This window comes from Nocardia grenadensis (assembly GCF_050942415.1).
In the GTDB taxonomy this organism is placed as follows: domain Bacteria; phylum Actinomycetota; class Actinomycetes; order Mycobacteriales; family Mycobacteriaceae; genus Nocardia; species Nocardia grenadensis.
Map to the genome: position 1 here is coordinate 4411952 of NZ_CP192054.1, position 57312 is coordinate 4469263.

The following is a 57312-nucleotide window of genomic DNA, read 5'->3' on the forward strand; positions in this document are numbered from 1 at the left end:
GGTGTGGATGGCCGAGGCGCCCGACTCCCGGAATGCCGGAGTGGACGATTTCGCCGCACCGGCCCCGCCGGTCCGGTCCTCGGTCGCCGGCCCCGGGGCGGAGCCCGAACGAGCCGGTGCGCGCGTGGTCGAGACGCAGGCCGTCCGCGGCTGATACGGGACGCGCCGCGGCACACGTATTAGCGTGGAGGCATGAGTTCCGAAACGGACGCGACCGATACCTCCCTGCCCGCCCCGAAGATCCAGCTCAGCCCGCAGGAGTGGCGGGCCAGGCTGGACCCCGCGGAGTACGCGGTGCTCCGCGAAGCCGGCACCGAGCGACCGTTCACCGGCGAATACACCGACACCACCGCCGAGGGGGTGTACAGCTGCCGCGCCTGCGGCGCCGAACTCTTCCGGAGCACGGAGAAGTTCGAGTCGCATTGCGGATGGCCGTCCTTCTTCGATCCGGCCGACTCGGACGCGGTACTACTGCGTGAGGACACTTCGCTGGGCATGCGCCGCGTCGAGGTGTTGTGCGCGAACTGCCACAGCCACCTCGGGCATGTCTTCGAGGGCGAGGGATATCCGACACCGACCGACAAGCGGTACTGCATCAACTCGATCTCCCTGCGCCTGCAACCCGCGACCGATACAGCACAGTGACCCGGCCCGCGTCCGGGCAGCACGTCATATGGCAACCGCCCGGCGGATATCCCCCTACCCGGGGCCTCCGCCGGGCGGTTGTCCGACTGCCGGTCAGGGTAGTGCGGCGATGAGCTGATCGAGTTCGACCCGCGGCCCGGTGTAAAAGGGGGTCTCCTCCCGGACGTGCATCCGGGCCTCGGTGGCTCGCAGGTCGCGCATCAGATCGACGATGCGGTGCAGTTCCGGCGCCTCGAACGCGAGAATCCACTCGTAGTCGCCGAGCGCGAACGAGGCGACGGTGTTGGCTCGCACATCGGGATAGCCGCGGGCTTCCTTGCCGTGATCGGCGAGCATCTTGCGGCGTTCGTCGTCGGGCAGCAGATACCACTCGTAGGACCGGACGAACGGATAGACGCAAATGTAGTTCCCGGGTTCCTCGCCGGCCAGGAACGCCGGAATATGGCTCTTGTTGAACTCGGCGGGCCGGTGCAGCGCCACATTGCTCCAGACCGGGGTGCTCGCCCGGCCGAGTTCGGTGGTGCGCCGGAAATCGGCGTAGGTGGCCTGCAGGTCCTCGACCCGCTCGGCATGGCTCCAGACCATGAAATCCGCGTCGGCGCGCATACCGGCCACATCGTAGATACCGCGCACCACGACACCGCGATCGGCGAGCCCGTCGAAGAATTCGCGGGCCTCCTTCAACGTTGTCGCGCGGTCGTCCCCGAGCACTCCGGGCCGCACCTGATACACGGAGAACATGAGATAGCGGATGGTGGAGTTGAGAGACTGGTAATCGAGTCGCGCCATAGCCCCATCGTGCCACTCGCCGGATCGTCGCGGGGGCGGGGCCGGTCGATCGGCGGCCCGGCTGCCCGGACCCCGATGTGCGGTGTTCAGGCCGGTGCCGGAGCCGCCCCGCCGGCGATATGCGCCGCGGCCCGCGTCGCCGCAGCCACGCACGCGGGCACCCCGACACCGTGCAGGTAGGCGCCGGTCACCGCGAGATCGCCGAAAGCGGCCACCGCGGATTCGATCTCGGCGACCCGTTCGGTGTGCCCCGGGGCGTACTGGGCGAGCCCACCCGGCCAGCGCTGCACGATCGCGGACCGCGGGGTGATCGGCAACCCCGTGACGGTGGCGAGGTCGGCGGCGGCGGCATCGATGAGTTCGGCATCGGACAGGCCCAGCACCGCGTCGTCACCGAATCGGCCGAACGAGACCCGCACAAGGGCCGAGCCCCGCGCGGCCAGGTGCGCCCATTTCCGGCTGGACAGGGTGAACGCCTTGGCCCGCAACGGCTCCCCCGTCGCGACCAGCACACCCGAATTCGCCGGCAGCGCGGTGTCCTTCGGCAGTTCCAGTGCGACCAGGGCCGAGGAGGACAGCTCGATCCCGGCGGCCGCGCGCGCCGCCACGGGCGCGATATCGGCCAGCAACCGGGCCGTCACCGGTGCCGGGGTCGCGAGGACGACCGCCTCGAATTCCCCGAGCGGTTCCACCGTCCAACCACCCGGTATCCGCCGGAGACCGGTGACGGCGGTGTCGCCGACCGTGGTGGCCGCCGTCCGACCGGCCAGCGCGTCCAGCAGCGCGCCGTAACCGTCACGCAGCGCCCCGAACACCGGTGCGCCGGAAGGCGGGGGCAGTGCGGCCGCTACCGCCTCGGTGAGACTCCCGGCGCCACGGTCCAGCGCGGCCGCGAGCGTGGGCAACGCCGCGCGGAGCCCGATGGACCGGGCGGAACCGGCGTACACGCCGCCGAGTAGCGGGTCGACACTGCGCGCCACGGTCTGTTCCCCGAAGCGATCGGCCACCAGCGAGCAGACATCGATATCGGCACCGGGCCGCCACGTGAGCGGACGCCGCGGTTCGGCGGCGATACGCGCCACCGTCGCGGCATCGACCAGTCCCTCGACGGCCGCGGCATCGGCCGGGATACCCATCAGCGTGCGCTCCGGCAGTGGATGGGCGCGCCCCTGCGACCAGATCAGCGGGCGCAGACCGGCCGGATGTACCAGCTGGTCGGCAATGCCCAGCTCATCCAGCAACTCGGGCACCTCCGGCCGCCGGCCGACAAACGCCTCCGCGCCCAGATCGACCGGTTCGCCCGCGATCTCGCTGGTCCGCAGCACCCCGCCGAACCGGTCCCGGATATCGGCGACCGTGATCGCGGCCGATTTCCCCAGCAGCCCGCGCAACCGGTAGGCCGCGACGAGCCCGCTGATCCCCCCACCGACCACCGCGATTCTCATCCCCCGACCGTATCCGGCGCCCGCGCACCGCGCGATCGCGCCCTCCGCACCCGAAACCCCCACCCGGCCGGGAGCGTCCGGTCCCGGGAGTCGATGTCAGGACCGGCGCCGCGGCCTCACAGCTCGTGGACCAGCTCCACCAGCGCCGTGAGCACCCCGGGATCGGTCTCGGGCAGTACCCCGTGACCCAGATTGAAGATATGGCCCGCGGCGCCCATGGCCAGCGCCGAATCCGCTTCGTCGGCGATCCGGCGCGCTTCGGCCTCCACGACCGGCCAGCCCGCGAAGAGCACCGCGGGATCGAGATTGCCCTGCAATGCTTTTCCGGGACCGACCCGCCGTACCGCCTCGGTCAGCGGCAGCCGCCAATCGACACCGACCACATCGGCCCCGGCCTCACCCATCGCGCCGAGCAGTTCCCCGGTGCCCACCCCGAAATGGATCCGGGGCACCCCGGCGTCGGCGAGTTCGACGAAGACCCGTTCCGAATGCGGCAGCACATAGCGGCGGTAGTCGGCCAGCGCGAGCGCGCCGGCCCACGAGTCGAACAGCTGCACCGCGTCGACTCCGGCCTCGAGCTGGGCCCGCAGGAACACGATGGTGATATCGGTGAGCACTCCCAGCAGCGCGTGCCAGGCCTTCGGATCGCCGTGCATCATGGCCTTGGTGCGCTCGTGGTTCTTGCTGGGGCCGCCCTCCACCAGATAGGACGCCAGCGTGAACGGCGCACCCGCGAAACCGATGAGCGGAGTTTCCCCGAGCTCGGCGACCAGCAACCGCACCCCGTCGGTGACCGCGCCCACTTCCTCGGGCCGCAGCCGGGGCAGCGCCTGGATATCGGCAGCCGTACGGACCGGTGCGCTCACCACCGGACCGACACCGGCGACGATATCGAGGTCGATTCCGGCGGCCTTGAGCGGAACGACGATATCGGAGAACAAGATCGCCGCGTCGACGCCGTGGCGGCGGATCGGCTGCATGGTGATCTCACAGACGAGTTCCGGGTCGAAACACGACTCCAACATCCCGATACCTGCCCGGACCTCGCGGTATTCCGGCAGCGACCGGCCCGCCTGGCGCATGAACCACACCGGCCGCCGCGCCGGTGTGGCGCCGGTGGCGGCGGCCAGGAACGGGGCATCGGACAACCGGCGGCGCGTATATGTGCTCATCACCCGCCATCGTATGCGGCCCCACGCGGCCCGGCGCGCAAGGCCGCACAGCACCGCCGGGAGCGCTGATCCGCCGTCCTGGGCGGCGGCTGTGTACGCCGTCCGGCGAGTTGCGCGCTGTTTACCACGCTCGGGCCCGTCCATGCAGCAACAACGGTCGCCCGGCGCGCCTCCGCCCACCCCGGGCGCTACGGGTCTACCGTCATTCCCCGTGACACCGCTCGATATCCGCGACGGCGCACCCGACGACGGGCCCGGCGATGAACCCGCAGCGTTTCGTGCCGCCGTCTCGTCGATGGGCGCCGCATCCGTACATCCGCGGATCGAGCTCTCCCCGATTCGTCCGCCGCAGCGTCTCGCCCCGTACTCCTACGCGCTCGGCGCCGAGGTGATCCACGAGGACTCACCCGTCGTACCGATCGACTCCGACGGCGACGCCTTCGGGCGGCTCATCCTGCTCCACGACCCCGGTGGGGACGACGCGTGGCACGGCGTCTTCCGGCTGGTTGCCTATATTCAGGCCGATATCGACGGCGCGCTGGCCGCCGATCCGCTCCTGCCGGAGGTCGCCTGGAGCTGGCTGGTGGACGCCCTGGAATCCCGGGAGGGGCCGTTCACCGCGCTCGGCGGTACGGTGACCTCCACCAGCTCGGTGCGCTATGGAGATATCGCGGGTCCGCCCCGCGCGCATCAGCTGGAACTACGGGCCTCGTGGACGGCCCGCACCACCGAGATGCGCCCCCATGTCGAAGCGTTCGGGGAAGTCCTGGCCTATGCGGCGGGTCTGCCGCCGGCAGGCATCACCGATCTGCGGCCCTCGCCGGTCGGCGAGACCGACCGTGGTTGAATATCGGACGCAGCCTCGGCCACGTAGAGTGGCCCTTTATGCCGGTAGTAGAGGAGCCCGAACACCTGTCCGGTGACCACCCGGATGGTGGCACCGGCCTGTCTCCGGCGTCCGATTCGGGCCCGTGCGACGAGGCCACCGATTCCGGTCCGGCCGAGCCCACCGCGGTACCGCTGCTGGTCCCGGCCGAGGGTGTCCCCCCGGTCTGCCGTACCGCCGAGGGCGTAGCGGCGGCCGCGGAGCGTCTCGCCGCCGGATCCGGGCCGCTGGCGGTGGACGCCGAACGCGCCTCGGGTTTCCGGTATTCGTCGCGCGCGTATCTCATCCAGTTGCGCCGGGCCGGGGCGGGCACCGTGCTCATCGACCCGATACCGGTCGCCGACGCGCTCGCACCGCTGGCCGCGGCGATCAACGGACTCGAATGGATTCTGCACTCGGCCGACCAGGACCTACCCGGCCTGGCCGAGCTGGGCCTGCGCCCGGCGGTGCTGTTCGATACCGAACTGGGCGGGCGGCTGGCCGGGTTCCCCCGGGTCGGTCTGGCCGCCATGGTCGAGCAGTTGCTCGGCCGGGAGCTGCGTAAAGGGCACGGCGCCGCGGACTGGTCGACCCGGCCCCTTCCGGAGGCGTGGCTGAACTACGCCGCACTCGATGTGGAACTGTTGATCGAACTCCGTGCGGCTGTGGCCGCCTCGCTGGCCGAGCAGGGCAAAACCGATTGGGCCGCGCAGGAGTTCGAACATATCCGGCTACTCGAACCGGCCACGCCGAAACCGGACCGCTGGCGGCGCACCTCCGGCATCCATACGCTGCGCCGGGCCCGCCAGCTGGCGATTGTGCGAGAATTGTGGACCACCCGCGACACCCTGGCGCGCGGCCGCGATATCGCGCCCTCCCGGATCCTCCCGGATTCCGCCATCATCGCGGCCGCCAAGGCCGAACCCGCCTCGATCGGGCAGCTGCGCGAGCTACCGGTGTTCGGCGGCCCGCGCCAGCGCCGCTACTCCAGGGAATGGCTGGGCGCGGTGGAACGCGCGCGCGCTCTGCCGGACGAAGACCTCCCCCGGATGAGCCAGCCCTACGACGGACCGCCGCCGGTCAACCGCTGGGAACGGCGTGATCCCGCCGCCGCGGCCCGGCTGGCCCGGGCACGCGCGGTGATGACCCACATCTCCGAGCGGGTGGCGGTACCGGTGGAGAACCTGCTGTCGCCCGATCTGGTGCGCCGGCTGTGCTGGGACGGTCTGCCCGATTACCGCAGCGGGCCGGAGGCCGCCGGTGAGGTCACGGCGGCGGTCGACGGCTTCCTGAAGAGCCACGGTGCCCGGCCCTGGCAGCGCGAACTCGCCGCACAGCCACTGGCCGCCGCCCTGATCGATCCTCCGCCGAGCTGACGACCGCCCGCGGGCACGGGCGGCCGCGGGCGGGGCTAGCGTGCGTCCAGCCAGCCGGTGACTCGGCGGGTGATATCGGGGGCGGTCAGACCCAGCTCCTGGCGCACCTGCGCGATACTGCCGTGCTCCAGGAATTCCTGCGGAATGCCGATATCGCGCGCGGGCACGTCCAGACCGGCGGCCCGCAGCCGGGAGGATACGGTCGCCCCGATACCCCCGTGCAGACCGCTGTCCTCCAAGGTGACCACCAGGCGATAGTTCTCGGCCAGTTTGACGACGGTATCGGATACCGGCAGCACCCACCGCGGGTCGATGACCGTAGCGGTGACTCCGTCCGCCTCCAGCAGCTCCGCGGCCTGGAGCGCGGCCGGTACCAGGGCACCGACGGCCACGAACAGCACATCGCCGCGCTGGGCCTGCGCCGACGGCCCCTCCCGGTCCGGCAGCCACAGCACATCCACGCCGTCGAGCCGCTCGATCGCCCGGATCTCGGCACCCACACTGTCCTTGGGGAACCGCAACGCCGTAGGCCCGTCGTCGACCGCCAGCGCCTCGGAGAGTTCCTCGGCCAGGGTCGCGGCATCCCGCGGGGCGGCCACCCGCATACCGGGCACGATGCCGAGGAGTGACAGATCCCACATACCGTTGTGGCTCGCGCCGTCGGCGCCGGTGATCCCGGCACGGTCCAATACCAGGGTGACCGGCTGTTTCAGCAACGCGACATCCATCAGCAGCTGATCGAAGGCCCGGTTCAGGAAGGTCGAGTAGATGGCCACCACCGGGTGCAGGCCGCCCAGCGCGAGACCCGACGCCGAGGCCAGCGCGTGCTGTTCGGCAATACCGACATCGAAGAGCCGATCCGGGAAACGTTCGCCGAACGCGGACAGCCCGGTGGGCCCGGGCATGGCTGCGGTGATCGCGACGATATCGTCGCGGCGTTCGGCGTGGGTGATGAGTTCCTTGGCGAACACCGAGGTCCAGCTGGCCGCGGACCCGCTGCTCACGGATTCGCCGGTGAGCGGATCTATGGGGCCGCAGGTGTGCATCTGATCGGCCACATGGTTCTCGGCCGGCTCGTAGCCGTGCCCCTTCTGGGTGACCGCGTGCACCACCACCGGGCCGCCGAAATCCTTGGCGTGCCGCAGCGCCGACTCGAGCGCGACGAGATCGTGGCCGTCCACCGGGCCGACGTATTTGAGACCCAGATCGCTGAACAGCTCCTGCGGGCTCACCGCGTCCTTTATCCCGGCCTTCACCGCGTGCACCATCGAGTACGCGGAATCACCCACGCCCGGAATGCTTTTCAGGAACCGGCGGCCCGTGTCGAGCATATGCTCGTACACCGGCTGGGTGCGCAGGGCCGTGAGCCGGTCGGCCAGCCCGCCGATGGTGGGGGCGTAGGAACGGCCGTTGTCGTTGACCACGATCACCACCGGGCGGTCCTTGGCCGCGGCGATATTGTTCAACGCCTCCCAGCACATACCGCCGGTGAGGGCCCCGTCGCCGACGACCGCCACGACATGGCGGTCCTGCCCGGTGAGCGCGAAGGCCTTGGCCAGGCCGTCGGCGTAGGACAGCGACGCCGAGGCGTGCGAGGACTCCACCCAGTCGTGTTCGCTCTCGGCACGGCTGGGATACCCCGACAACCCGTCCTTGCGGCGCAGGCTGTCGAAGCGGTCCTTGCGACCGGTCACGATCTTGTGCACATAGGCCTGGTGCCCGGTGTCGAAGATCAACGGATCGGCGGGCGAATCGAATACCCGATGCAGGGCGAGAGTGAGTTCCACCACCCCGAGGTTGGGTCCCAGGTGCCCGCCGGTGACGGCGACCTTGTGCACCAGGAATTCGCGGATCTCGGCCGCCAGCTCCCGCAGTTGCGGTGCCGAGAGCCGACGCACGTCTTCGGGCGTATCGACCCGGGAAAGCACTCCCACCTGATTCGCTCCCTCCGGATAGCGCAGTAGATCCGACCAGTCTAGGAGCCGCGGCCGACTGCACCACCCGGGCGGCAAGCCGTGCCCACCTCCGTACCGGGCCGGAACCGCGGTCCGGCGTACCGGTCCAGCCTAAGGTGAGGGGCGGGTGCCGCGCGAACCGAGTCCGGCCGCGGGCCCCGGGACGGCGGCGCACCGACGAGCGCCGCACACCGACCGCGAGGAGACCGGATGACCCAGCCACCGGCGGGAACGGTAACCGTATTCGGATACGGCACCGTCCGCGCCGCCCCCGACCTGATCGTGCTCTCGATCGGCGTCGAATGTCGCGCGAGCACCGTCGGACTGGCCTACGACCGGGCGGGCCGGAGCGTCACGGCGCTGACGACCGCGTTACGCGAAGACGGTGTCCCCGGCACCGATATCGGCACCGGCATGCTGTCGGTGCGCTCGGATACGGCCTGGCAGGACGGTACCGCCCGGGTGGTCGGCTATATCGCGACCAGCACGCTCACGGTCACACTCGCGGCCGCGGCCGATCCCGCGCGACCGGCGCCGTCGGAGGTGGTGGCCCATGCCGTGGCAGCGGGCGGCGACGACGCGCGGCTGGGTGGGCTGCGGCACACCTTCGCCGACCGGGAACGGCTCCTGGCGCGCGCCCGTGATGCCGCCTGGGACAACGCGCTGGACAAGGCGCGGCAGTACGCCCGGCGCGCCGCCCGCGAACTGGGTCCCGTGCTCGAGATCACCGAGCACACGACCGCGCCGCCGCCGACCCAGCCCGCTGAGCCCGGCGGGATCCGGATGGTGGCCGCGGCCGCGCCGGCGCCCGTGCCCATCGAATCCGGGGAGACCGAGATCACCGCGACACTGCGGGCCACCTGGCAGCTGAAGTAGGGCGCCGCGGCGCCGCACCGATCCGGTCAGCGCTCCAGGAGTGCAAGGCATTCCACATGATGGGTCGCCGGAAACGCGTCGAAGGCACGCAACGCGGTCAACCCGTAGCCGGCGTCCAGGTAGAGGCGCAGGTCCCGGGCGAACGACGCCGGATCACAGCCGATGTGCACGATCCGGTCCGGCGCCGCGGCGGCCACCGCGTGCACCACCGGTTTACCCGCCCCGGCCCGCGGCGGATCGAGGACCACCACCCGTGGCCGCGGGTGGTGGTGTCCGGCCGCCCACTTCTCGACCCGCCCGGTGCGCAGGTCCAGCCACGGCAGATCGACCAGGGCGGCATTACCGGCGGCGACCGCGGCCGGTGCGGATTCCAGCGCCCGCACCGCGCCGGTCGGGCCGACCTGTTCGGCCAGGCGCGCCGCGAAAACCCCCGCGCCGCTGTACAGGTCCCACGCGGTCGCGCCCACGCCCGCATCGGCCCAGTCGGCGACGACATCCGAATAGCACTGCGCGGCACCGTGGTGCGCCTGCCAGAATCCGGCCACCGCCACCTCCCAGCGCCGCCCGGCCACGTACTGCACGGCCCGGCCGCTGCCCTCGACCACCCATTCGTCGCGGTCCGCGTGGGTGGCGGCGCGCCGGGCCGCCGTGCGCCGCCGCTGCGCACCCGGCGCCTCCGGCTCCGCGCCGGGCCGGCCCGCGCCGTCCCGCGGACCGCGGGTGCGTCCGGTACGCCGGTCGGCACGGCCTCCGGGGCCGGAACGGCCGGCGTACCGGTCACCGCCGCGCCGGCCGGTGTCGGGTATCGGCGGAGCGATTTCGACGATATGCCGGGCCCCGGTGTCGTCGACCGCGATCACGAGCTCCGCGCCGGGCGTCCAGCGGCGCCGGTCGATATCGTCCAGGGCGCCGGGCACGGGTTGCGGACACCGGAGGTCGGTGAGCACCCCGGTGCTGCGGTAGCGGTGCACACCCGCCCGGCCCGCCATATCCACCACGAGGCGGATCCGGGTGCGCCAACCGGCGGTGCCATCACCGGCGCCGGTGATGGGTTCCACCTCGACCGCGCGTTCGATCCCGGTAATGCGGCTCAGCTGTTCGGCGACCACCGCGGCCTTCAGCTGCCGCTGCGCCACCGCGGTGGCGAAGGAGAAATCGCAGCATCCCGCCCCACCCGGGCCCGATACCGGGCAGGTGGCGGGGATCCGGTCCGGTGAGGCCTCCAGGATTTCCACGGCCTCGGCCCGGCAGAACGCGCCGCCGCGGTCCTCGGTGACCCGCGCCCGCACCAGCTCACCGGGCAGGCCGTGCCGGACGAACACCACCCGGCCCTCGTGGCGTGCCACACAGAATCCCCCGTGCCCGGGCGGCCCGAGCCGTACCGACAGCACCCGATCGCGCCATGAACTCATCGGACCTCACCCATTGTCGCCGTAGCCGCGCCGTACCGCGCCCGGTGCCGCGGGTTCGCCCGCCGCCCGGGCGCGCGCCGAAGAACTCAGCTGCCACGGCACGCTGGTCACCATCACACCCGGTTCGAACAGCAACCGGCCCTTCAGCCGCAATGCGCTCTGATTGTGCAGGACCTGCTCCCACCAGTGCCCGACCACGTATTCGGGGATGAAGACGGTCACCACATCGCGTGGGGCGTCCTTGCGCACCCGCTTCACATAATCGAGCACCGGTTTGGTGATCTCGCGGTAGGGCGATTCGATAACTTTCAACGGGACCGGATTATCGCTCTTCTCCCAATCCCGCACGAGGGCCCGGGTATCGTCCTCGTCCACGTTGACCGTGATCGCCTCGAGCGTATCCGGCCGCCCGGCCCGGGCGTAGGCCAGTGCCCGGCGGGTCGGCAGGTGCAGTTTCGACACCAGGACGATCGAATGGGTCCGGCTCGGCAAGACCCCGTCCCATTCGTGTTCTTCCAGTTCCCGGGCCACCGAGTTGTAGTGGTGGTGGATCATCTTCATGATCACGAAGATCGCCGCCATGGTCACGATGGCGATCCAGGCGCCGGCGAAGAATTTCGTCACCAGCACGATTACCAGGACGGCCCCGGTGGCCACCAGGCCCAGCGCGTTGATGGCCCGGGACCGCATCATCCGGCGCCGTTCGGCCGGATCGGTCTCCCGGCCCAGCAACCGGCTCCAGTGCCGCAGCATGCCGGTCTGGCTGAGGGTGAACGAGACGAACACCCCGATGATGTAGAGCTGGATCAGCCGGGTCACTTCCGCGTCGAACGCCACCACGAACGCGATCGCGCCGACCGCCAGGAACAGGATCCCGTTGCTGAAGGCGAGCCGGTCGCCGCGCGTGTGCAGCTGGCGGGGCAGGAAGCGGGCCTGGGCCAGGACCGAACCCAGGACCGGGAATCCGTTGAACGCGGTATTGGCGGCCAGTACCAAGATCACCGCGGTCACCGCGGCCACGAAGTAGAAACCGGGGGTGAAACCGCTGAACACCGCGTGCGCGATCTGGGCGATCAACGTTTTCTGGTGGTAGCCCTCGGGCGCGCCGACGAGTTGTTCGGGATCTTCGGCGAACACCACGTGCGCCTGGCGCGCGAGCACGATCATGCCGAGCAGCAATACTATGGCGATCGTCCCGAGCATCAGCAGGGTCGTCGCGGCATTACGCGATTTGGGTTTGCGGAAGGCCGGCACGCCGTTGCTGATCGCCTCGACACCGGTGAGCGCCGCGCAGCCGGAGGAGAAGGCGCGGGCGAGCAGAAAGATCAGCGCCAGTCCGGCCAGATGCTCCTCCTCGGCCCGGAGTTCGAAACCCGACGATTCCGCGCGGACTTCGTCACCGAGTACGAAGATCCGGATCAACCCCCAGGCGAGCATGGTGAACATTCCGAACAGGAAGGCGTAGGACAGCAGCGCGAACGTCCGGCCGGACTCACGTACCCCGCGCAGGTTCATGGCGGTGATGAGCACGATGGCGGCCACCGCGAAGAGCACCTTGTGGGTCGCGACGAAGGGGATCGCCGAGCCGATGGTGGACGCGGCCGATGCGATCGAGACCGCGACCGTGAGCACATAGTCGACCAGCAGCGCGCTACCCACCGCCAGGCCGGCCGTGGGGCCCAGGTTCGTGGTGACCACCTCGAAGTCGCCACCGCCGGACGGGTAGGCGTGTACGTTCTGGCGGTAGCTGGTGACCACGATGACCAGTACGACCGCGACCGCGAGGCCGAGCCACGGGGCGTACGCGTAACCGGCCAGCCCGGACACCGACAGCACGAGGAAGATTTCCTCGGGCGCGTACGCGACCGAGGACATCGCGTCCGAGGCGAACACCGGCAGCGCGATCCGTTTCGGCAGCAGGGTGTGGCCCAGGGAGTCACTACGGAATGGCCGCCCCAACACCAGACGCTTGGTGGCGGTCGTCAACTTCGACACTGGACGGAGCATAAGCCCCCGTGCCCCGGTGCGCTGCGACGCACCACTGCACGGCGGGGTTTGGCCGCCCCCCGCGGGGGGAACGTGGCTGGGGGCGAGAACCAGCGGGTACGGTTCGGTTTCGCAGCAGCCACACGGCTGTTTCACTTGCCGCAGGGCACACACCGAGTCAGGAGCGAGGTTCACGGTGTACGTGGTGATCATGGGTTGCGGCCGGGTGGGGGCGTCGCTGGCCCGCGCCCTGGTCCGGATAGGTCACAAGGTCGCCGTCATCGACCGCAATCCGGACGCGTTCCGCCGCCTGGGCCCGGATTTCGCGGGTGAACAGGTCGTGGGCGTCGGATTCGACCGCGATGTCCTGCGCCGGGCAGGTATCGAACGGGCCGGTGCCTTCGCGGCCGTCTCTTCGGGCGACAACTCCAACATCATCTCCGCGCGGGTGTCGCGGGAGATGTTCGGTGTCGAACGTGTGGTGGCCCGTATCTACGACGCCAAACGTGCCGCCGTCTACGAACGGCTCGGTATCCCGACCATCGCCACCGTGCCCTGGACGACCGACCGTTTCCTGCACACACTGATCGGTGACGCGGGCACCACGACCTGGCGTGATCCCACCGGGACCGTCGCCGTCGCCCAGCTGATCCTGCACGAGGACTGGTACGGGCGCACGGTCAGCGAGCTGGAGGTCGCCACCGGCGCCCGGGTCGCGTTCGTCATCCGGTTCGGGCAGGGCATTCTGCCCGACGCCAAGACAGTCGTCCAGGCCGACGACATAGTGTACGTGGCCGCCACCTCCGGCTCCGCCGGGGAAGCCGTCGCGCTGGCCGCGAAACCTCCAGCCGACAAGGATTGATCATGAAAGTGGCCATTGCCGGAGCCGGCGCCGTCGGCCGCTCCATCGCCCGCGAACTACTCCGGGCGGGGCACAGCGTCATGCTGCTCGAACGCCAACTCGACCATATCGACCGCGAGGCGGTGCCCGAAGCGATCTGGGTCCATGCCGACGCCTGCGAACTGCAACTGCTCGAGGACGCCGGGCTGGAGGACTACGAGGTCGTGATCGCCGCGACCGGCGACGACAAGGCCAACCTCGTCCACAGTCTCCTGGCCAAGACCGAATTCGGAGTCCGCCGGGTGGTCGCCCGGGTCAACGATCCACGCAACGAGTGGCTGTTCGACGGCTCCTGGGGTGTCGATGTGGCCGTCTCCACCCCGCGCCTGCTGGCCTCTCTTGTCGAAGAGGCGGTTTCGGTGGGCGATCTGGTCCGCTTGATGACCCTGCGGCAAGGGCAGGCCAATCTGGTCGAACTCACCCTGCCGCCGGATACGACGCTGGCCGGTAAACCTGTGCGCAATCTGACCCTGCCGCGGGATTCCGCGCTGGTCACCATTCTGCGCGGCGGGCGGGTCATCGTGCCGCAGCCCGACGACCCTTTCGAGGGCGACGACGAACTGCTGTTCGTCGTCTCCGCGACCGCCGAGGAGGAACTGCGTGCGGTGCTGGCACCGCACGGGATGGAACCGCAGACCGGCGGCACCACCGGCCTGTCCCCCGCGCAAGACGCCGAATACTGACCACCCGACGGCGCTCGGCCTACGTCCGCGGCCGTCAGGCGGCGACGGGCCGGGCCGCCCGCGCGCGCAGCTTGTTCAACGCGCGGTACTGCATGACCCGGATCACGCCGGGGCTGGTGCCGATCGCCGCCGCGGTCTCGGCCGCGCTCCAGCCCAGGACGATCCGCATCACCAGCACTTCCCGGTGCACGGGGTTGAGCTGCTGCATCAGTCCGCGGGCCAGGGCGCCGCGTTCGGCCGCCAGCGCCCACTCCTCGGGGCCGGCCGCGGTGGCGACCGCTTCGGGGACCTCGGCCACCGGATAGGCCGGATGGACCTGCGCGCCGCGGAACGCGTCGGACACCTTGTTCGCGGCGATGCCGTAGACGAAGGCGAGGAACGACTTCCCCTGATCCCGGTAGCGCCCGATGGCGTGCACGGTGGCCATCAGCACCTCCTGCGCCACATCGTCGGCGGTGACGTGCAGAGGGTTGGCGCTGCCCAGACGGGTCCGGCAGTAACGCTGGACCAGGGGCTGGACCAGTCGCAGGATCTCGGCCACGGCGGCGCGGTCGCCGTCGGCCGCCGCCGGGACGAGGACGTCCAGTTCGGCGGAGATCCGGCGGCTCTGGGACCGCACCGGATGTTCGGATCCCCGCTCGGGGCGGGTGATCGGGTGCTGCTCGGTTCGCATTCGCCAATCCTCTCGGGAGATCGTCTTCACCAACGATCGTCCGATGAACGGCGCGTACGGGATAGACACCAAAGGGTGGGTCCTGACCCACCCTTCCGGATGACGTCGACCCGCACCTTCGGATGACGCGGCGCTGCGGGAATCAGGCCCGGCCGGCGGAATGCCGTCCGGAGCCGGCGGGCAGATGTCCGGCGCGGCGCACCGCCCAGACCGTCACCACCAGCGCGACGGCGGTGAGCGGCCAGCCCATCGCGATCCGCGCGGCGGCGAGCCAGCCTGTGCTGTCGGTGTCGTAGAGGTGGTTCTGAACCAGGTAGCGGGCACCGAAGACGAGTACCCACGCCACGGTCGCCAGATCGTAGAGGCGGACCACCCGCGGATCCGCGCGCCAGTCGCCGCCGTGACCGTTGAGGACGCCCCACACCACCCCGACCAGGGGGCGTCGGACGAGTATCGAGATCAGGAAGGCGGCACCGTAGATCAGGCTGGTATAGATCCCGAACAGGAAGAAGCCCTTGGCCTCGCCCACCCGCCAGGCGATCAACGCGCAGATACCCACGCCCACGAACCCGGAGACGGCAGGCTGGATCGGCTCGCGGCGCACCAGCCGCCAGACCAGGATCGCCGCTGCCACCCCGAGCGCGGCCCAGATGGCCGCGGCGAGCCCGAACAGGGTGTTCACCGGGACGAAGACCAGTACCGGCAGCGTCGAGTAGATCAGGCCACCGAAGCCGCCCAGTTGTTCGAGCAGGGTCCGCTCGTCCGGTTCCTCAGGGGTGTCGGTGGTGGCATCGGCCCGGGCGGCTGGCGCGGTCTCGGAAGTGGTCGCGGCCCGGGGCAGCGGTGTGGTGGCGTACTCGTCGCTCGATGGCATACGTCAGCTGTTTCCGCGCAATTCGTAGTAGGGGTTGTACATCACCTTACGGCCTTCGCGTTCTCCCACCCGGCCGCGCACCATGATGCGCCGTCCCGATTCGATACCGGGAATCCGGCGTCGCCCGATCCACACCAGGGTGATGGCATCGGTACCGTCGAAGAACTCCGCCTGCATACTCGCACCCGAGGACTGCGGACAGGAGTCGACACTGCGCAAACGGCCCAGCATCGTCGCCTCCTCACCGCGCCGGCACTCCGAGACCCGGCAGGCGCCCGAGGCGTCCGCCTTCTCCGCCAGCTCCTCGGCGTCGAGCTGATCGATATCCTCGGTCAATCTGCGGCCGAGCCTGCGAAAATATCCGGTCGCGGACTTGGCGCCCGCTTTTCTTCCTGCCGCGGAAGACATCGCCTGCTCTCCTGTGCGCGGACGACATGGGTCGCACGTCGTCCGAATTTCCTTACTCCGGCCCGGCTGTGGCCGTACCCGCCACTGTAGATGGGTACCGGCGGCACCGCTACGCTCGGTCCGGTGTTCGATTCCCCACGTCCGGCCGTTGTCGTCGCTCTGCCCGGAACCGGTTCCGACGCATATTTCGCCCGCCGCGCGTTCGGTCCCGCATCCGGCGCCGCGGGGATCGATTTCGTCGCCGTGGACCCCGATCCGGCCGCGGTGATCGACAGCTACCGGGCCGCCCTGGACAAGGCCGCCACCCGCGGCCCGGTCCTGGCGGCGGGTATCTCGATCGGGGCCGCGGTCGCTGTCGAATGGGCCGCGGGCCGGGAACCGGGCGAGGTCGGTGGCGTGGTGGCGGCACTGCCGGCGTGGACCGGCCCGGACACCGCGGAATGCCCCGCCACGCACAGTGCAGCGGTCACGGCGGCACAGTTGCGGGCCGAGGGCCTGGACGCGGTGATCGCCAGGATGCGGGCGAGCAGCCCCGGCTGGCTGGCCGACGCACTCACCCGGTCCTGGCGCTCGCAGTGGCCCGGGCTGCCGGCGGCCCTGGAGGAAGCGGCGCAGTACAAATGGCCGGAACCGGCACTGCTGGACGCGCTGAGCGTCCCGCTGGTGGTGATCGCCGCCTCGGACGACCCGGTGCATCCGGTGACCGTGGGCCGGGAATGGGCCCGTCGGGCACCCCGGTCGGTGCTCGCCGAGGTGACGCTGGACGAGTTCGGCGCCGATCCGGGCATCGTGGGACGGCTGGCGCTGCGGCACCTCGGCTGACGCCGGCTCGCCGCCCCGCCATGCGACCGGGTCACCTGGTCCGGCGCCCGCTCGGGCACCAGACCACGCAGGTCAGTTACGGCCGAGCTGCTGCATCGCCGACCCTTCGGCGCCCCGCCGCGGCTGCTGCGGCTGCTGCGGTGGTAGCACCGCGGGTGTCGGCGAGGGCCGGGCACCGGGCGGCGGGGTCGCGACCTGTTGCTGGGCCTGCTGTTGCTGCTGCTGGTGGGCGGCGGTGAGCTGTTCGGCGAGTTGCTGGGGCAGGACCACGGGCAGCGGTTCACGTACCGGCAGCGCGTCGGTTCCACGCCGGATGATCGTCTCGCTGAGCACGGTGCGCGCTGCGACGACCAGCGGACCGCCCGCCGCGGTGGACCCCGAGGGTCCCGCCGCCACCAGCCGGATCATCCACCGGTAACCGTCCACCCCGATGAAGCGCAGATCGGCGCCCTCGGTGACGGCCACCAGTTCGCGGCCCCACGGGCCCTTCTCCACCGAGACCCGGGCCCCGTCCTTGCGCAGCGATTCCGCCAGATCGGCCGCGACCGTGCGCCACTGCCCCTTGGACTTCGGCGCGGCGTAGGCGGCGACGGTGATGCGCCCGTGCTCGGTGGCCAGATGGACCGCCTGCGGAGTGCCCTGCGGGGTCATCTCGACCTGCAGCTGCCCACCCGGCGGCACCGGCAGGATCACCGAACCAAGATCGAGCCGGGTATCGGTGAAGTTCTCCAGGACCTCGGCGACATCGTCGTAGTCGTAGGGGCCGCGCCGCTGGGGTTCGGTGTCGGGATCGTCGATCGCGGCGTCGTAGGCGTCGCTGTAGGCGGCGCCGCCGTAACCGTCGTCGTAGCTGTCGTCATAGGACTCGTCGTAGTCGGCACGGTGATAGCCGCCGTCGTCGTAGTCCTCGTATTCGCCGGTTTCGTATGCACCCGTGGTGTACTCGCCGGTGTCGTGCTCGTCGCCGGATCTGCGTCCGCCGGATTTCCGTCGTCCGAACATGTCAGGCCTCCTTGCCGTCGGCGGCGTCCGCCCCGCCCGGCGTCAAACTCGCGTGTCCCCCGCTGGACCCGTAACCGCCCGCGCCGCGCGCGGACTCGTCGAGCCGGTCGACCGCCACGAAGTCGACCAGTTCGACCCGCTGCACCAGCAGCTGCGCGATCCGGTCACCGCGGCGCAATTCGATGGGTGTGCGCGGATCGTGGTTGATCAGGCAGACCTTGATCTCACCCCGGTACCCGGCATCGATGGTCCCCGGCGTGTTCACCACGGATAGTCCGGCCTTGGCCGCCAGCCCGGAGCGGGGATGGATCAGGCCCACGGTGCCCACCGGCAGCGCGACGGCGATACCGGTGCCGACCAGTACCCGCTCCCCCGGCTCCAGGACGACGTCCTCGGCGGTGCACAAATCCACGCCCGCGTCGCCTTCGTGGGCGCGCGTCGGCATGGGAATCCCGGGGTCCAGCCGGAGCAGCGGTATCGGTGAGAGTGCGTTCACGTCCGATCAGCCTACGCGCAGGCCCGGCCCGGGTGTCGCTTAGTGTTGAGTCGTGTCCGACCAGCCTCGACCCACCGAAACCGAGCATCCCGCGCGACCGGAACCGTCCGCCTATCGCGAACGCCTCTGGGTGCCGCTGTGGTGGTGGCCGGTGGGCTTCGCCCTCGCCGGCCTGCTCGCCGCGGAAATCCATATGGGAGCGCCCGGCCTGCGGGCCTGGCTGCCCTATGTCCTGCTGTTCCCGGTGCCCGTCTGGGTACTGCTGTGGACGAGCCGGCATCGTCTCGAAGTCACCCCGGATCCGGCGGGCACCCCCGAACTGCGGGTGGACCGGGCCCATCTGCCGGTATCGTTCGTCGCCCGGGCGACCGTGGTGCCCAGGAGCGCCAAGAGCACGGCGCTGGGCCGTCAGCTCGATCCCGCGGCCTATGTCCAGCACCGTCCGTGGATCGGCACCATGATCCTGCTCGTTCTCGACGACCCGGACGACCCGACACCCTACTGGTTGGTCAGTACGCGCCGGCCCACAGCGGTCCTGGCCGCGCTCGGACTTCCGAGCGCGGATTGACCTCACACTCCGCTCAGGCCGCGCAATCCATGCAGATCATCTGACCGCCCGCCTCGCTGGCGAGGCGGCTGCGATGATGTACCAGGAAACAGCTCGAGCAGGTGAACTCGTCGGCCTGTTTCGGGATCACCCGAACCGTCAGCACTTCCTCGGACAGGTCCGCGCCGGGGAGTTCGAACGACTCCGCGGTATCGGATTCGTCGACATCCACGACGGCGGACTGGGCCTCGTTGCGACGAGCCTTCAGCTCCTCCAGCGAATCCTCCGACACATCGTCGGACTCGGTACGCCTCGGTGCGTCATAGTCGGTTGCCATGTCGTCTTCCCCTCGTCCTTACTCCGTATATCCGGATCGGCGCACGCCGTCTCTCGACCGCGCCCGCCGCCCCGCCGGTGGTGCACTTCACACCCGCACCGGTCCTCTATCAGCGCGAATCCGATGGACTCACCTCCGATAGCGTCCGGACAACGCATGAGTTGCCCTGCTTGTTCCCGCGACCGAACGCCGATTTACTCATGGATATTTCGGTCTGGGCGGCCAGACAATAGCGGACGGTGCGGAAAATGTCGCAATCGAAACCCAGCCGTGTCGAAACCGCTGGGCAATCGATACGCCGCTCCGAGCGAGCCGTGACCGGCCCCGGTAACGCGCCCGGAGCGGCCTGGGTAATGCGCGGCGCCCGGGACGGGGTACGTACAGTATCGACGTGGTTTCACTGATCACCGAAGGCAGACCGACGGATGCCAAAGGCCGTCCCTACCCGCGTCGACGGCCGCGACCCTGGCTGATCCTCGTCGTTGTTCTCATGGTTGTTTGCGCAGGTCTGTGGATCAAAGCACTGACCACCAACGATGACGACCACACGCCGATGGCATGCAATTCGCCCACCCCGGCCACCGACCCCAAAGCCGCACCGCAACCGCTGCCCGGCCAGCGGGTCGGGCCGAGTCGCCTCGAGGATGTGGAGCCCGCACCGACCGCGGGCACCCAGGTACGTGTCCTGAACGCCAACGGGCAGCGCGGCCAGGCCGCGCATGTCGCGGCCCAGCTCGGTGATCTGGGCTTCGGCAGCCCACCCGGGGATCCATACGGTAACGATCCGATATACGCCAACGGTGACCTGGAATGCACCGGCCAGATCCGGTTCGGGGAGAGCGGCCGCCCGGTCGCGGCCGCGGTACAGCTGGCCGTCCCGTGTGCCGAACTCGTCGAGGACAAACGATCCGACAAATCCGTCGACCTGGTGCTCGGCTCGCTGTTCGGCGGCGACCTCCAGCCCAACAACGACGCCGAGGAGGTGCTGCGGTCGTTGAAGAACCCGGTGAGCGGGGAGAGCCCGGCCATCGACCCGGATATGCTCGCGGCCGCCCGGACCGCCCGCTGCTGACCACGGGCCGGGATCAGGTCTCCGGGATCGGCTCGGCCACGCCCAGCCGATCGAGCAGCGCGAACAGTTCGTCGGCGATACCGGGCGCCGCGGCCACCACGAGTGCCCCCGCGGCGCCGGTCGTCGGCAGCGGGGGCAACCGCAGCACCGCACCGGCCTCGGCCGCGATCAGCGCGCCCGCCGCCCAGTCCCACGGATTCAGGCCGTGTTCGTAGTGCGCGTCCACCCGACCCTCGGCGACCATGCACAGATCCAGCGCCGCCGCGCCGATCCGGCGGATATCCCGCACATGCGGCAGCAACTCGGCAACGCGGGCCGCCTGCCGGGTGCGGCGGGGCACCCCGTAGGCGAATCCGGTCGCGACCAGGGCCAGCCGCACGGAGCGCACCGGGTTGCACCGTAGCGGGGTATCCCGGCCGTCCGGGCCGATCCGCAGCGCCCCGAGACCCGTGGCCGCGATGTAGACCGTCGACGCCGCGACATCGGCGACCGCCCCCGCGACCGGTCGCCCGCCGCGCACCGCGGCCACCGACACCGCGTACGCCGGAATTCCGTAGAGGAAGTTCACGGTGCCGTCGATCGGATCGACCACCCACACCACCTCGTCGTCTCCCGCTGCGGCCAGATCGCCGCCGCCCTCCTCGCCGAGAATCCGGTCGCCGGGTCGCAGCCGAGCCAGTTCGTCGCGGATGAGCTGTTCGGTCTCGGTATCGACAACGGTCACCGGGTCGGTCGGAGTGCTCTTGGTGCGCACCGCGGCCTCGGCGGAGGCGGCGGAGGCGAATACCTCACGACGGCGGACCCGGGCATGCGCGGCGGCGATACCGGCCAGATGGGCTGCGATCCGGCGCAGCACGGTGGCATCGGCGGGGGCGGGTTGGGTGGCAGCGGTGAGAGACCAAATCGATTCCGGCACGTCCTCCATCGGAGCACAGATCCTGCGATGAGGTCGTCCGGGCGCGCACATTACCCTTGTCGTGCACACCACACCGGCGGAGCGTGGCCGCGGAGGAGGCGGCGCGACGCGGGTGGCCCGACGACGCCGTCCGGATCCCTCGCGCGCGGCCGGGCCCACCCGGAAACCGGTGCGACGCACCACGACATCAGCCAGCACAGGGAACGAGGAACCCGCATGTCCGTTGGACGGCACGCGTTCGGTATCGATATCGGCGGAAGCGGCGTCAAGGGCGCCGCGGTCGATCTGGACACCGGGGAGCTCGTGCACGAGCGCATCAAGATCGCGACCCCGCATCCGTCCACCCCGGGCGCGGTCGCGGCGGCCGTGGCGAAGTTGATCGAGATCGCGGACTGGGACGGGCCGGTGGGTCTCACCCTGCCGTGTGTGGTCCTCGACGGTGTCGCGCACACCGCCGCCAATGTCGACAAGTCCTGGATCGGCACCGACGCCCGGGCCCTGTTCGCGACGGCGCTGGGCGGTCGTGAGGTGACCGTGCTCAACGATGCCGACGCCGCGGGACTCGCCGAGGACCGCTACGGCGCCGCCCGCGATATCCACGGCCTCGTACTCCTGCTCACCTTCGGTACCGGAATCGGTTCCGCGCTGCTCAACAACGGCTCCCTCGTCCCCAACACCGAACTCGGGCATCTCGAGATCGGCGGCATGGAAACCGAGCACCGGGCCGCCGCCTCGGTCAAGGAAAGGGAAAACCTCGACTACCCCGAGTGGGCGGCGCGGGTGAGCACCGTATTGAGCGGCCTGGAGGACCTTTTCTGGCCGACGGTGATCGTGGCCGGTGGCGGGATCAGCCGCGACGCCGACCAGTGGATTCCACTGCTGACCAACCGCACCCGCGTGGTTCCGGCGAACTTGAAGAACACAGCGGGTATCGTCGGCGCCGCCATGGCCGTTGCTGCCGGGATCACCCCCTGAGGTTGTCCACGGCACGGGTCAGTGCACACTGGTCGGATCGTTACAATGGAAGCACCCGGCGGTGAGCCGGACACCCGACCGGCGTTTTAGCCGGTAAACCCGACAGACCGCTCCGCCGGAATACTACTCTGGCGTGACGCCGCACGAGACCGTCACGAAAGGGCGTACGTGGTAGCCACGAATACCCGTCAGACAGCCGAATCGGCCGACGCCGAGGCCACGGAAGTTCCCGCGGCACGCCCGGCCCGCAAGGCCGTGGCCAAGAAGGCCCCGGCGAAGAAGGCCGCTGCCAAGAAGGCTCCGGCCAAGAAGGCCGCTGCCAAGAAGGGAGCGGCCAAGAAGGCCCCGGCCAAGAAGGCGGGGAGCGCGGGCGCCCCGGGCACGGGCGAGGAACAGCTAGACGACGATTCGCTGGATGTGGCGGATCTCGGTGATCTGGAGGTCTCCGAGGACGATCTCACCGAAGAGGGCGAGGATCTGGTCGCCGAGCCCGTCGAGGAGGAATCCGAGGGCGAGGCAGCCGAGGACGGCACCTCCGAACCCACCGCGGCGGACAAGGCCTCCGGCGATTTCGTCTGGGACGAGGAGGAGTCCGAGGCGCTGCGCCAAGCGCGCAAGGACGCCGAACTGACCGCTTCCGCGGACTCGGTGCGGGCCTACCTCAAGCAGATCGGTAAGGTCGCGCTGCTCAACGCCGAGGAGGAGGTCGAACTCGCCAAGCGGATCGAGGCCGGGCTCTACGCGGCGGAGAAGATGCGCGAGTTCACCGAGGCCGGGGACAAGCTTCCCGTGGCCACCCGCCGTGATTTCAACTGGATCATCCGCGACGGCAACCGAGCCAAGAACCACCTGCTCGAGGCGAACCTGCGGCTGGTGGTATCGCTGGCCAAGCGCTACACCGGCCGCGGGATGGCGTTCCTGGATCTCATCCAGGAGGGCAACCTCGGCCTGATCCGCGCGGTCGAGAAGTTCGATTACACCAAGGGCTACAAGTTCTCCACCTACGCCACCTGGTGGATCCGGCAGGCGATCACCCGCGCCATGGCCGACCAGGCCCGCACCATCCGTATCCCGGTGCACATGGTGGAGGTCATCAACAAGCTCGGGCGTATCCAGCGCGAGCTGCTCCAGGACCTGGGTCGCGAACCCACCCCGGAGGAGCTGGCCAAGGAAATGGACATCACCCCCGAGAAGGTGCTGGAGATCCAGCAGTACGCCCGGGAGCCCATTTCGCTGGATCAGACCATCGGCGACGAGGGCGACAGTCAGCTCGGTGACTTCATCGAGGACTCCGAGGCCGTGGTCGCGGTGGACGCGGTCAGCTTCACCCTGCTGCAGGATCAGCTGCAGTCGGTGCTGGAGACCTTGTCCGAACGCGAGGCGGGCGTGGTCCGGCTGCGGTTCGGCCTGACCGACGGCCAGCCACGCACTCTGGACGAGATCGGTCAGGTCTACGGGGTGACACGCGAGCGGATCCGGCAGATCGAATCCAAGACCATGAGCAAGCTCCGGCACCCGAGCCGGTCACAGGTCCTGCGCGACTACCTGGACTGAGTCCCGGCAGCGCACTCGGCGGCCCCTGGACACCTGTGGAACCATCGGTTCCCACGGAATCCAGGGGCCATTGCGCGACTACCCCGCTGCGCCGTCGGATAATCGGCCGGACGGGCCCGGCAGGATCGGGTCCCGGGATGTGTCCTTCAGCGTCACACCGGAGCGATCGAGCCGGCGGGCCCCGGCCACCAGGGCGGCGACGACCTCCGCCGCTCGCCGGTATCCCGTGCCCCCGGGCGGGTGGATGTTCGATACGCAATTGCGGTCGGCGTCGGTGCGGCCGGGTCGTGGCCGATGGGTCAGGTAGATACCGAGGCTGTCGGCCACCGAGAGGCCGGGACGTTCACCGATCAGCACCAGCACGGTCGTCACCCCCAGGGCGGCACCGATATGGTCGCCCAGCGCCACTCGCGCCTGCGTCGCCACCACCGGCGTCGAGATCGACCAGTGCGGGCGCAGCACCTCCAGCAGCGCCGCGACAGTGGGCGGCCCATGGACGGTGAGCGCCCGGGCGGACAATCCGTCGGCGAGGACCAGGCCGATATCGGCGCCCGAGTGCGCCAGTCGCACCGGCCCGCCGTCCACCACGCCCGGATCGCCGGCCGGCACCCGGCCGAGGTCCGGGCGCCGCAGATACTCGGCCCGGTCCCGGGCCCGGCTACGGATATGCACCGGATCACCCACGCCCAGTTCGGCGAGCCGCGCGCACAGCGCCGGTACCTCGAGCGGGATGTGCACCGCGTCGCGGGCGGCGGCGTGCGCGGCGGCGAATTCCAGGACGCGCCGGGTGGGTAGCGCGTCGCCGGCCCGGCCCAACCCGATACGCGCCTGGGTGAACGACCGCAATCCGGTCCAGAACTCCTGGGAGTCCGCGGGTTCCCACTCTTCGCCGGTGGTCATCGGCTCCCTGTCAGCGCGCGTAACGGCGACGCGGCCGGCGCCACCGGCAGCACCCGGCCCGTCTCGTCCAGCATCCCGAGCCGGTCCAGCCACTGCGCGAACTCCGGGGCGGGCCGCAGTCCCAGCACCCGGCGGGCGTAGAGCGCGTCGTGGAAGCTCAGGCTCTGGTAGCCGAGCATCACATCGTCGGCGCCGGGCACCGCGATGACGAAGGCACAGCCGGCGGCACCGAGCAGGGTGAGCAGCGTGTCCATATCGTCCTGGTCGGCTTCGGCATGGTTGGTGTAGCAGACGTCCACGCCCATCGGCAGGCCCAGCAATTTGCCGCAGAAATGATCCTCGAGGCCCGCCCGCACGATCTGTTTGCCGTCGTAGAGGTACTCCGGGCCGATGAACCCGACCACCGTGTTCACCAGCAACGGTCGCAGCTCCCGGGCCACCCCGTAGGCGCGAGCCTCGAGGGTCTGCTGGTCCACCGGTCTGCCGCCCGTGCCCCGGTGCGCGTCGGCCGACAGCGCCGACCCCTGACCGGTCTCCAGATACATCACATTGTCGCCGACGGTGCCGCGCCGCAGCGACTGCCCGGCGTCGTTCGCCTCCCGGAGCAGCGCCAGGTTCACCCCGAACGCGGAATTGGCGGCCTCCGTACCGGCGACGGACTGGAAGACCAGATCGACCGGCGCTCCGGCCGAGATCAGTTCGAGCGTGGTGGTGACATGGGCGAGCACGCACGACTGCGCCGGAATATCGAAGCGGGTGCGGATATCGTCGAGCAACGCGAGCAGATCCGCCGCCGCCCGCGGGGAGTCGGTGGCCGGGTTGACGCCGATCACCGCGTCACCACAGCCCAGCAGCAGGCCGTCCAGGATGGCGGCGGCGATCCCGTCGGGGTCGTCGGTGGGATGGTTGGGTTGTAGCCGGGTGGCCAGTGTGCCGGGCGCCCCGATGGTGGTCCGGAACGCCGAACCCACACGGGCCGCGTGCGCCACTGCGATGAGGTCCTGATTGCGCATGAGTTTGCTGACTGCGGCGGCCATCTCCGGGGTCAGTCCGGGCGCGAGCGCGCGCAGGCCGGCGGCCGGGTCGTCGGTCCTCTCGCCGGCCGCGACAGCGAGCAGCCGGTCCCGGAGCCCGCCGACCGTGAGCGCGGCGACCGGACCGAACGCGGCGCGATCGTGGGTGTCCAGGATCAGCCGGGTCACCTCGTCGGTTTCGTAGGGAACCACGGGCTGCTCGAGGAATTCGGTGAGCGGGATATCGGCGAGCACCCATTGCGCGGCGGCTCGTTCGGCGTCGGTACTCGCGGCACATCCGGCCAATTCGTCGCCGCTGCGCCGGGGCGTGGCCTTGGCCAGCACATCCACGAGTCCGTCGAAGCGATAGTTCCTGCCGTCGAGGCGCTGGGTGTAGACCGTCATCCGGTTCCCGTCCGTCCGGGCCGCTGTGCTGGCCCGGCCGGTGGACGGTGTCCTACCGGACCGGTCGATGGGCGGCCGACATACACGGTGCCCCCGCAGATTACCGCCGTTGCGGGTTCCGCGCCCGGACGCCGGGAATCTCGCGCGGCCACGGCCCGGCCGAGACGGCTCCGATGAGCGGACAGCTTCCCGGCGAAGGTCCCGACCGCGCCGGCATACTCGACGCCCGGACGCGTGTGCCGGAGAACGCCATCGGCAGGTCCGCAGTTCGTACCGGCACCGCTCATCACTTCGATGGATCCGGGCCGCGCAGCCGTGTGTTGAGATGAACGGATGCAGCGGTGGTCGGCGTTATCGGCGACGACACGGGACGTCGTCGTGGCGGGCGGATGGTTCCTGTTCGGCGTGCTGCTGTACCTGGCCGGCTTCCATATGATGTTCGCCCCCGACGCAGAGGCCGGCTCGCTGTGGCCGCGGATCGCGATCCTCGCGCTGGCGAGCGCGGTACTGCTGGTGCGGCGCCGGGCACCGATCACCGCGATGGCGCTGGGACTGGCTCCCCTGGTGATGGACCTCTCGCTCGGGCCGACCCTGCCGGTCTGGCTGGTGTACACCGACCTCATCTACGCGGCCGTGGTGTACGGCACGCGCCGCCAGATGCAGGGCGCGGTGGTGGCCTGGCTGACCCTCTCGGCGACCGCGGCGGGGGTGGTGCTGGCGATCACCGGCGACTGGCATCTGATGTCGCTGGCGCTGGTACTGGCGGCGGCCTTCGTCGGCACCTCGCTGTGGTGGGGGCTGACCGTCCGCGCGCACAAGGAGACCGCCGACGCCGAACGGGCCCGCGCCCGCGCCCTCTCACTCGTCGCCGAACTGGACCGGCGGGCGGCGGTGGCCGACGAACGTAAGGCCATGGCCCGTGACCTGCACGATGTGATCGCCGGGCATCTGTCGGCCATCGCCCTGCAGTCCGAAGCGGCACTGGGCGGTCTCGACGGTGCCGCCGACCCGCGGCTGACCGGCGTACTCGGCGCGATCCGCACCAACAGCGTCGAAGCACTCCGGGAGATGCGGACGATGATCGGTCTGCTGCGCCGCGAGGACGACGCCGATCAGACCACCGCGCCGGGGCGCCTGGCCCAGCTACCCGGGCTGGTCGAGTCGGCTCGGCAGGCGGGTATGCGGATACGGGTCCGGCTGGATCTGGGCGAGACCGTACCGGCCGGGGCGGTGGACCAGGCGGCCTATCGCATCGTCCAGGAAGCGGTGACCAATGTGATGAAACACGCCCCCGGGCAGGAGGTCGATATCGACGTGCACGCCGAGTCCACGACACTGGTGCTGACGGTACACAACCCGCTGGGCACCGGGCCGGCGCCGGACTCGTCCGGCGACCGGCGCGGCCTGTCCAACATGCGCGAACGCGCGGCCGCCCTCGGCGGTACGTTGCGGGCGGGGCCGGAAGCCGGCGCCTGGTGGGTGCGCGCCCGGCTCCCCCTGGCCGCAATGCCCGAAACCACGGGTGATCCGCGGTGACCGTCCGGGTTCTCATCGCCGACGATCATGCCGCGATCCGCGCCGGACTGCGCATGATCCTGGACGCGGCCGGCGATATCGAGGTGATCGGTGAGGCCGCCGACGGCGAGGTCGCGGTGGCCCAGGCCCGGGCGCTGCGGCCGGATGTGGTGCTGATGGATGTGCGCATGCCGGGAGTGGACGGCATCACCGCGACCACCCGGGTGACCGGCGAGGGCCTGGCCCGGGTGCTCGTTCTCACCACCTTCGACCTCGACGAGTATGTGTTCCGCAGCCTCCGCGCGGGCGCCGCCGGGTTCGTGCTGAAGTCCGCGTCCGGGCCCGCGCTGGTCGACGCGGTCCGCGCGGTCGCCGCGGGCGAAGGGGTGCTCGCCCCGGAGGTGACCCGCGCGGTGATCGACGCCTTCGCCGGAACACCGGCCGACCGCAGACCCGAACCGCCACCGGGGATGGCCGAGCTGACCGGCCGGGAGAAAGAGGTGTTCGACTGTCTGGGCGGCGGGCTGTCCAACGCGCAGATCGCGGCGCGGCTGTTCATCAGTGAGACCACGGTCAAAACACATGTGTCACGTGTGCTCACCAAACTGGGGATGCGGTCGCGGGTACAGGCCGCGATCCTGGCGCGCGAACTCGGCGACGGGGCCACCGGATACCCGTAGCCGAGACCGGTCGCGGCTCAGCCGGGCAACGGCGCGAAGCGCCCGTCGGTGCCCGGAAGGTAGCTGTCCACCCCGATCACGGCCGCGACCGGCAGCGGACCGTACAGATGTGGGAAACGCAACGCCGGATCGTCACTGGGTGCCCCAGGCTCCCAGCGCACCGGCGCCGCGAGGCGGCCCGGGTCCAGACGGAGCAGCAGAAGATCGCGCCTACCTGCGAAAAGCCGGTTAGCGGGCAGGTGCACCTGCTGCGGCGCGGAGAGATGAACGAAGCCTTCCGTCCGCAGCGAATCGGGCCGATGCTCCCCATCTTCCCGGGCAAGTGCCCACTCACCGGGAGTGCAGAGGTGAACAAGGGTGTGAGTGTCACAGGGCACGGGTAACCTCCGATACACAACTCGACAGTCGGCACGGAGCGACGGCCGTGCGTTTTCCACACCCGGCCCGCGGTGTTCGCCACAGGCGAAAACCGCTGGTCGTGTTAGGGAAAACACACTGGTTCCCCACGGGGAACAAACCCGATGCCCCGAACGTCTGACAGAGTAGTTACACCACTGCTGGGAAGTAGCGGAAGCGAGCCCGCGGAGTGACCACGGGCCTCACACCAGGTGAACGGTTTTGTGCCGGAAGCCAGGACGGAGGAGTCATGCCAGGAACCCTGACTAGCACCCCACTGACCGCGGTCGATCGCTGCGATCGCTGCGGGGCGGCTGCGCGTGTACGTGCCGTTCTGCCCGCAGGTGGCGAGTTGCTCTTCTGCCAGCACCACGCGAACGAACATATGGAACGACTGCGCGAGCTCGACGCCGTGATCGACACGGAGTCCGCTCCCGCTCTCTGACCCGTCCTCGCGTCCGACACAACAGCATCGAACAACAGAACACCGTCTCGGTGGCGGGCGACCGATCCGGTCGCCCGCCACGGGCGTTTCAGCCGGGCAGAATGCCTTCGATCAGGCGTTGCAGCCCGTAATCGAAGTCGCCGGCCGGGTCGCCCGGCGCCTGGTAGAGCTCGCCGACGGCGGCGCCGACCCGGGCGGACAGTGGGAAGTCGGTGGCCGGCATGACCTGCTCGAGTACCGGGCCGTGCGCCGCCCACCAGTCGGCATCGGATTGTTCCCGGATGCTGCGGGCCGCGGCGAGCGCGGTGCGCGCGTTACCGGTGGCGAATTGCGACAGCACCGCGATCACCCGGTCCATCTCGATATCGTCGAGACCCGCCCCGTCCACCGCCGCCAGGTGCCGCTCGTACCGCCGCATCCGACCGGGCCCCAGCACCATGCGCCAGGAGGGCACCTCGAACAGCCACGGATGGGTCAGGTATTCGTCCCGGATCTGCCGGGCGACGGCCACCAGCCGGTCCCGCACAGGCAGGTCGGCGGGGATGGGGGCATCCTCCACCGCGACCGCGTCGACCATCAGGACGGTGAGTGCGTCCTTGCTGGGGACGTAGGTGTACAGACTCATCGGCCGCAGTCCCAGCTCCGCGGCGACGGCGCGGACCGATACTTTCTCATAGCCCTCCCGGTCCGCGAGCCCGATCGCCGCGGCCACCACCTCGTCGACGCTCACGGTCTGCCGGGGGCCGCGACCGCCGTGCCGGGGCGGTAGCTCGTGCCGCCACAGCAGTTCGAGTAGGACACGGGCAGGATCGGGCGAGCCGGTCACCGGCGCGTCGTCGCCGCTCATCGCATTCCTTTCACCAGGTAGGGGTACCACCCGAGCATCGAGCGGTAGGTACCGGAACAAATCCGGTACGGTGCGCGTTGGCCTAATACTCCGTACACCATACGTCGATAATAGGGGTGCGCTCTGCCGACCATCGAAACCACCTATCTGCCCGACCGCCACCTGTTCGCCCTGTGGACCTGGACCGGTCGCGAGCCCGGCCCGGCGCCCACGGGAATCGGCGACACCGCGACCCTCACCCTGGCGGTACCCGGCGGCACCCGGGCGCAGGCCCATGCAGGGAGCATCACCGTGCAGGTCGCCGCGGTCGACTGCGCACTGGTGGACCCCGCCAGGCTCGCCGACCTCGCACCCGCCGATCCAGGCCACTCCACCCGCGCCTGGCAGGCGATCCTCGCCGGCGAACAGGCGGACCTCCCCCTCGCCGGGCACGCGTTTCCCAATGCCACGGGGACCGCGATGCTCACCGGTGACCACGCCCGCTCGGTACTTCACGACACCGCGGCCGTGGCCGCCGGCCTGCGCGATGAGCTGCGCGCCGACCTGCGGCCCTATCAGGCGCGCGGGATCGGCTGGTTGCGCGATACCGTAACCCGCCACGGCGGGGCGATCCTCGCCGACGAGATGGGTCTCGGCAAAACCGTACAGACCATCGGCCTGCTGCTCGGACGGGCCGGCCACGGTGCGCAACTCGTAGTGTGCCCGACCTCGCTGGTGGGCAACTGGGTCCACGAGATACAGCGCTTCGCCCCCGCGCTGCGGCCGGTGGCCTGGCGGGGCGGCGAGACCGGCACCGCGGCAGGCGATATCGTCGTGACGGGTTACCCGGTGCTGCGGCTGCACGGTCACCGGCTCACCGAGAATGTCTGGGCGACAGTGGTGTTCGACGAGGCCCAGGCGCTGAAGAATCCCCGTACGCAGGTGTCGAAGGCGGCCCGGTCGCTCGACGCCGCGGCCGTCGTCGCGCTGACCGGCACTCCGGTGGAGAATCACCTCGACGAACTGTGGTCACTACTGCACCTCGTCGCACCACGCCTATTCGGGCATCGCGCCCAGTTCCGCCGGCGCTTCGTCAAACCCATCGAACAGGGTTCGGCCACCGCGGCCGCGCGCCTGCAGGACGCGATCGAACCGGTCCTGCTCGCCCGCCGCAAAACACAGGTCGCCGCCGCGCTCCCGGCCAAGATCCACAACGACCTGCTGTGCGATCTCACCCCCGAGCAGGAGAAACTCTACGATCAGTTGCTCGACCGCACGGTCACCGACGGCTTCGGTACCGGCACCCGGCGGCAGACCCGGGTGCTGGCGGCGCTCACCGCACTGAAACAGGTATGCAACCATCCCGGTCTGGTGCACGGCGACCAGGGCGAATTGACGGGCCGCTCAGGGAAACTCGACCTGTGCACCGATATCGTCGCCGCCAACCTCGACAACGGCGCCCCGACGCTCATCTTCACCCAGTACCGGGCCACCGGTGACCTCCTGGTGCGGCATCTGGCCGAACAGTTCGACATCACCGCGCCGTTCTTCCACGGCGGGCTGACCCAGGCCGAACGGGCGGCGATCGTCACCCGGTTCCAGTCCCCCGGCGGGCCACCGGTTCTGGTACTCGGCCTGCGCGCGGCGGGCACCGGGCTCACCCTCACCCGGGCCGCCGACGTGATCCATTTCGACCGGTGGTGGAATCCCGCGGTGGAAGCCCAGGCCTCCGACCGGGTGCACCGGATCGGGCAGACCCGTACGGTCACCGTCACCACCCTGACCTCGGCCACCACGGTCGAGGAACATATCGCGAGAATGCAGCGGCGCAAATCCGCATTCACCGAGCTCGGCGACGGTAGCGGTATCGCCGAGCTCGCCCGGCTCGACGACGAGCGGCTCCTGGAAGTGCTGCGACGGAAGCGGGGAAACTGATGGCGGACAACGAATTCGGCTACACACGCTGGGGGATGGACTGGGTCCGGCTGGCCGAGCCGCTACGACAGACCCGCCCGGATCCGCTGCTTCCGCGGGCACGCAGTATCGCCCGCAACGACGGTGTGCGACCCGAGTTGGACGGGCGGATCGTTCGCGCGCACATCCACCGCGGCGGCCAGGCGTCGGTCGTCCATATCGAACTGGCACCGCTCGCTCGGACCGCGCTCACAGCACTGTCCGCGATCGTCGGCGCCGAACGCACCGCGCTCACGGACGAGATGCACACGGCGGCCCTCGCGGCGGGCGTCCGGGTAGCGCCGGAACCCACCGCGATCGACTGTTCGTGCAGTGCGCGCACCGCACGCTGTCTCCATGTGCTGGCCACGTTCTACACCCTCGCCCGCCGGGTCGATGAGGATCCGCGGCTGAGCCTGGATCTGCAAGGCTATGGGCACCCGGAACACGGTGCCGCGCCGGACGAGTCCGGCGCCGAACCGGACATGCCGCGCTGGGTACCGCTCAACACGCTGGATCCCGCCATGTTCTTCGACGTGTGAGCCGAACCGCGGGACGGATACGACCCGCTCCTCGAGGCACGGCGGCCTGGCACGGAACACGGGATCGAGCGCCGTTTCTTTCGAAAAGGACGGTCAGCCGCGGCGCACAGGATCGTCCCCTTCTCCGCGGAACGGCGGGGATTGTCCCAGGCACGAGAGCCGAACCGGCCTCCACAGAATGACGGTGACCTCGCACACCTGAGAGCTCATCGGCTCCTCCGAACGACGTGAACCCCGACGCGGGAGATCGGCACCCTCTCCGCGGAGCGGCGGCTACAGCCGACGTGGGCAAGCGCTCGGCGACGCAGCCCACGGCAGGGCAGACCGGAGAGCCGGCGCCACCGGCGACGAGTCCGCGGATCCGCCGCGGCGGTTACATCCGGCGCAGCGCCGCGATCCGCTCGCCGAGCTGGTCGGCGGTGGCCAGTGCGGTGGGCGGTCCGCCGCACTGGCGCCGAAGCTCGCCGTGGATCACCCCGTGCGGTTTACCGGTGCGGTGGTGATGCATTGCGACCAGACTGTTCAGCTCGCGCCGCAGTTCGCCCAACTTGTCGGCGGTCGCCACCCGCTCGGCGGCATTTCCCGCCGCGGGCGAGGCGGGGGCCGGCGCCTCCGGTTCGGCCTTGGATCGGTCGGCGATCTGCCGGGCCTGGCGCTCCCGCAGCAGCGCACGCATCTGGTCGGCATCGAGCAGGCCGGGAATGCCCAGGTAATCGGCTTCTTCGGCGCTACCGGCGAAGGTCGCGGTACCGAACGAGGACCCGTCGTAGATCACCTGGTCCAGTTCGGCGTCGGCGGCCAGCGGTACGAACGCCTTCTCTTCCTCGCCCGGTTCGTCCTGCTGTTTGTTCGCCTCGGTGAGCAGATCGTCGTCGAGACCGTCCTTCTCGCGGTGCGGTTTCCCGATGACATGGTCGCGCTGCACCTCGAGCTGCGCGGCCAGGTCCAGCAGCACCGGAACCGACGGCAGGAACACACTCGCGGTCTCACCCGGCCGCCGCGCACGGACGAAACGACCGATGGCCTGGGCGAAATACAGCGGCGTCGAGGCACTGGTGGCGTACACACCCACCGCCAGCCGCGGGACGTCCACGCCCTCGGAGACCATCCGCACCGCGACCATCCACGGCTGGGTGCCCGTACTGAACTCGCCGATGCGGGCCGAGGAGGTGGGGTCGTCGGAGAGCACCAGCACCGGCCGGGTACCGGTGAGATGCTCGATCAGTTCCGCGTAGGCACGGGCCCGCTCCTGATCGGAAGCGATCACCAGACCGCCGGCGTCGTGCATACCGCCCTCGCGCAGCTGCGCCAGCCGCATATCCGCCGCGCGCAGCACCGCGTAGATCCAGTCGCCCGCCGGATCGAGCGCGGTACGCCAGGCCCGGGCGGTCTGTTCGGCGTTCAGTGGTTCACCGAGCCGGGCAGTGTACTCCTCGCCCGCGCTGTCGCGCCAGTGCGCTTCGCCGGAGTAGGCGAGGAACACCACCGGCCGCACGACCCCGTCCGCGAGCGCCTCGGTATAGCCATAACTGTGATCGGCCCGGGATCGCGGCAGACCGGCCTCGTCGGGTTCGTAGGTGATGAACGGGATCTGGCTGTCGTCGCTGCGGAACGGGGTACCGGTGAGCGCCAGCCGGCGGGTGGCGTCACCGAACGCCTCGGCCACCGCGTCACCCCAGCTCTTCGAATCACCGGCGTGATGGATCTCGTCCAGGATCACCAGGGTGCGCCGGTTCTCGGTGCGCACGCGGTGCTTGAACGGGTGCGCGGCGATCTGGGCGTAGGTGACCACCACGCCGTGATAGTCCCCCGAGGTGCCGCCGGTGGTGTTGGAGAAGTTCGAATCCAGCGCCAATCCCGAGCGTGCCCCCGACGCGGCCCACTGATGTTTCAGATGTTCGGTCGGCGCGACCACGGTGACCTGGTCGACCGTACGGTCGGCCAGCAACTCCGCGGCGACCCGCAGCGCGAAGGTCGTCTTACCGGCCCCGGGCGTCGCCACAGCGAGGAAATCACGGGGTTTGGCCGTGAGGTACCGGGTGAGCGCGCGCCGCTGCCACGCGCGCAGGGATGCGCCCGGAACCTCCGTCGCAATAGCACCGCTCGCATCGGTCACGGAGAGAAACACTAGCGGCCGTGGCGGCGATGACGCCAAACCGGCGCGGAGCGCGCGACCGGTGTCACACACCGTGGGGGACGGTTTCCGGCCGTGTCCGGTAGCCGGCGATTCACCCATCGACCCCCGACACGTTGCCAGCCGCCATACCGCCGGGCGCTCGGGTGCGCGATGCTGGACAGACCATGCACAGTTACGGACGCGAACCCGGCGCGGACCCGTCGGGTACCGCGTGGGCTCGCCGCGCCCTCGCCCAGATCGGCCGGTTGGTGGTCCGGGTGGCCGTCAAGGCCTGGGACGACTCGATTTTCGCGAAATCCGCCGCCGCCGCATTCTGGCAGACCCTGTCGCTGGTACCGCTGCTGTTCGGCCTGCTCGGCGGGCTCGGGTACGTCAGCGGTCTCTTCGGGCCGGACACCGTGGAGATCGTGGAATCGAAAACTCTCACATTCAGCCGCGACCTGTTCAGTCAGAGTGTGGTCACCGATCTGATCGAACCGACGATCCGCGATGTGCTCGGGCGCGGCCGGGCCGCGTTCGTCTCGGTGGGTTTCGTGCTCTCGCTGTGGGCCGGGTCCTCGGCCATGGCGACCTTCGTCGACGCGATCGTGGAGGCGCACGACCAGCAGGACGCCCGGAACCCGATCTGGCAGCGCATCTTCGCCCTGCTGCTCTACGTCCAGTTCCTGGTCGCGGCGATCTTCATCCTGCCGCTCGTCGCGCTGGGCCCGGTGCTGATCGGGCGGATTCTGCCGGATTCGTGGCTGGAACCAGGGCTCCGCCTGGTCGATATCTTCTACTACCCCGCGGTGGGATTGCTGCTCATCGTCGGGCTGGCCACGCTGTACAAACTCGCGCTGCACAGTTCACTGCCCTACCACCGGTTGTTCTGCGGGGCGCTGCTGGCGGCAGTGTTCTTCATGGCGGCCAGCGAAATCCTGCGCAGCTACCTGGCCCTGGTGACCCGGACGGGCGTCACCTACGGCGCTCTGGCCACCCCGATCGCCTTCCTGCTGTTCACGTTCTTCCTGGGTTTCGCGGTGATCCTCGGCGCGGAATTCAACGCGGCGGTTCAGGAATTCTGGCCGGCCCGCGCCACCCGGATGGAACAGTTCAAGGCCTGGCTGGCCAAACGCCGCAGCGCCGCGCAGGACGGCGACGAAGCCGACCCGGCGGATCCCGGTACACACCGGATCCCGCGCCGGCGCGGCGCGCGGCGTGGTGACGACAGCGGACCGGAGGGTGGTTCCGGAGGTGGGACGTCGGCTCCGCTGATCACCCGCTGATCTACCGGCCGGGCATTCGGTGGTCGGCGAGGCCGGGTGCCCCGCCACCGGATACGCGCGCCGGGCCGTCATTGTTCCGCCGAAGCGGCCGCGCCCATGTAGTGGGGCAAGAAACAGCCGGCAAGCCGGTCCGGTGACCACGCTCGCGTTTCGGCGCGCCGAACCCCGCAGCGCACCGGGGTACGCCCGGTGCGGCAACCTCGCCGGTACCGCCCTCGGCGCACACTCAGGTGGAGCCGACGGCCCTACGGGCCCGGTCCGGATGCAGTCAGTCGCCCTTGCGGAGGGACTCGTAGACCTTCTTGCACTCGGGGCAGACCGGCGAACCGGGCTTCGGCGAACGCGTCACCGGGAAGACTTCCCCGCACAGGGCGACCACCATGGTGCCCATCACGGCACTCTCGGCGATCTTGTCCTTCTTCACGTAGTGGAAGAACTTGGGGGTGTCGTCACCGGTGGTCTCGTCGGTGGTCGTATCGGGGCGGACCAGAGTATCGGTACTCACGCCCTCCATGATGCCGCATCACGGCACCCCGTTCGCACGATCACCCCCGCGACCGGGCAGTACCCGGCGTGTGGCGGTGGCGGCCACCACCGTCCCACCGGTGCGGGCCGACGGGCGACACGCCTACGTGAAACCGGTCGTCCGCCCGGGCGAAGGCGCATTCCCTCCGCCCACAGGCGATGACGATCCGGCACCATCTCGACGAGGCCGGACCCGGCATCACGCCCACCGCGCACGGTTACCGGCGGACGCGTTGTACACGGTAACGGCGATAGTGCAAGACTCGAAGGTATGCAGCAGCACGGCGAAGACTCCGAGCGCGGCTCGGAGCACCTCGACGCCGGTGCGAGCGGTCCCGGCGCGCCCCCCGGCACACCGCGGCCGGCCCGTCCCTCTCGTTCGCGCGGATACTTCCCCGGCGACGACGCCCGGCACGCGGCGCTGATCACGAAGGCGGCCCCGTCCTTCGAGGAGCAGCACCGGGCCCGGGTCCGGCGGTACACGATCATCATGGCGTTCCGGATCCCGGCGCTGATCCTGGCCGGGGTGGCCTACACGGTCTTCGGCAATGCCCTGATCTCGATCCTGATCATGGCGGCTTCGGTACCGCTGCCCTGGATCGCGGTCCTCATCGCCAACGACCGGCCGCCGCGGGACAAGAACGAACCCAGCCGCTGGGACCGTCCACGTCCCGCGCTGGAGGAACGCCGGCACGACCAGATCGACGGCTAGACCGCTCGTCATCGCCGACTCCGGCCACACCGCCACGGCGGTGCGGCCATCCGGCCGTCACCGCAGGGGTGGCAGAGTTACCGCTGTGCCCACCTACGGATCGACTGTCCGCTCACCGCTGACCGCCCTGTGCCCCGCCCTGCGCACCGCGCTGACCGGGGTGGGATACGACGCCGACACGCTACTCGAAACGCTGGGCGACGACGCGCACAGCGCCCTGGGCCGCGGAGAACCGGTACCGGTGCGCCGGGCCGCACGTACCGCCGGTGAACTGGGTTCGCTCGTCCGGCTGCTGCTCCTCGGTGACGCGCTGGACGAGCGCGAGGCCGCCGCGGCGCTGGCCCCGGTCCGGATCGACGAGGCCGTGGCGGCGGGACTGCTGACCCGCTCGGGCGGCGAGATACGCGCGGCGTTGGACCTGCGCCCGACCGATATCGGTGCGGGAAACCGCTGGATCCTGTCCGATCTCGACGAGTCGATGCACCGGCGCACCCTGACCGAGGATCATGTGCTCGGGGTCGGCCATGCTTCGCTCTCACTACTGCGGGCCACCCCGACGGCACCGGTGGGCTCGGTGCTGGATCTGGGCACCGGCTGCGGTATCCAGGCCGTACACGCCGCCTCCTACGCCCGCTCGGTCACCGCCACGGATGTGAACCCACGCGCGCTGTGGCTGGCCGAGGCCACCGCGGCGCTCAACGATCTGGATATCGACCTGGTGCCGGGATCGTGGTTCGAACCCGTCGCCGGGCGGCGGTTCGATCAGGTGGTGGCCAATCCACCCTTCGTGGTCGGGCCCGCCCGGGTCGAGCACACCTACCGTGATTCCGGGCTCGCCCTCGACGGCGCCAGCGAACTGGTGATCTCGGGTGTCCCCGAGCTACTGGCCCCCGGCGGGACCGCCGCGGTGCTGGCCGCCTGGGTGCACACCGAGGACCGGGATTGGCGGCAGCGCGTCTCGAGCTGGTTGCCCGCGCACGGTATCGACGCCTGGGTCGTCCAGCGCGATGTCGCCGACCCCGCGCTGTACGTGGGCACCTGGCTGCGCGATGCCGGCCTCGATCCACGCACCCCCGCGGCCCAGCAGCGGGCCGAGGAATGGCTGACCGCGCTGGACCGGGCCGAGGTGACCGGTATCGGTTTCGGTTTCGTCTACCTGCGCGCCGTGGACGCGCCGACCGAAGTGCTGGCCGAGGACCTCACCCACGGCTTCGACGATCCGCTGGGTACGGAAGTGCTCGCCTACTTCCAGCGATCCGCCTGGTTGCGCGAGATCGCCGCGGATCCGGACCGGGCCCGGCGCTCGCGCTACCGGATCGACCCGGCGACCGCGCTCGAGCGGGTGTCGCTGCCGGGTGAGCAGGGCTGGGAGCAACAGGTGGTACGCCTACACCGGGGCGATGGACCGCGCTGGCAGCATGAGGTGGACGAGACGACGGTCTCCCTACTGGCGGGAATGCGGTCCGACGGCCTGCCGTTGTACGAACTGATCGAATTGCTGGCACTGTCACAGGGAGCGGAGGAGGTTTCCCCCGAGTTCGCGGATGCCGCCCTCGGAGTGGTCACCGGTTTGGTGCGGCATGGGGTGATCCATCCGGTGCCGCACTAGAGCGACGCCCCACCGCGTGTTCCGCCGCCTGCCGAGGCGCTCTCGTTCTCAGGAACTTCTCAGAACGCCACAGTGATAACTGCAGTTCAGAGCGGTTTATCCGTGCCCGGCGAGGGAACTTTCCCTATGTCGGGTCCGTTGTTCGGAGTGAGACACCACCGACAGGAGGCAAGTCATGACAAGCCCCGCCACTACTCGTGTGCGCCCCACCGATTCGGACCTCGACGCTCAGAGCCCCGCCGCCGACCTGGTACGTGTGTACCTGAACGGAATCGGCCGGACCGCGCTGCTCACCGCTGCCGACGAGGTCGAACTGGCCAAGCGCATCGAGGCGGGTCTCTACGCCCAGCACCTGCTGGAGACCGGCAAGCGTTTGTCGGCGACCCGCAAGCGTGATCTGGCCATGGTCGTCCGAGAGGGCCAGGCCGCGCGGTCGCACCTGCTGGAGGCCAACCTGCGCCTGGTCGTCTCGCTCGCCAAGCGGTACACGGGTCGCGGGATGCCCCTGCTGGACCTCATCCAAGAGGGCAATCTGGGCCTGATCCGCGCGATGGAGAAGTTCGACTACGCGAAGGGCTTCAAGTTCTCGACCTACGCCACCTGGTGGATCCGGCAGGCGATCACCAGGGGGATGGCCGATCAGAGCCGCACCATCCGGCTCCCGGTCCATCTGGTCGAACAGGTCAACAAGCTCGCCCGGATCAAGCGCGAACTGCATCAGCAGCTCGGGCGGGAGGCCACCGACGAGGAGCTCGCGTCCGAGTCGGGTATCGCGGTGGAGAAGATCGCCGATCTGCTCGATCACAGCCGCGATCCGGTGAGCCTGGACATGCCGGTGGGTAACGACGAAGAAGCCCCGCTGGGCGATTTCATCGAGGACTCCGAGGCCACCTCGGCCGAGAGCGCCGTGATCGCCGGTCTGTTGCACCACGACGTGCGCAGCGTGCTCAACACCCTCGACGAACGCGAACAGCAGGTCATCCGCCTGCGGTTCGGACTGGACGACGGCCAGCCGCGCACCCTGGATCAGATCGGCAAGCTGTTCGGCCTGTCCCGGGAACGGGTCCGGCAGATCGAGCGCGAGGTCATGTCCAAGCTGCGTAAGGGCGAGCGGGCGGACCGGCTGCGCGCCTACGCGAGCTGATAGCGACACCTGTCAGGGAAACGGTGACCGGCCGGTTTCGGCCGGTCACGCTGTATCGATGCCCCGTCTGCACGGCCTTATACCCGGTCGGATCACGCTGTGCCGGGGCCGGCAACCAGCGGCCTGCCGGCCGGTCCGGCGGAATGGCCCCGAGAAGGCCCGGCACGGGACCCGCTGCCCGATTCCTATCCCAACCGGCGTGGCCCGGTGTCGAAGCGGCTCGGCTGCGGACCGATCCGGGCGCGGGCATAGAGGATCGCCGCCGATTCCGGGGCGGCCAGCACCGGCTCGAAGGACAGTTCCCGTAGTTCGGGGAGATCGTCGAACATCGCCGAGATACGCCGGGTGAGTTCGATGAGAGCCGCTTTGTCCACCCGGGGACTCGCCGGGGTCCCGTTCAGTAGCGGGGCGGCACGCGGTGCGTCGATCAGCGCGGCGGCTTCCTGGGCCGACAGTGGCAGCGCCCGATAGGCCCGATCGCCGAGGAGTTCGATGATCGGCCCGGAGAGCCCGAATTCGATGACCGAGCCGAACGCCGGGTCGTCCTGCACCTTCAGCACACAGCCGACGCCCTTGGGGGCCATCCGCTGGATGTGCAGGAGCGGGTCCCCGCACAGCTCGACCAGATCGCGATAGGCCTGGCGTACCGCGTCCGGACGCCACAGGTCCAACCGCACCCAGCTCATATCGGGGCGGCGCCGCCAGCTCTCATTGGTGGCCTTCGCCGCCACCGGATATCCCAGCGCCTCGGCCGCCGCTACGGCCGCCTCGGCATCGCGGACCGCCCGGAACTCCACCACGGAGATGCCGTAGGACTCGAGCAGTAGGACGGTCTCATCGTCGGTCAGCCACCGCCCGGCCGGATCGGTCGTCCACTGCTCCATCAACCGCACGGCCCGCTCGCTATCGATACCGGTTGGTCGCCCGTTCTCGTCGCCGGTGTGGATGGTCTCGGAGTCCGGGAACGCGGGCAGGTCGCGCCAGCGCGCGTAGCGATGCACTCGGGCCAGCGCGCGGACCGCGCGCGCCGGGTCGGGGAAGGACGGAATGGATCCGCGGATCGCGGCCGCGCCCGGACCGCGGACGGCCAGCAGGTTCGGGATGCCGTCCCCGCCGGCGAAGGTGGTGAGCACCGGCTTGGTCGCGGGCACCGAGGCCACGGCCGCCCGGATCGCCTCGGCATATCCGCTCTGCGGCAGCGGGATCGGTGGTGCGAAGATCACGATCACCGCATCGGTGTTCTCGGCTTCCAGTGCCGCGGCGACTGCGATCCGGAAGTCCTCGGGGGTGGCCTGTGGACCGAGATCCACCGGCTGGACCACGGTGAGCCCCTCACTGCGCGCCGCGTCGGAGGTCAGCCAGTTGAGCGCGGTGCTGTTGCCCACGACGGCCGGCCGGGGTCCGCGGGGCAGCGGCTGGTAGCCCAGCAGGGCCGCGCAGTCGAACATCTCGGAAATCGAATCCGCCTGCACCACACCGGATTGCGCGAAGAGATCGCGGACGATGGATCGATCCAGCCCGCCGTCCGACATCCCGCGGGCGGCCAGCCGGCTGGGACTGACCGCGACGATCGGTTTGTTGCGGGCCACCCGGCGCGCGATACGGGAGAACTTCCGCGGATTACCGAAACTCTCCAGATACAGCAGGATCACCTCGGTATCGGCGTCGGTATCCCAGTACTGCAGCAGATCGTTGCCGGAAACGTCGGCGCGGTTACCGGCGGAGACGAAGGTGGACAGTCCCAGATTGCGCGTGGCGGCCTCGGCGAGGATGGCCACCCCGAGCGGCCCCGACTGACAGAAGAAACCGATCCGTCCGCGGCCAGGCAACAGGGTGGCCAGCGTGGCATTGAGACCGACCGCCGGGTCGGTGTTCGCGATGCCCAGCGCACTCGGCCCCACGACGCGCATGCCGTGCCCCCGGGCGGCCGCGACCAGTTCGGCCTCCGCCCTGCGGCCCTCCTCCCCCGTCTCCCCGAACCCCGCCGACAGCACCAGTAGGCCTTTGACGCCCTTGGCCATACAGTCGTCGAGCACCGATCCGATGGCGGCGGCGGGTACCGCGACGACGGCAAGGTCCACCTCGTCCGGGATATCGCGAACCGTCGGATACGCGTGGACGCCGCGGACCGAACGCCGCTCGGGGTTCACCGGGTAGACCGCACCCTGGAACGTTCCGTCCAGCAGATTGGCCAGCACCACACCGCCGACGCGGGCGGTGCTCGGCGTCGCGCCGATCACCGCCACCGAACGCGGGGCCAGCAGGTTGCCCACACTGCGTGCCTCCGAGGCACGTTCCCGCGCGTCGCGCACCGAGCGCAATGCCTCGGTGGGGTCGATGGCGAATTCCAGATGCAGCACCGAACCGTCCCGACTGCGTTCCACCTGGTAGCCGGCCTCACGGAACACGGTGACCATCACGGTGTTCTCGGCCAGCACCTCGGCGACGAAGGTGTCGATCCGGTTCTCCGCGGCTGCCCCGGCCAGATGTTCCAGCAGGATCGACCCGAGCCCGCGCCCCTGATGCTCGTCGGCCACCACGAAGGCGACCTCCGCCGCGCGCGAGCCGGCCCGGTCCAGGATCTCGTAGCGCCCGACGGCGATTATCGCGTCCCCGAGGACCACGACGAGTCCGACCCGGTCCCGATAGTCGAGGTGAGTGGTGCGGTGTAGATCCTTCGGCGATATTCGCGGGTACGGCCCGAAATAGCGCAGGTAGCGGCTGCGCTCGGACAGTGCGGTGTGGAATCGCTGCAGCTCGTCGGCGTCGGCCGGGGTGATCGGGCGCACCCGCACCACACCGCCGTCGGAGGCCAGGACATCGGCCTGCCAGTGCAGCGGCGCCGGCGGCGGATGGTCGGGAGCACGGTCGGCGGGGTCAGTCACGCGGATCCTCCGGGTCCAGGCCGAGCGGGCCGAAGCACGCTCGGCGGGTGGCGAGAACGGCCGCATCGACGGCGTGCTGGGCGCGGTCGAATCGCGCGTCCCCGGTTTCGGCGGTCCCCCCGGGACCGTCCCAGCGCCGGAACGCGATATCCACACCGTCGCCCATGGTGCGAGGCGGTGATATCCGTGGCCTGTCGGTGTGCACGAGATCGATCCAATCCTGCGGTATCGGGGCCGCCGGGTCCACCGGGCGGTCGAGCGCGATACCCAGGAGATGGGTCCAGGCCCGGGGCACCACCCGCACCAGGCCGTACCCGCCCCCGCCGACCGCCAACCACCGCCCCTCGGCATATCGGTCGGCCAGCTCGCGCATCGCCAGGAAGGCCGCCCGCTGCCCCTCGATACCCAATTCGAGCTCCGCGAGCGGATCCTCGCGGTGGGTATCCACCCCGCACTGGCTGACCACCAGCTGGGGCCGGAACGCCGCCACCGCGCCGGGTACGACCGCGTGGAAGGCGCGCAACCACTGCGGATCGCGGGTCCCCGGCAGCAGCGGGAGATTGATCGCGGTGCCGTCTCCGGGGCCGCTACCGGTCTCGTCCGGCCAGCCGGTGTTCGGCCACAGTGTGGCGGGATGCTGGTGGATCGATACGGTGAGCACCCGCGGATCCCGATAGAACGCGTGCTGTACCCCGTCACCGTGATGGACATCCACATCGAGGTAGGCGATCCGGTCGAACCCGTGGTCGAGCAGCCAGGAGATGGCCACCGCCGCGTCGTTGTACACACAGAAACCGGCGGCCCGGCCCGGCATGGCGTGATGCATACCGCCACCGATGCTCACCGCCCGTCGTGTGGCGCCCGTGGCGATGGCGTGGGCCGCGGCCAGGGTACCGCCGACGATCACCGAGGCGGCCTCGTGCATTCGGGGGAACACCGGATTGTCGCTGGATCCGAGCCCGTAGGGCGGGTCGACCGGTAGATCACCCACTGTCTCCCGCGGCACCGCCGAGCGGACCGCCTCGATATAGGCGCCGGTGTGTATCCGGAGCAATTCCGCGCGGCCGGCCGCGCCGGGCTCCAGCAGTTCGATTCCGTCGAGTATCCCGAGCGAGCGCGCCAGCGCCATCGTGTACTGCAGACGCACCGGTTTCATCGGATGCTCGGGGGTCCACGAGTAGTCCAGGAAACGGTCGGTCCACACAACGGTCCCCGGTTCGCGGGGGCCGGGGTTCACGTCCGGCGGTGCAGTGGCCATGATCGCAACCGTATCGGGAAGGGTGAAACCCCATCGCACGTTGTCATGCAGTAGAAATACATGTATGCGCGACTGCGGCGTCGGGCCGCGCGCCGAATGTATTCCCATCGCGTCAGGCGACCCGTTCGATTCGACCGGGGTCGCTGGTGCGCAGGTAGAATTCGTGCCGACGAAGGGGCAACAGTGAAGGATCTGGTCGACACCACGGAGATGTATCTCCGTACCATCTACGACCTCGAGGAGGAGGGCGTAGTACCCCTGCGGGCCCGGATCGCCGAGCGCCTCGAGCAGAGTGGCCCCACGGTCAGCCAGACCGTGGCCCGGATGGAACGCGACGGACTGCTGCTCGTCGCGGGTGACCGGCATCTCGAACTGACCGAGAAGGGCCGCAGTATGGCGGTCGCGGTCATGCGTAAGCACCGGCTGGCCGAGCGGTTGCTGGTGGATATCATCGGCCTGGACTGGCAGAACGTGCATGCCGAAGCCTGTCGCTGGGAACATGTGATGAGCGAGGATGTCGAACGGCGGCTCGTCGAGGTGCTCAACCACCCCACGACCTCTCCCTACGGCAACCCCATCCCCGGCCTGGACGAACTCGGTATCTCCGCGGCCCAGTCGCTGGAGGAACCGCTGAAGCGGTTGTCCGAACTGCCGCAGGGCCGTACGCACGCGGTGGTGGTGCGCCGGCTGGCCGAACACATTCAGACCGACCCCGAGGTGATCGGCCGGCTGCGGGAGGCCGGCGTGGTGCCCGACGCCCGGGTCACCGTCGAGAGCAAACCGGGTGCCGTCGTCATCACGGTGCCGGGCCACTCGGGGTACGAACTGCCCGACGAAATGGCCCACGCCGTTCAGGTGAAGCTGGTCTGATCGATGAAACTTCTGGTCACCGGCGGAGCCGGATATGTGGGTGGCGTCTGCGCGCTCGTGCTGCGGGAGCAGGGACACGAAGTGGTGGTCCTCGACGATCTGTCGACGGGTAATGCCGACGGGGTGCCCGAGGGCGTCGAATTCGTCGAAGGTGATATCGCCGAGGCCGCGCCGGACTTGCTGCGCGCCCGGCAATTCGACGGAGTTCTGCATTTCGCGGCACAATCGCTGGTCGGCGAATCGGTACAGCGGCCCGAAAAGTACTGGCACGGCAATGTGGTGAAAACCCTCGCGCTGCTGGACGCGATGCGCGAAACCGATACCCGGCGACTCGTCTTCTCCTCGACGGCGGCGGTGTACGGCGAGCCGGAACAGGTTCCGATCACCGAGGAGGCACCGACTCGCCCCACCAACCCGTACGGCGCGTCGAAGCTGGCGATCGATCACGCCATCACCTCGTATTCCGTCGCCCACGGGCTGGCCGCCACCAGCCTGCGCTATTTCAATGTGGCCGGGGCCTATGGCGGCCTCGGCGAGAACCGGGTGGTGGAGACGCATCTGATTCCGCTGGTGCTGCAGGTGGCCGCGGGACACCGGGATTCCATTTCGGTATTCGGCACCGATTGGCCGACCCACGACGGCACCGCGGTCCGCGACTACATCCACATCCTGGACCTGGCGCAGGCACATCTGCTGGCCTTGGAGACCGCCGCGACGAGCACCCATCGGGTGTTCAATCTCGGCAGCGGTACGGGCTTCTCCGTACGCGAGGTGATCTCGGCGTGCGAACGGGTCACCGGCGGGCCCATCGCCGCGGTCGATGCCCCGCGCCGCGCCGGTGACCCGGCCGTGCTGATCGCCTCCAGCCGGCGCGCGATCGACGAACTCGGCTGGCGACCCGAGCACAACGACCTCGACGAGATCGTCTCCACCGCCTGGAGTTATCTGCGGGGCCTCGGCTCGCGCGCACACAGCGCACGCTGATCCGGGCGCAGCGGGCCTCACCACACGGCGGCCGGGTCGACGCCGAGGGCGGTGGCGGCGTCGCGGCCGCACTGCGCCAGATCGCGGAGGCGTTCGGGTCGCATACCGGCCTCCAGCGCGGTATGCAGCAGGGCCGCCATCGAGTGGTGCGGCTCGGCGTCCAGCGCCGCGTCCAGGGCGATTCCGGCGAACGGGCCGTCGCCTCGCACATAGGCGAAATAGCCGAGCAGGGTCGCCGCTTCCGCTCGGTCGGCACCGTCCAGCGCACGGGTCAGCAGGGCCAGTAGGCTTTCGGCCGCTTCGGCGTGCGCGGTATCCGCCACGGCGAAGAGGGCGTCGCGGACCTCACGGTCGCGCAGGGCCACGGTGATCTGGGCGAGCTCCCGGGCATCGAGTCCGGGGCCGGATTCGGCGTTCGCGATGAGCCAGAGCACGGTCATCAGTTCGCCGCGCAGATATCCGGCCGGATCACCGCGCTGCGCGGCGGCCACATATCTGTCCTTGGCGCGATTCCTGGCATCCTGCAGTTCGCTCGACACCCGCGCACGCAGCATATCGTCCGGGGCGACCAAGGCGGTCAGTTCGTCCCGGCTACGGCGGATCGGCCGCCCGTCCAGAACCCGGTCGAGGGTCACCGTCGAGGCCACCGGATCGGCGATCCGCCCGCGGCACGGTGGACCCGTCACACTCCACCACGGCTGCCCGGCCGCGATCGACCGAGCGGCCCAGGCGCCGCGCACCGGCACCGCACAGGATGCCAGTTGCCGTTCCAGTTCTCCGAAGACCGGAATCCGTTGCGGTCCGGCCGGTTCCCCCTCGGTCAGCGCATCGTCCACCAGGACGGCTAGCACTCCGACCACTCCTGGGCGGGCACAGATCCGGGCGGCCGCGGCGGCCACCGTCTCGGTATCGGACGGCGCGCCGGTGCCGGGATGGCGCAGATCGAAGCGCACCACGAGATCGATGACCGCACTCTCCGCCGTGGACGCCGCGCACAGGACGGCCAGCACCAGCGAACGCTCCGGCCGGAAGCCGAGCATGGCGGGGAGCGCGGCGAGCAGATCTCCCGGGTCGTCGAGCCGGGCGGGTCCGGTCCGGAGCGGGCGGTCGTACTCGTGACCGGCCCGGTCGGCGCAGCGGGCTCGCGTAGCCGCGGCGTACTCGTAGGTAGGCCGCCCGGGGAGGCGCGGGGCGGAAGCGTTCCCACCGGATGCCGGGGGCGACGGAACACGTGAGCCGCCGGGTGCGGTCAGCGCCCGCGCGGTGGGGCAGCGTCCCGCGGCCCGGTGCGCGCGGGGCGGCGCGGCGCCCGGGCGGCCGCCCCGGTGCGGGACCGGCCGGGCGTCGGCGGAGGGGGAATGGGAGAACGGCGCAGCGGAAGTCATGGCCCGAGCATGCGGTATCGGATCTCCCGCAGTCTTGGCGTGAGCTGGGAAAACACCGGTCCTCAGGAAGTCTGTGGACAACTCGGGGTTGTGGACAACTCCGGTCAGCGGCCTGCCATGGCACCGAGACCGGGTTACCGGCCGGGAAATGGGGTACGTCCCCCAGCGGAGTGTGCCAGACTCCCCGGTGCGTTCACCGGCCACAAGTCCACACCGATTCCCCGACCCGCCCGCCGGGAGCGGGGAATTCACCGGCGGCGACCGCTGTTGTCAGCACAGAGAGCCGATGTACGGCCGCGTGTGGCCCGACATCTGCATGGGGGACAATGGAGGCGATTCGCGGCACGCGGCACGGCAGCGGATACCAGCAGTGTTGCCCGACCGCCCGCACGGATCGCGCAGGAAGGAGTACGCGATGGACTACGAGTCGCGAATGTACGAACTGGAGTTCCCCGCTCCGCAGCTGTCGTCCGACGACGGTTCGGGGCCGGTCCTGGTGCACGGCTTGGAGGGGTACTCCGACGCGGGTCACGCGGTCCGGCTGGCCACGACCCACCTGCGGGAGAGCCTGGAGAGCGAACTCGTCGCCTCGTTCGATGTGGACGAGCTGCTGGACTATCGCTCGCGGCGCCCCCTGATGACCTTCAAGACCGATCATTTCTCCGAGTACGCCGAGCCCGAGCTGAACCTGTGGGCGCTGCGCGATACCGGAGGCACCCCGTTCCTGCTGCTCGCCGGCATGGAACCGGATCTGCGCTGGGAGAAGTTCACCACCGCGGTCCGGTTGCTGTCCGAACAGCTCGGTGTGCGCCGCAGTATCGGTCTGAGCGCCATCCCCATGGCGGTTCCGCACACCCGGCCGCTGGGGCTCACCGCGCATTCGTCGAACCGCGATCTCATCCCGGAAAACCAGCGCTGGCCGGGTGAACTGCAAGTACCCGCGAGCGCGGCCACGCTGCTGGAGTACCGCATGGCCCAGCACGGGCACGAATCGCTGGGTTTCTCGGTACACGTCCCGCACTATCTGGCGCAGACCTCGTACCCGGAAGCCGCGCAGACCCTGCTCGAACACGTCGGTGAGAACGCGGGCCTCGAGTTCCCGCTCGCCGCGTTGGGCGAGGCGGCGGCGCGGGTACGCGAGCAGGTCAACGAGCACATCGCGGGCAACGCGGAGGTGGAGACGGTGGTGCACGCGCTGGAGCGCCAGTACGACACGTTCGTCAGCGCCCAGGAACGGCAGTCCAGCCTGCTGGTAGGTGAGGGTGAGCTGCCCAGCGGCGACGAGCTGGGCGCCGAATTCGAGCGTTTCCTCGCCGAGCAGGGCGGCTACACCGGCGACGACGACGAACGCGGCTGATACGTCCCGGCGGGTGAGACCCGGCACACGCCTACCGTGCCGGTGATCGACCTGCGGCAGCACGTAGGGTGTCCGGGGTGGATCTGACCGAACTGCTCGAGATACCGGGGACCGACGCCGACGCACTGTATGAGTCGTTCGCGATATGGGCCGCCGAGCAGGGTACCGCGCTCTATCCGGCTCAGGACGAGGCGTTGCTGGAGCTGGCGGCCGGGTCCCATGTCATTCTCGCCACCCCCACCGGTTCGGGGAAATCACTGGTCGCTGTGGGCGCCCATCTCTTCGCGCTGACCCGGGGGCTGCGCAGCTACTACACCGCGCCGATCAAAGCGCTGGTGAGCGAGAAATTCTTCGCACTGTGCGAGGTTTTCGGCGCCGAACGGGTGGGCATGGTGACCGGAGACGCCGCGGTGAATCCGACCGCGCCCATCATCTGCGCCACTGCCGAGATCCTCGCCAACCTGGCGTTGCGGGAGGGTCCGGAGGCCGATATCGGGCAGGTGGTGATGGACGAATTCCATTTCTACGCCGATCCCGACCGCGGCTGGGCCTGGCAGGTGCCGCTGCTCGAACTGCCCCGCGCGCAATTCCTGCTCATGTCTGCCACCCTCGGCGAGGTCGATTTCTTCGCCGCCGACCTCGAACGCCGCACCGGCCGCGCGGCCGCGGTGGTCGCCGGTACCGAGCGCCCGGTGCCGCTGCATTTCTCCTACGCGCGTACGCCGATCACCGAAACACTGACCGAGCTGGTCACCACGCATCAGGCCCCCGTGTATGTCGTCCATTTCACCCAGGCCGCGGCGCTGGAGCGAGCGCAGGCGCTGACCAGCGCGAACTTCGCCACCCGGGCCGAGAAGGACGCCATCGCGGAAGCGCTGGGCGGCTTCCGCTTCTCGTCCGGTTTCGGGAAAACGCTGTCCCGCCTCATCCGGCACGGCATCGGCGTCCATCACGCCGGGATGCTGCCCAAATATCGCCGGTTGGTGGAGCGCCTCGCCCAGGACGGATTGCTGAAGGTCGTCTGCGGTACCGACACGCTGGGCGTCGGGATCAATGTCCCGATCCGCACCGTGTTGTTGACCGGTCTCACCAAATTCGACGGTGTGCGCACCCGGCGGCTCAAGGCCCGGGAATTCCACCAGATCGCCGGGCGGGCAGGGCGAGCCGGTTTCGACACCATGGGCACCGTAGTGGTGCAGGCACCCGAGCACGAGGTCGAGAACACCCGGTTGCTGGCCAAGGCCGGCGACGATCCGAAGAAGATGCGCAAAGTGCAGCGCCGCAAACCCCCCGAAGGTTTCGTCTCGTGGAGCGAGGAAACATTCGACCGGCTGGTCGCGGCCGCGCCCGAACCCATGGTGTCGCGTTTCGCGGTCACCAACGCCATGCTGCTGAATGTGATCGCGCGGCCGGGCAACTGCTTCCGGGCCATGCGGCATCTGCTGGAGGACAATCACGAACCGCGCCCGGCGCAGCGGCGCCATATCCTGCGCGCCGTCCGGCTGTACCGGGCGCTGCGCGACGCCGGTGTGGTGCAGCAACTGTCCGAACCCGACGAGCACGGCCGCTACGCACGGCTCACCGTGGACCTGCAGCGGGATTTCGCATTGGACCAGCCGCTGTCACCGTTCGCCCTCGCCACCTTCGAACTGCTCGACAGCGCGTCGCCGAGCTACGCGCTCGATATGGTGTCCCTGGTCGAGGCCACCCTCGAGGATCCCCGGCAGCTGCTGATGGCCCAGCAGCACAAGGCACGCGGGGAGGCCGTGGCCGAGATGAAGGCGGAGGGTATCGAGTACGACGAGCGGATGGAACTGCTCGAGGACATCACCTGGCCGAAACCGCTCGCCGAGCTGATCGAGGGCGCCTACGAGACCTACCGAGCCGGGCATCCATGGCTGTCGGAGTTCGCGCCGTCACCGAAATCGGTGGTGCGCGACATGGTCGAACGGGCCATGACTTTCACCGAACTGATCTCCTACTACGAACTCGCCCGCTCCGAAGGGGTGGTGCTGCGCTACCTCGCCGACGCCTACCGCGCCCTGCGCCGGACCGTGCCGGAGTCGGCGCGCACCGAGGAACTCGACGATCTCACCGAATGGCTGGGCGAGCTGGTGCGGCAGGTGGATTCCAGTCTGCTCGACGAATGGGAGCAGCTGACCGGGCCGGGTGCGGAGACCGATGCCGGGCAGATCGCGTTCGGTGGGGAGAGCGTGCGCCCGGTCACGGCCAACGAGCGCGCGTTCCGGGTGATGGTGCGCAATGCCGTGTTCCGCCGGGTCGAACTGGCCGCCCGCCAGCGCTGGGACGAGCTGGCGGAGCTGTCCCCCGGTCCGGACTGGGCGGCCGACCTGAGCCCCTATTTCGATGAGTACGACACCATCGGTACCGGTCCCGACGCGCGCGGTCCGCAACTGTTCCGGGTCGAGACGCGGCCCGGTTTCTGGCAGGTGCGCCAGACCTTCGACGATCCGGCGGGCGATCACGGCTGGGCGCTGTTCGCCACGGTCGACCTGGCCGAATCGGATGCGGCCGGTGATGTGGTCTTCGACGAGGTCACGGTGGTGTCGGGGTGATCCCGCGCGCCGTTGCGAGCGATTGAGGCCGAAGGTGGCGGCGGAATTCAGCGGCCGGCATGTGCTGGCCGAGTTCGGTGGGGTGGACCCGGCACTGTGCGACGATCGCGGGCGGCTCGAGGCCGCGCTGCGGCACGCGCTGTCCGCCGCGGGGGTGACCGTCTGCGAGGTCGTCGGTAAACAGTTCGACCCGCACGGGGTCACCGTGCTGGCACTACTGGCCGAATCGCATGCCTCGCTGCACACCTACCCGGAGACCGGGGATATCTTCGTCGACGTGTTCACCTGCGGGGCCGCCGCGGACAGTGCCGGTGCGGTGGCCGAGCTGTTACGCGCGGCGCTCGCCCCCGAACACGTCCGGATCTCGACCGTGCTGCGGGGCCGGGCCGCCGGCGGTCAGGCCAGCAGCATATAGGCCATACCGAGATCCATGATGAGATGCGGGAGCACGGCGACGGGCAGTCCGCGGCCGGCGGCCGCCGCGGCCGGATGCGCTGCCCACCAGCGTGCCCGTCCGCCGCGCACCGAGATCAGCACCACGACGGCGTCCGTCAGGAACAGGGCAGCGAATACGGCGGCCGGCCCCGGGTCCGCGCCGTGCCCGCCACCGCTGTGACCCGCCATCGTGAAAAGCATCACCGCGGCCGCGACCAGGTGGTATCCGATGGCCGCCGCACGCCGGCCCGACCGTGGATACGCATCGCGATACCAGCGCACGAGCCGATCGCCCAACAGCAGGGTGAACACGAGCGTCATCGCGAGCAGTACACCGTGCAGGGCGTGGCCGTGCACGCGGGTGGGGAACAGCACCATCACCAGCATGACCGCGCACATCAGCAGATGCGCGGCGTCGGATTCGTGATCACCACCGTGCGCCGGGTCGCCGCAGCCCCCGGCACTGCCCGCGGACTCCCCCGTCGCGAGCACCGGCACGGCGGATATCACCCGGGCCAGCACCACCAGCGCCGCCACTGCGAACGCCAACGCCACCAGGGCCCGCACCCCGGCCTGGTCGAGTACGAATCCGGCCATGCCGCACCGCCTTTCGCAAAAGCGCACCTCGTCCATACTCGCACGACCGGACGACCACGGGGAGATCTTCGATCCGCCGGGCACCGCCCGCCTCACCGTCGGCCGTCGCCACCGGACCGGGCCGCGACCCGGCCGGACGCCGGGTTTCGATAGGCTGGTCGATGCAATGACCAGGACCGCAGTCACGCACCGGGAGCTTCGTACCCGGTTGGCTTCTCTCACCCTCCGCGACGAACACCGGCTGCACCGGCAACTGGATCGAGTGCGCGGCGGCGACCTGTCCCGGATCGAGTCCGAGATCACGGCGGCCGAGGAACGTATCGCGGCCCGGCGGGCCGCGGTGCCGGCGATCACCTATCCCGGGCAACTGCCGGTCACCGGCCGGCGCGACGATATCGCCGCCGCCATCGCCGCCCACCAGGTTGTGGTGGTGGCCGGGGAAACCGGCTCCGGTAAGACCACGCAGATCCCGAAGATCTGTCTGGAGCTGGGCCGGGGTATCCGCGGCGCGATCGGGCACACCCAGCCCCGCCGGCTGGCGGCGCGCACGGTCGCCGAGCGGATCGCCACGGAGCTGGGGACCGAACTGGGCGACGCGGTCGGCTACACGGTCCGCTTCACCGATCACGCCGCCGAGCACACGCTGGTCAAGTTGATGACCGACGGTATCCTGCTCGCCGAGATCCAGCGGGACCGGCTGCTACGTGCCTACGACACGATCATTATCGACGAGGCCCACGAACGCAGTCTCAATATCGATTTCCTGCTCGGTTACCTGAAGCAGCTGCTTCCCCGGCGGCCGGATCTGAAGATCGTCATCACCTCGGCCACCATCGACCCGGAACTGTTCGCCCGGCACTTCGCCGATGCCACGGGCAACCCGGCGCCGATCGTGGAGGTCTCGGGCCGGTCGTACCCGGTCGAGATCCGGTACCGGCCACTCGCCCTGCCGGCGCCGGAGGAGGAAGACGAGGAAGAGGATCACCGGCCGGTCGACCGCGACCCGGTCGACGCGATCTGCGCCGCGGTCACCGAACTCTTCGCCGAGGGTGACGGCGATGTGCTGGTGTTCCTGTCCGGGGAACGGGAGATCCGCGATACCGCCGACGCGCTCGCGGACCTGAAACTCTCCCGGACCGAGATCCTGCCGCTGTACGCCCGGCTGTCCGCGGCCGAACAGCACCGGGTGTTCGCCCCGCACACCGGCCGTCGGGTGGTACTGGCCACCAATGTCGCCGAGACCTCGCTCACCGTGCCGGGTATCCGCTACGTGGTGGACCCCGGGACCGCCCGAATCTCCCGCTATTCCATGCGGACAAAGGTACAGCGGCTGCCGATCGAACCTGTTTCGCAGGCATCGGCGCGGCAGCGGTCCGGCCGCTGCGGCCGTGTCGCCGACGGTATCTGCATCCGCCTGTACTCCGAGGACGATTTCGAATCCCGGCCGGCGTTCACCGATCCGGAGATCCTGCGTACCAACCTCGCCGCGGTAATCCTGCAGATGACCGCGCTCGGACTGGGTGAGATGGAACGGTTCCCGTTCGTGGAGGCGCCCGATCAGCGCGCGGTCCGCGACGGTGTCGCGCTGCTGGAGGAGTTGGGCGCCCTCACCCGCGGCACACCGGACGAGCGCCCGTCGGCGGCGGCCCCGGAAACCGATGGCCGGGACGCGGATTCCGCGAATCGCGACGAGACCGTCGCGGTCCGGCGACGCCGCCGGGCCGACTCGGGCCCGACCCTCACGCCGACCGGCCGGGAAATGGCGCGACTGCCGGTGGACCCGCGCATGGGGCGGATGCTCGTCGAAGCCCACCGCAACGGCTGCCTGGCCGAGATGCTGGTGATCGTGGCCGCCCTGTCGATCCAGGACGTCCGCGAACGGCCGGTGGACCAGCAGCAGGCGGCCGACGCGAAACATGCCCGGTTCACCGTGCCGAACTCGGATTTCCTGACGTACCTGCGACTGTGGGAATACCTCACCGGGCAGCGCCGGGCGCTGTCGGCTAATCGTTTCCGGCGGATGTGCCGCGAGGAGTTCCTGCACTACCTGCGGATCCGCGAGTGGCAGGACCTGTACGGCCAGCTGCGCACCATTACCAAGGGGATGGGCTGGTCGCTGCACGAGCCGGCCGCCGAGCCCGAGACAAAGGATTCTCGCCCCGCACGCTCGAGGAACGGTCCGCGGCGCGGAGGCGGACCCAACGGTGCGAAGCCGGAGCCGGAAGCCGCCGGACCCGTACGGACCGCCCCGGCGGCCCCTCGGCCCGTCGAGGAGATGACCCCGGACACCGATCCGTGGGACGCGACCGCCGTCCATCAGGCGCTGCTGTCGGGCATGCTGTCGCATATCGGGGTGCGGGAAGCCGAATCCCGCGAGTTCCTCGGCGCCCGCAACGCCAAGTTCATGATCTTCCCTGGTTCGTCGCTGGCCAAGAAGCCGCCCCGCTGGGTGATGGCCGCGGAACTGGTGGAGACCTCACGACTGTGGGGCCGGATCGCCGCCCGCGTCGAACCCGAATGGGCCGAACGGCTCGCCGGGGATCTGGTCAAACGTATCTATTCCGAACCGCACTGGTCGTCCAAACGCGGCGCCGCCCGGGCCTACGAACGCGTCACCCTCTACGGCGTCCCCCTGGTGACCGGCCGGCCGGTCGACTACGGGCGGATCGACCCCGAGGTCTCGCGAGAACTGTTCCTGCGGCACGCCCTGGTGCAGGGTGAATGGCAGACCCGGCACGAGTTCTTCCATCGCAACCGGGCGCTACTCGACGATATCGCCGATCTCGAGCACCGCGCCCGGCGCCGGGACATCATGGTCGACGACGAGGTGCTCTTCGAGTTCTACGACCGCCGGATCCCCGCCGATATCGTCTCCGTCCGGCATTTCGACGCCTGGTGGAAGACGGCCCGCCGACAGGACCCGCACCAGCTCGATTTCACGACCGAGACGGTGGTGAACGAGAACGCGAACACGCTGGACCCCACGGATTTCCCGGACGCCTGGCGCCAGGGCGAGCTGTCCTTCCCACTCACCTACCAGTTCGAACCGGGCCAGGCCGACGACGGTGTGACCGTGCGCATTCCGGTGGCGCAGCTGGCCCATGTCCGGGCGGTCGGGTTCGACTGGCTGGTACCGGGAATGCGCGCGGAACTCGCCGCGGCGCTGATCAAGACACTGCCGAAACAGTTGCGGCGCACGGTGGTCCCGGCGCCGGATTTCGCCGCCGCCGCTCTGCGCGTGCTCACCCCGCGGGCAGAACCGCTGCGGACCGGCCTGGCCCGGGAACTGACCCGCCTGGCGGCCACGCCGATCGCACCCGGCGATATGGACCCGGCCGCGCTCCCCGAGCATCTCCGGATGACCTTCGCCGCCACCGACACCGACGGCCGCGTCCTGACCACCAGCAAGAGTCTGGCGCAATTGCGGACCCGCCTGGCCGATCAGGTCTCCGCCTCGGTGGCCGCGGCCACGGCGAATGCCGAACGCGCCCCCGCGACGGTGTGGACCTCGGAATCCCTGGGCACCCTGGACGCCACGGTGCGCCGGGAAGTGGGCGGTCAGACCATCACCGGCTACCCCGCGCTGGTGCCGGAGGCCGACGGAGTCGCGGTCCGGGTGCTCACCTCGCCCGCCGAACAGGCCCGGGCCATGCGGGCCGGAACCCGGGCGCTGGTGCTCAACGCCGTCCCCACCTCGGTACGTGCCGTCACCGCGGGCCTGTCCCCGGCGGACCGGCTGGTCCTCAGCCAGAACCCGTACGGTTCGGTCGACGCGCTGGTCGAGGACTGCCGCGCCGCGGCGGCCGACCAGCTCATCGCCGCCGCGGGCGGACCCGTCCGCGACCCCGCGCAGTTCGAGCGTCTGGTGTCGGCGCTGCGGCCGAAGCTGAACGAGGTGGTCACCAGGATCGTCCGGCTGGTTGTGCCGGTGCTGGCCGCGGCGCACGAGGTGTCGACCGCGTTGCACGGTGTACGGGAAGCCGATATCGCCGAGGATGTCCGGGATCAGCTGGCGGAGCTGCTGTTCGACGGGTTCGTCTCCGAATGGGGCCCGGCCCGGCTGCGGGAACTGCCCCGGTATCTGCGCGCGGCGCGGGCCCGGCTCGCGGCGCTGCCCGGGTCCGCGGTACGCGACCGCCAGGCGATGGCCGAGGTGGACACCGCACTGGGTGCCTACGATCAGTTGCTGGCCCGGCTACCGGAAGCGCGCCGGACCGCATCCGACGTCACCGAGATCTGGTGGATGATCCAGGAGTTGCGGGTGAGCCTGTTCGCCCAGAAGGTGGGTACACCGTATCCGGTCTCCGTCAAGCGGATACAGAAGGCGGCCGCGGCCGTGCGCCGCTGACTCCGCCCGGTCAGTCCCCGGGGCCGACCGCCGCCCGGGCCTGGCGCATATCCCGGATTTCGCGTTCGAAATCCTCGGCGGAAGTGAAGGATCGGTAGACCGAGGCGAAACGCAGATACGCCACCTCGTCCAGTTCGCGTAGCGGCCCGAGAATCGCCAGGCCGACCTCATGACTCGGCACTTCCGGTGACCCCTTGGCCCGGACCGCGTCCTCCACCTGCTGGGCCAGCAGGTTCAGCGCGTCGTCGTCGACCTCGCGGCCCTGGCAGGCGCGCCGCACCCCGCGGATCACCTTCTCCCGGCTGAACGGCTCGGTGACCCCGCTGCGTTTGACCACCGACAGGATCGCCGTCTCCACCGTGGTGAAGCGGCGGCCGCATTCCGGGCAGGAGCGTCTGCGGCGAATGGCGGCGCCCTCGTCGGCCAGTCGCGAGTCGACGACCCGGGAGTCGGGGTGTCGGCAGTACGGGCAGTGCATCCGGGGTCCTTCGTCGCTGCGAACGCTCGCGGCCGAACCGGCGCCGGTCGCGGGTCCGGCGAGCGCGGGTACCGGGCCGGTGCCCGGGTACGGGTGGGCCGGTCACACGCACCGGCTCGAGTGCATAACACGTCGAGGATACCGGTACGGGGTGTGCCGTGCGCGCGCTCACCCCTGGTCCGGACACACGCGCCGCCGGCACGCTACCGGGGCCCGGGTGCCTCGGCCGCCGGACCGGGCACCGACCCGGCCGGAATTCCGGACGGTGTCGGCCCGGGCGCCGGATCCGGA

52 protein-coding genes (2 of these 52 only partly in view) are annotated in these 57312 nt (G+C 70.0%); 27 read left to right on the plus strand and 25 right to left on the minus strand.

Annotation, left to right across the window (positions count from 1 at the left end; translation table 11 throughout):
* Positions 1-154, plus strand: the 3' end of a protein-coding gene (locus ACQPYS_RS20085; protein ID WP_433490453.1) for a glycosyltransferase family 87 protein. The gene continues 1193 nt to the left of window position 1, outside the view; 154 of the gene's 1347 nt are visible here — the last part of the coding sequence; its start codon lies off the left edge, out of view; the stop codon is at positions 152-154.
* A 38-nt stretch (positions 155-192) separates the two neighbouring features.
* Positions 193-645 carry a peptide-methionine (R)-S-oxide reductase MsrB gene (gene msrB / locus ACQPYS_RS20090; protein ID WP_063040151.1) on the plus strand — a complete coding sequence of 151 codons (453 nt, stop codon included), beginning with the start codon at positions 193-195 and terminating at the stop codon, positions 643-645.
* 93 nt (positions 646-738) lie between these two features.
* Here msrB and hemQ read toward each other — a convergent pair whose 3' ends face one another.
* The 3 genes from hemQ to hemE form a co-directional block, all read right to left on the minus strand.
* Complete coding sequence (gene hemQ / locus ACQPYS_RS20095) at positions 739-1434, minus strand: hydrogen peroxide-dependent heme synthase (protein WP_433490454.1); 696 nt, start codon at positions 1432-1434, stop codon at positions 739-741.
* 86 nt (positions 1435-1520) lie between these two features.
* Positions 1521-2879, minus strand: a complete 1359-nt coding sequence (locus ACQPYS_RS20100; RefSeq protein WP_433490455.1) for a protoporphyrinogen oxidase — start codon at positions 2877-2879, stop codon at positions 1521-1523.
* A 116-nt stretch (positions 2880-2995) separates the two neighbouring features.
* A complete protein-coding gene (hemE, locus tag ACQPYS_RS20105) occupies positions 2996-4051 on the minus strand; it encodes a uroporphyrinogen decarboxylase (protein WP_433490456.1) in 1056 nt (351 codons plus the stop codon).
* Positions 4052-4346: 295 nt separating this feature from the next.
* Between hemE and ACQPYS_RS20110 the strand changes: the two genes are divergently transcribed.
* Complete coding sequence (locus ACQPYS_RS20110; protein ID WP_433493086.1) at positions 4347-4898, plus strand: DUF3000 domain-containing protein; 552 nt, start codon at positions 4347-4349, stop codon at positions 4896-4898.
* Positions 4899-4936: 38 nt separating this feature from the next.
* Positions 4937-6292, plus strand: a complete 1356-nt coding sequence (locus ACQPYS_RS20115; protein WP_433490457.1) for an HRDC domain-containing protein — start codon at positions 4937-4939, stop codon at positions 6290-6292.
* A 35-nt stretch (positions 6293-6327) separates the two neighbouring features.
* Here ACQPYS_RS20115 and dxs read toward each other — a convergent pair whose 3' ends face one another.
* Positions 6328-8226, minus strand: coding sequence for a 1-deoxy-D-xylulose-5-phosphate synthase (gene dxs / locus ACQPYS_RS20120; protein ID WP_433490458.1), 1899 nt, complete (start codon positions 8224-8226; stop codon positions 6328-6330).
* A gap of 231 nt (positions 8227-8457) precedes the next feature.
* Between dxs and ACQPYS_RS20125 the strand changes: the two genes are divergently transcribed.
* Positions 8458-9123, plus strand: a complete 666-nt coding sequence (locus tag ACQPYS_RS20125; RefSeq protein ID WP_063040157.1) for an SIMPL domain-containing protein — start codon at positions 8458-8460, stop codon at positions 9121-9123.
* 26 nt (positions 9124-9149) lie between these two features.
* On the opposite strand, the gene ACQPYS_RS20130 is transcribed toward ACQPYS_RS20125, so the two are convergent.
* Together ACQPYS_RS20130 and ACQPYS_RS20135 are read right to left on the minus strand one after the other, a co-directional pair.
* Positions 9150-10535 carry a class I SAM-dependent RNA methyltransferase gene (locus ACQPYS_RS20130; protein ID WP_063040159.1) on the minus strand — a complete coding sequence of 462 codons (1386 nt, stop codon included), beginning with the start codon at positions 10533-10535 and terminating at the stop codon, positions 9150-9152.
* Positions 10536-10541: 6 nt separating this feature from the next.
* Positions 10542-12530, minus strand: coding sequence for an APC family permease (locus ACQPYS_RS20135; protein ID WP_063040161.1), 1989 nt, complete (start codon positions 12528-12530; stop codon positions 10542-10544).
* Positions 12531-12717: 187 nt separating this feature from the next.
* On the opposite strand from ACQPYS_RS20135, the gene ACQPYS_RS20140 reads away from it, so the two are divergent.
* Entirely contained in the window at positions 12718-13383 is a 666-nt protein-coding gene (locus ACQPYS_RS20140; protein WP_431939692.1) for a potassium channel family protein, read from the plus strand.
* Positions 13384-13385: 2 nt separating this feature from the next.
* On the plus strand, positions 13386-14105 hold the full coding sequence (locus ACQPYS_RS20145; RefSeq protein WP_431939693.1) for a potassium channel family protein: 720 nt from the start codon (positions 13386-13388) through the stop codon (positions 14103-14105).
* A 34-nt stretch (positions 14106-14139) separates the two neighbouring features.
* Here the strand turns inward: ACQPYS_RS20145 and shbA are convergent, their stop codons facing one another.
* The 3 genes from shbA to ACQPYS_RS20160 form a co-directional block, all read right to left on the minus strand.
* Complete coding sequence (gene shbA / locus ACQPYS_RS20150) at positions 14140-14778, minus strand: RNA polymerase sigma factor ShbA (protein WP_433490459.1); 639 nt, start codon at positions 14776-14778, stop codon at positions 14140-14142.
* A 142-nt stretch (positions 14779-14920) separates the two neighbouring features.
* Entirely contained in the window at positions 14921-15652 is a 732-nt protein-coding gene (locus tag ACQPYS_RS20155) for a DUF3159 domain-containing protein (protein WP_431939695.1), read from the minus strand.
* Positions 15653-15655: 3 nt separating this feature from the next.
* Positions 15656-16060, minus strand: coding sequence for an OB-fold nucleic acid binding domain-containing protein (locus tag ACQPYS_RS20160; RefSeq protein WP_357981532.1), 405 nt, complete (start codon positions 16058-16060; stop codon positions 15656-15658).
* A gap of 90 nt (positions 16061-16150) precedes the next feature.
* On the opposite strand from ACQPYS_RS20160, the gene ACQPYS_RS20165 reads away from it, so the two are divergent.
* Positions 16151-16882: an alpha/beta fold hydrolase gene (locus tag ACQPYS_RS20165; RefSeq protein WP_433490460.1), complete on the plus strand. Its 732-nt coding sequence runs from the start codon at positions 16151-16153 to the stop codon at positions 16880-16882.
* A 72-nt stretch (positions 16883-16954) separates the two neighbouring features.
* Here ACQPYS_RS20165 and ACQPYS_RS20170 read toward each other — a convergent pair whose 3' ends face one another.
* Together ACQPYS_RS20170 and dut are read right to left on the minus strand one after the other, a co-directional pair.
* Positions 16955-17884 carry a DUF3710 domain-containing protein gene (locus ACQPYS_RS20170; RefSeq protein ID WP_433490461.1) on the minus strand — a complete coding sequence of 310 codons (930 nt, stop codon included), beginning with the start codon at positions 17882-17884 and terminating at the stop codon, positions 16955-16957.
* 1 nt (position 17885) lies between these two features.
* Positions 17886-18380 carry a dUTP diphosphatase gene (gene dut, locus ACQPYS_RS20175; protein ID WP_364598568.1) on the minus strand — a complete coding sequence of 165 codons (495 nt, stop codon included), beginning with the start codon at positions 18378-18380 and terminating at the stop codon, positions 17886-17888.
* Positions 18381-18432: 52 nt separating this feature from the next.
* Here dut and ACQPYS_RS20180 point away from each other — a divergent pair, with 52 nt between their 5' ends.
* The gene (locus tag ACQPYS_RS20180; protein WP_433490462.1) at positions 18433-18948 is read left to right on the plus strand and encodes a DUF3093 domain-containing protein; all 516 of its coding nucleotides are present in this window, start codon (positions 18433-18435) and stop codon (positions 18946-18948) included.
* Positions 18949-18961: 13 nt separating this feature from the next.
* Here ACQPYS_RS20180 and ACQPYS_RS20185 read toward each other — a convergent pair whose 3' ends face one another.
* Entirely contained in the window at positions 18962-19264 is a 303-nt protein-coding gene (locus tag ACQPYS_RS20185; protein WP_030521610.1) for a DUF4193 domain-containing protein, read from the minus strand.
* A 391-nt stretch (positions 19265-19655) separates the two neighbouring features.
* On the opposite strand from ACQPYS_RS20185, the gene cei reads away from it, so the two are divergent.
* Positions 19656-20336, plus strand: a complete 681-nt coding sequence (cei, locus tag ACQPYS_RS20190) for an envelope integrity protein Cei (RefSeq protein ID WP_063040177.1) — start codon at positions 19656-19658, stop codon at positions 20334-20336.
* 13 nt (positions 20337-20349) lie between these two features.
* Here cei and ACQPYS_RS20195 read toward each other — a convergent pair whose 3' ends face one another.
* A complete protein-coding gene (locus tag ACQPYS_RS20195; protein ID WP_063040179.1) occupies positions 20350-21261 on the minus strand; it encodes an inositol monophosphatase family protein in 912 nt (303 codons plus the stop codon).
* A gap of 207 nt (positions 21262-21468) precedes the next feature.
* Between ACQPYS_RS20195 and ppgK the strand changes: the two genes are divergently transcribed.
* Positions 21469-22227 (plus strand): polyphosphate--glucose phosphotransferase, encoded by a 759-nt coding sequence (ppgK, locus tag ACQPYS_RS20200; RefSeq protein WP_433490463.1) that lies wholly within the window; start codon positions 21469-21471, stop codon positions 22225-22227.
* A gap of 168 nt (positions 22228-22395) precedes the next feature.
* A complete protein-coding gene (locus ACQPYS_RS20205; protein ID WP_433490464.1) occupies positions 22396-23781 on the plus strand; it encodes an RNA polymerase sigma factor in 1386 nt (461 codons plus the stop codon).
* 78 nt (positions 23782-23859) lie between these two features.
* Here ACQPYS_RS20205 and eutC read toward each other — a convergent pair whose 3' ends face one another.
* The gene (gene eutC / locus ACQPYS_RS20210) at positions 23860-24681 is read right to left on the minus strand and encodes an ethanolamine ammonia-lyase subunit EutC (protein ID WP_433490465.1); all 822 of its coding nucleotides are present in this window, start codon (positions 24679-24681) and stop codon (positions 23860-23862) included.
* On the minus strand, positions 24678-26099 hold the full coding sequence (locus ACQPYS_RS20215) for an ethanolamine ammonia-lyase subunit EutB (protein ID WP_433490466.1): 1422 nt from the start codon (positions 26097-26099) through the stop codon (positions 24678-24680). Before ACQPYS_RS20215 ends, eutC begins: the two co-directional genes overlap by 4 nt.
* A 333-nt stretch (positions 26100-26432) precedes the next feature.
* Here ACQPYS_RS20215 and ACQPYS_RS20220 point away from each other — a divergent pair, with 333 nt between their 5' ends.
* Positions 26433-27635 carry a sensor histidine kinase gene (locus tag ACQPYS_RS20220; RefSeq protein ID WP_433490467.1) on the plus strand — a complete coding sequence of 401 codons (1203 nt, stop codon included), beginning with the start codon at positions 26433-26435 and terminating at the stop codon, positions 27633-27635.
* On the plus strand, positions 27632-28294 hold the full coding sequence (locus ACQPYS_RS20225) for a response regulator (RefSeq protein WP_063040188.1): 663 nt from the start codon (positions 27632-27634) through the stop codon (positions 28292-28294). The genes ACQPYS_RS20220 and ACQPYS_RS20225 overlap by 4 nt, the downstream gene beginning before the upstream one ends.
* A gap of 17 nt (positions 28295-28311) precedes the next feature.
* Here the strand turns inward: ACQPYS_RS20225 and ACQPYS_RS20230 are convergent, their stop codons facing one another.
* Complete coding sequence (locus tag ACQPYS_RS20230) at positions 28312-28671, minus strand: DUF952 domain-containing protein (protein ID WP_084481615.1); 360 nt, start codon at positions 28669-28671, stop codon at positions 28312-28314.
* Between the two features lie 269 nt (positions 28672-28940).
* On the opposite strand from ACQPYS_RS20230, the gene ACQPYS_RS20235 reads away from it, so the two are divergent.
* Positions 28941-29135 (plus strand): DUF7455 domain-containing protein, encoded by a 195-nt coding sequence (locus tag ACQPYS_RS20235; protein WP_030521621.1) that lies wholly within the window; start codon positions 28941-28943, stop codon positions 29133-29135.
* Positions 29136-29223: 88 nt separating this feature from the next.
* Here ACQPYS_RS20235 and ACQPYS_RS20240 read toward each other — a convergent pair whose 3' ends face one another.
* Entirely contained in the window at positions 29224-29982 is a 759-nt protein-coding gene (locus ACQPYS_RS20240; RefSeq protein WP_433490468.1) for a TetR/AcrR family transcriptional regulator, read from the minus strand.
* 162 nt (positions 29983-30144) lie between these two features.
* Here ACQPYS_RS20240 and ACQPYS_RS20245 point away from each other — a divergent pair, with 162 nt between their 5' ends.
* Positions 30145-31896: a DEAD/DEAH box helicase gene (locus ACQPYS_RS20245; RefSeq protein WP_433493087.1), complete on the plus strand. Its 1752-nt coding sequence runs from the start codon at positions 30145-30147 to the stop codon at positions 31894-31896.
* Positions 31896-32456, plus strand: coding sequence for a hypothetical protein (locus tag ACQPYS_RS20250; protein WP_433490469.1), 561 nt, complete (start codon positions 31896-31898; stop codon positions 32454-32456). The genes ACQPYS_RS20245 and ACQPYS_RS20250 overlap by 1 nt, the downstream gene beginning before the upstream one ends.
* Positions 32457-32829: 373 nt before the next feature.
* Here ACQPYS_RS20250 and ACQPYS_RS20255 read toward each other — a convergent pair whose 3' ends face one another.
* Positions 32830-34572: a DEAD/DEAH box helicase gene (locus tag ACQPYS_RS20255; RefSeq protein ID WP_431939706.1), complete on the minus strand. Its 1743-nt coding sequence runs from the start codon at positions 34570-34572 to the stop codon at positions 32830-32832.
* A 185-nt stretch (positions 34573-34757) separates the two neighbouring features.
* Here ACQPYS_RS20255 and ACQPYS_RS20260 point away from each other — a divergent pair, with 185 nt between their 5' ends.
* Positions 34758-35858 carry a YihY/virulence factor BrkB family protein gene (locus tag ACQPYS_RS20260; protein ID WP_433490470.1) on the plus strand — a complete coding sequence of 367 codons (1101 nt, stop codon included), beginning with the start codon at positions 34758-34760 and terminating at the stop codon, positions 35856-35858.
* Positions 35859-36126: 268 nt separating this feature from the next.
* On the opposite strand, the gene ACQPYS_RS20265 is transcribed toward ACQPYS_RS20260, so the two are convergent.
* Positions 36127-36363, minus strand: a complete 237-nt coding sequence (locus ACQPYS_RS20265; RefSeq protein WP_063040327.1) for a DUF3039 domain-containing protein — start codon at positions 36361-36363, stop codon at positions 36127-36129.
* 291 nt (positions 36364-36654) lie between these two features.
* Between ACQPYS_RS20265 and ACQPYS_RS20270 the strand changes: the two genes are divergently transcribed.
* The 3 genes from ACQPYS_RS20270 (at position 36655) to ACQPYS_RS20280 (ending at position 39848) form a co-directional block, all read left to right on the plus strand.
* Complete coding sequence (locus ACQPYS_RS20270) at positions 36655-37095, plus strand: DUF3099 domain-containing protein (RefSeq protein ID WP_039825702.1); 441 nt, start codon at positions 36655-36657, stop codon at positions 37093-37095.
* 85 nt (positions 37096-37180) lie between these two features.
* Entirely contained in the window at positions 37181-38704 is a 1524-nt protein-coding gene (locus ACQPYS_RS20275; RefSeq protein WP_433490471.1) for a DUF7059 domain-containing protein, read from the plus strand.
* 175 nt (positions 38705-38879) lie between these two features.
* Positions 38880-39848 (plus strand): sigma-70 family RNA polymerase sigma factor, encoded by a 969-nt coding sequence (locus ACQPYS_RS20280; protein ID WP_063040202.1) that lies wholly within the window; start codon positions 38880-38882, stop codon positions 39846-39848.
* Positions 39849-40033: 185 nt separating this feature from the next.
* Here ACQPYS_RS20280 and ACQPYS_RS20285 read toward each other — a convergent pair whose 3' ends face one another.
* Together ACQPYS_RS20285 and ACQPYS_RS20290 are read right to left on the minus strand one after the other, a co-directional pair.
* A complete protein-coding gene (locus tag ACQPYS_RS20285) occupies positions 40034-42733 on the minus strand; it encodes a GNAT family N-acetyltransferase (RefSeq protein WP_433490472.1) in 2700 nt (899 codons plus the stop codon).
* Entirely contained in the window at positions 42726-43991 is a 1266-nt protein-coding gene (locus tag ACQPYS_RS20290; RefSeq protein ID WP_063040329.1) for an acetoin utilization protein AcuC, read from the minus strand. Before ACQPYS_RS20290 ends, ACQPYS_RS20285 begins: the two co-directional genes overlap by 8 nt.
* Positions 43992-44174: 183 nt before the next feature.
* Here ACQPYS_RS20290 and ACQPYS_RS20295 point away from each other — a divergent pair, with 183 nt between their 5' ends.
* Positions 44175-44861, plus strand: coding sequence for a metal-dependent transcriptional regulator (locus ACQPYS_RS20295; protein ID WP_063040204.1), 687 nt, complete (start codon positions 44175-44177; stop codon positions 44859-44861).
* Positions 44862-44864: 3 nt separating this feature from the next.
* Complete coding sequence (gene galE, locus ACQPYS_RS20300) at positions 44865-45845, plus strand: UDP-glucose 4-epimerase GalE (protein WP_063040206.1); 981 nt, start codon at positions 44865-44867, stop codon at positions 45843-45845.
* A gap of 17 nt (positions 45846-45862) precedes the next feature.
* Here galE and ACQPYS_RS20305 read toward each other — a convergent pair whose 3' ends face one another.
* A complete protein-coding gene (locus ACQPYS_RS20305; protein ID WP_063040208.1) occupies positions 45863-47230 on the minus strand; it encodes a DUF4192 domain-containing protein in 1368 nt (455 codons plus the stop codon).
* 415 nt (positions 47231-47645) lie between these two features.
* Between ACQPYS_RS20305 and ACQPYS_RS20310 the strand changes: the two genes are divergently transcribed.
* From ACQPYS_RS20310 to speD, 3 genes are all read left to right on the plus strand, one after another.
* The gene (locus tag ACQPYS_RS20310) at positions 47646-48587 is read left to right on the plus strand and encodes a PAC2 family protein (protein ID WP_433490473.1); all 942 of its coding nucleotides are present in this window, start codon (positions 47646-47648) and stop codon (positions 48585-48587) included.
* Positions 48588-48664: 77 nt separating this feature from the next.
* A complete protein-coding gene (locus ACQPYS_RS20315) occupies positions 48665-51163 on the plus strand; it encodes a DEAD/DEAH box helicase (RefSeq protein ID WP_433490474.1) in 2499 nt (832 codons plus the stop codon).
* A gap of 34 nt (positions 51164-51197) precedes the next feature.
* Positions 51198-51578 (plus strand): adenosylmethionine decarboxylase, encoded by a 381-nt coding sequence (speD, locus tag ACQPYS_RS20320; protein WP_218020817.1) that lies wholly within the window; start codon positions 51198-51200, stop codon positions 51576-51578.
* Here speD and ACQPYS_RS20325 read toward each other — a convergent pair.
* On the minus strand, positions 51560-52195 hold the full coding sequence (locus ACQPYS_RS20325) for a DUF5134 domain-containing protein (RefSeq protein ID WP_433490475.1): 636 nt from the start codon (positions 52193-52195) through the stop codon (positions 51560-51562). The genes speD and ACQPYS_RS20325 overlap by 19 nt on opposite strands.
* A 166-nt stretch (positions 52196-52361) precedes the next feature.
* Here ACQPYS_RS20325 and hrpA point away from each other — a divergent pair, with 166 nt between their 5' ends.
* The gene (gene hrpA, locus ACQPYS_RS20330; RefSeq protein WP_433490476.1) at positions 52362-56543 is read left to right on the plus strand and encodes an ATP-dependent RNA helicase HrpA; all 4182 of its coding nucleotides are present in this window, start codon (positions 52362-52364) and stop codon (positions 56541-56543) included.
* A gap of 10 nt (positions 56544-56553) precedes the next feature.
* On the opposite strand, the gene nrdR is transcribed toward hrpA, so the two are convergent.
* Positions 56554-57021: a transcriptional regulator NrdR gene (gene nrdR, locus ACQPYS_RS20335; protein ID WP_039825717.1), complete on the minus strand. Its 468-nt coding sequence runs from the start codon at positions 57019-57021 to the stop codon at positions 56554-56556.
* A 203-nt stretch (positions 57022-57224) separates the two neighbouring features.
* Positions 57225-57312, minus strand: partial view of a hypothetical protein gene (locus tag ACQPYS_RS20340; RefSeq protein WP_433490477.1) — the end only. 383 nt of this gene lie beyond the right edge of the window; 88 of the gene's 471 nt are visible here — the last part of the coding sequence; its start codon lies beyond the right edge, outside the window; it ends in the stop codon at positions 57225-57227.

Excerpts from the sequence above, each read along its gene's own strand:
- msrB (WP_063040151.1), top strand. The coding sequence starts at position 193 with ATGAGTTCCGAAACGGACGCGACCGATACCTCCCTGCCCGCCCCGAAG.
- hemQ (WP_433490454.1), bottom strand. The coding sequence starts at position 1,434 with ATGGCGCGACTCGATTACCAGTCTCTCAACTCCACCATCCGCTATCTC.
- ACQPYS_RS20100 (WP_433490455.1), bottom strand. The coding sequence starts at position 2,879 with ATGAGAATCGCGGTGGTCGGTGGGGGGATCAGCGGGCTCGTCGCGGCC.
- hemE (WP_433490456.1), bottom strand. The coding sequence starts at position 4,051 with ATGAGCACATATACGCGCCGCCGGTTGTCCGATGCCCCGTTCCTGGCC.
- ACQPYS_RS20110 (WP_433493086.1), top strand. The coding sequence starts at position 4,347 with ATGGGCGCCGCATCCGTACATCCGCGGATCGAGCTCTCCCCGATTCGT.
- ACQPYS_RS20115 (WP_433490457.1), top strand. The coding sequence starts at position 4,937 with ATGCCGGTAGTAGAGGAGCCCGAACACCTGTCCGGTGACCACCCGGAT.
- ACQPYS_RS20125 (WP_063040157.1), top strand. The coding sequence starts at position 8,458 with ATGACCCAGCCACCGGCGGGAACGGTAACCGTATTCGGATACGGCACC.
- ACQPYS_RS20130 (WP_063040159.1), bottom strand. The coding sequence starts at position 10,535 with ATGAGTTCATGGCGCGATCGGGTGCTGTCGGTACGGCTCGGGCCGCCC.
- ACQPYS_RS20145 (WP_431939693.1), top strand. The coding sequence starts at position 13,386 with ATGAAAGTGGCCATTGCCGGAGCCGGCGCCGTCGGCCGCTCCATCGCC.
- shbA (WP_433490459.1), bottom strand. The coding sequence starts at position 14,778 with ATGCGAACCGAGCAGCACCCGATCACCCGCCCCGAGCGGGGATCCGAA.
- ACQPYS_RS20155 (WP_431939695.1), bottom strand. The coding sequence starts at position 15,652 with ATGCCATCGAGCGACGAGTACGCCACCACACCGCTGCCCCGGGCCGCG.
- ACQPYS_RS20160 (WP_357981532.1), bottom strand. The coding sequence starts at position 16,060 with ATGTCTTCCGCGGCAGGAAGAAAAGCGGGCGCCAAGTCCGCGACCGGA.
- ACQPYS_RS20165 (WP_433490460.1), top strand. The coding sequence starts at position 16,151 with ATGGGTACCGGCGGCACCGCTACGCTCGGTCCGGTGTTCGATTCCCCA.
- ACQPYS_RS20170 (WP_433490461.1), bottom strand. The coding sequence starts at position 17,884 with ATGTTCGGACGACGGAAATCCGGCGGACGCAGATCCGGCGACGAGCAC.
- ACQPYS_RS20185 (WP_030521610.1), bottom strand. The coding sequence starts at position 19,264 with ATGGCAACCGACTATGACGCACCGAGGCGTACCGAGTCCGACGATGTG.
- ACQPYS_RS20195 (WP_063040179.1), bottom strand. The coding sequence starts at position 21,261 with ATGGAGGACGTGCCGGAATCGATTTGGTCTCTCACCGCTGCCACCCAA.
- ppgK (WP_433490463.1), top strand. The coding sequence starts at position 21,469 with ATGTCCGTTGGACGGCACGCGTTCGGTATCGATATCGGCGGAAGCGGC.
- eutC (WP_433490465.1), bottom strand. The coding sequence starts at position 24,681 with ATGACCACCGGCGAAGAGTGGGAACCCGCGGACTCCCAGGAGTTCTGG.
- ACQPYS_RS20215 (WP_433490466.1), bottom strand. The coding sequence starts at position 26,099 with ATGACGGTCTACACCCAGCGCCTCGACGGCAGGAACTATCGCTTCGAC.
- ACQPYS_RS20220 (WP_433490467.1), top strand. The coding sequence starts at position 26,433 with ATGCAGCGGTGGTCGGCGTTATCGGCGACGACACGGGACGTCGTCGTG.
- ACQPYS_RS20235 (WP_030521621.1), top strand. The coding sequence starts at position 28,941 with ATGCCAGGAACCCTGACTAGCACCCCACTGACCGCGGTCGATCGCTGC.
- ACQPYS_RS20240 (WP_433490468.1), bottom strand. The coding sequence starts at position 29,982 with ATGAGCGGCGACGACGCGCCGGTGACCGGCTCGCCCGATCCTGCCCGT.
- ACQPYS_RS20250 (WP_433490469.1), top strand. The coding sequence starts at position 31,896 with ATGGCGGACAACGAATTCGGCTACACACGCTGGGGGATGGACTGGGTC.
- ACQPYS_RS20260 (WP_433490470.1), top strand. The coding sequence starts at position 34,758 with ATGCACAGTTACGGACGCGAACCCGGCGCGGACCCGTCGGGTACCGCG.
- ACQPYS_RS20270 (WP_039825702.1), top strand. The coding sequence starts at position 36,655 with ATGCAGCAGCACGGCGAAGACTCCGAGCGCGGCTCGGAGCACCTCGAC.
- ACQPYS_RS20280 (WP_063040202.1), top strand. The coding sequence starts at position 38,880 with ATGACAAGCCCCGCCACTACTCGTGTGCGCCCCACCGATTCGGACCTC.
- ACQPYS_RS20290 (WP_063040329.1), bottom strand. The coding sequence starts at position 43,991 with ATGGCCACTGCACCGCCGGACGTGAACCCCGGCCCCCGCGAACCGGGG.
- galE (WP_063040206.1), top strand. The coding sequence starts at position 44,865 with ATGAAACTTCTGGTCACCGGCGGAGCCGGATATGTGGGTGGCGTCTGC.
- ACQPYS_RS20305 (WP_063040208.1), bottom strand. The coding sequence starts at position 47,230 with ATGACTTCCGCTGCGCCGTTCTCCCATTCCCCCTCCGCCGACGCCCGG.
- ACQPYS_RS20310 (WP_433490473.1), top strand. The coding sequence starts at position 47,646 with ATGGACTACGAGTCGCGAATGTACGAACTGGAGTTCCCCGCTCCGCAG.
- ACQPYS_RS20325 (WP_433490475.1), bottom strand. The coding sequence starts at position 52,195 with ATGGCCGGATTCGTACTCGACCAGGCCGGGGTGCGGGCCCTGGTGGCG.
- hrpA (WP_433490476.1), top strand. The coding sequence starts at position 52,362 with ATGACCAGGACCGCAGTCACGCACCGGGAGCTTCGTACCCGGTTGGCT.
- nrdR (WP_039825717.1), bottom strand. The coding sequence starts at position 57,021 with ATGCACTGCCCGTACTGCCGACACCCCGACTCCCGGGTCGTCGACTCG.